Source organism: Alloscardovia theropitheci (assembly GCF_004332295.1).
GTDB lineage: Bacteria > Actinomycetota > Actinomycetes > Actinomycetales > Bifidobacteriaceae > Alloscardovia > Alloscardovia theropitheci.
Genome location: NZ_RXLP01000014.1, coordinates 1 through 57,671, shown reverse-complemented (window position 1 = coordinate 57,671; position 57,671 = coordinate 1). Strand labels below are relative to the sequence as shown.

The window sequence follows — 57,671 nt, the reverse complement described above, 5'->3', positions numbered from 1 at the left end:
TCAATCCGGTAAAAAACGTATATTTTTTGCAGGTTCGGCTCCACGTCAAAGTGGTGAAAATGATGAAGATTATATTTCGCGCATTTTGTCAGCACAGCACGGAGCAGTAAATAGTAGAGCGCGGGGTTATCTTGATGCGCTTAATGATAGTGGTATGAGAATTGACTCACGTTATGTGCGCGATTGCATGTATATTGATCACAAAAATGGGTATGAACTCGCCAATCGGTTGTGTAAGGATATTAAATCAGGAATTGTAGAATGCCCGGATGCAATCATATGTGCCAATGATGCACTTGCATTCGGCATAATACGAGGTTTATCTGATCACGATGTACGGGTTCCAGATGATGTCGAGATAATTGGTTTTGATAACGTCCCAGAATCGCAATACTCAAATCCTGCTCTCACAAGTATTGATCCTCATATCAATGAATTCGCGCGCACAGCTGTAGAACTGTTGATAGAAAGAATTGAAGGTTACGATGGGCCAATCAGACGTAGGAATGTTGAATGCGATGTCCACGTTCGTTCATCTGCTTTAAATCCCGAATTTTTATAATTAACGGATATAAGTCGCCGACTACTGGATACGATTGATGCGTCGAATAATAAGTCGAATATAAAGTGTGGCTGTTGTGTTCGTAAAGACACAGCAGCCACACTTCTTCTTGAATATTGAAAGTTACTCACGCACTAATCGAATTGGGTTCTTTAAATCCTTACGTCGAGTAGGGCGGAAAAGTACAAAACGATGTCCGATAGTTTGTACAACGGCAGCGCCCGTTTCCTCAGCAAGTTCAGCTGCTGCTTCCTTAGTAGAGAGCAAAGCACCTTCTTGGAGCTGCCCCTTGATGAGCTCATGGTCGTTGAGAAGCTGATCCGTTTGCGAGATAACCGTCTCAGTAATATTATTTTTGCTGATAAGCAAGAGCGGACTAATTTTATGTGCAAGACCGCGCAGTTGCTTAATCTGTGGCTTTGTCAAAGTCGTCATGCTTTAATCGTACGGCAACCATAGGGCAATAATCACTGCGCAATGATCACTGTGCAATAATGACTGTGCAATAATGACTGTGCAATAATGATGTGCAACGATGATGTGCAACGATGAACGTGTGATGTGCATTGTGTATCGGTAATTCACACGAGGCGATAATTCAATCCTGTCCACATCGCGATGCGAATATCATGCGTTTTTGTTTCTTCAAGTACACTGTACGTGTGAAGCTTTTTAGAACGAAATCAATTGAATCTGCGGTAGCGCAAACCAAAGCAGAAGGCCATTCTCTTAAACGCGAATTAGGCGTGTGGGATTTAGCGACGATGGCTGTTGCTGTAGCTGTGGGCGCAGGTATTTTCTCTATTGGGGCGCAAACGATTGCTTTCCATGCCGGCCCTTCCGCAATAATTAGCTTCATTATTGCGGGTGCTGTGTGTGCGGGAGTTGCACTGTGCTATGCCGAGTTTGCTTCCATGGTTCCAGCAGCGGGATCTGCCTATACATTTACGTATACAACTCTTGGCGAGTTTATTGCATGGATTATTGGTTGGGATCTCATCCTTGAAATGCTTATGGCAGGATCGGTAGTGTCGAAATACTGGGGAGTGTATCTAAACGACTTCCTCAGGCTTATAGGCATTCATGTGTCGACGACATGGCATGTATCACCACATTTTTCTATCGATTTCGCACCTTTTGTAATCGTTGCCTTCTTTACCATTTTGCTGCTTGCTGGCACGAAACTTTCGAGCAGAGTGGATTCCATTTTGACCGTCATTAAAGTTGGCGTAGTGCTCTTCATTATTATCGTCGGGTTTTTCTATTTCAAAGCGAGTAATCTTATTCCGTTCATTCCGCAAACACAAAGTGCTGCTCAAGTAGCAGGTGCAAGCACTGGAGCTGTGTCCGCAACTTTGGAACAACCTTTATTTCAATGGCTCACCGGTCAGCCAGCAACGATGTATGGCGTAGCGGGAATCTTTTCTGGTGCGGCTCTCGTATTTTTTGCCTTTTTAGGTTTTGATGTCGTAGCCACGGCTTCAGAAGAAGCAAAAGATCCAGAACATACAATTCCTCGCGGAATTACGCTCGGATTGGGACTGGTAATTTTGCTATACATTCTTGTAGCAGTTGTGACTTCTGCAATGGTTCCATATACAGTTCTAGCTCAGCAATCAAGCCCATCTTTGGCAACAGCCTTTGAGCTTGTGGGAGCGAATTGGGCAGCTACAATTATCTCTTTCGGGATTATTATTGGTTTGACAACTGTCGTCATGGTGCTCCTACTGGGGCTGACGCGAGTTATCTTCGCGATGAGTCGTGATGGTCTTTTACCTCAACAATTCTCGCGTACAAATAAAAAGGGCGTACCTGCCGGTCTACAAATAGCAGTCGGCCTTGGTATCGCTCTGATTGCTTCCACTCTTGATGTAGCGATTTTGGCAGATATGGTTAATATTGGCACTTTGTCTGCATTCGTACTGGTATGCGTAGGTATTCCGATTATGCGCAAACGTCGACCGGATATTAATCGTAGTTTCAAAGTTCCAGGAAATCCTTGGCTACCTCTCGTTATCACCGTTGCATGCATTGTAGTTATGGTCAATTTATCTGTGCTTACATGGATACGTTTCCTTGTATGGCTTGCATTAGGAATCGCTATCTATTTTGCATATTCGTATCGGCACTCACTGCTGAATAATAATACCCAAGAAGTTTTATAAGCCGTAAATTGCGAAAACGATAATTCGCACGATAGCAAAGATAATGACTTGGTGGAGTAAATAAATTATGAGGGAGTGACGACCTATCCATTCCAAAAATTGGCTTAAGAAATCGCGTGAATGCACAGTCAGTATTGCCATTGCGCGCGTTCCCTCGACTGAGCGATAGACAAAATATCCTGCAAGCATAACAAAGAAAAACGGGATTATCGGGTAATAATCAGACGAGATAAATCCAGATGGCGGAAAGCCAAGTACCGCAGTAAAACTGTCGTGATAGAGCCATTGTGGAAGTTGAACACCCCATACCACGCCTGTTTGCGCATCATGCATAAAAGTAAAAATCAACAGGCTCAGTACGGCTGCACACATTGATACGATACGAGGTAACATCCTAGACCATGCATGAATAAGTGCGAGCAGTAATGTTCCAAAACCAAGAACTGTGAGTACGCCAAAACGTACTGGATCGTTAGGAAGAACGATAAAAGTTACAATCGAAATGAGCGTTCCCCAGAGCACAAGTTGGGTTCCTCGGATAAGAGGTTTTGAGCCAAAACAAAAACAGAATCCACTCACAAAGAGAAAAGTAAAACCGATACTTTGCTGCCATACGTGGACAGAAGGCTCAAGCATGAATTGTGTATAGTTATATCCCACGGGCGTGGGAAAGAGCTGAGCAATATCCCATAAGGTGTGATATGCGATCATGTTGATAAGGGCTAATCCGCGTATCCAATCGATAACATGATAACGAATTCGTTGCTGCATATGTGTTACCTGTCTATGAAGCAATAAGAGCCTTGAATGCATTATCCCATTCGGGTTCCTTGAAACCAACTGCAATAAAATTTCCCTGATTATCAATAACAAGCGGACGTTTACACATCATGCCGTCCGTTCCCAGAAGCTTACAAGAGCGTTCGAGAAATTCATCATCAGATAGATTCGTAGACCATTCATCCAGCAGAGCTTTCACATTATTGTTGCGATATACCATACCTGAAGTATTGAAGAATCGACGAATAGGAAGCTTGCTTTGCGTTATCCATTTCTGAAGATCTTCCGCGCAGGGATTATCCTCGATGATATTCTTCCATGTGTAAGAAATGTTGTGAGAATCAAGCCATGATAAGGCTTTCGCGCATGTCGAGCAACGTGGATGACACAGAATGGTCAATGGTAAAGAAATATTCATGAGTATCTCCAAGGAAGAATGTGCTTATCGGTACTAAAGGTCGATGCTTTGTGAATTGACGCTTTGTGAATCAACGCTGTGTATCCGATACCGCGTGAATTGATACTGCGCGAATCGAATAGTGTAAAGCGATACCTCTCCAAGCGCCATCAGGCAAAAATTGTTTGAATAAGAACCATATAAAGCACGGTTCCAGTAGCCATACTAACAAGCATATTGCGCCACTTGAGATGCACAAGGACAAGAGATATAAGCGCGATAAGCTCAGGAATACCATGACTTCCAGAGGTCACAGGAGTTGCGCGTAGAGAATACACCACGAGCATTCCCATAACGGCTAGAGGCAGTACTTTGCCTAAATATATGATAAATGGAGGAATTGGCTTACTTTCTGGGAAAGCAAGAAACGGTAGGAAACGCGTAACCATTGTTCCCAAAGCTGCAGCAGCGATAACAATAAGGCTTTGAATGAGAGTCATTGTCATTGTGAATCCTCCTGGGAAGAATGGATATCGGTTGTCTCGCAAGGTACTTCAGTAGTAGGCAAAGAATTATGGCGTTTTTTATGCCAATACATCATGGTGAAGATAACCAGCATTCCCAGCATCGTTGGGATGAGGAATGAATCTTTCCCAAAGATAATAAGGCAAATAAGAGAGACGAGAACACCTACAACGGCTGATGAGTAACGCTTATGCTTGAGCCATTCGTCAAGGAAAATGGTGACAAACATTGCAGTGAGAACAAAATCGATACCACGAGTGCTAAATGGGAGGTGTGGCCCTATGAGCGAACCTAGGACAGAACTGAGAACCCAATAGCAATGACTAAAGAAAGTGACAAAGAAATAAAACCATCCACGGCTCATGCCGTCTGGAATCTGCGCAGAAGAATTGACCGCGAAAGTTTCATCCGTTAAACCAAATACAAGATACCATTTTTTCTTGCCCGTTCCGTTATATTTCGTGAGCATCGCCAATCCATAAAAAAGAAAACGAGCATTGACCATGAGAGCGATTAAAAAAGCAAGAATTGGGTTAAAAACACCAAGAAGTAAATTAACGGTAACGAATTCAAGCGAGCCTGCAAAAATGACAGTAGCCATGAGAGCCGTATACCAGACGGAGAATCCTTTTGTAGACATTAGTAGCCCATAGGATAGTCCTAAGAAAAACCACGCAAACGCTATGGGAATCGTATGCGGGAAAGCTGCGATTGCCGCCTTGGAAATGCCGTTAATTTTCTCTTTCATCACTAGCAAATGTAGACGGACGGCTTGATATTTTTTGTGACGAACGCATTTGTGATTTCTTTTGGGTAGAACGGAACCTTTTTGGTGGTTAAATTGCCGATAATGAGCGTAAAAGTGACCCGTTATGCGCAAAAGATGATGCGGATACGTCGTATGGCTGCACCGCGCATAATCTTTCATAAGAGATATAAGAAAAGCCTCGCATTTTAAGTTTTATGACAATTACATCACAAGACTTAAAGTGTGAGGCTTAGTTTCACAGCGAGTTGATACCTATCGAGTGATACCTACTGGCGATACCTACTCGCTCTTCTTTCGCTGCCATGCTACTCGTGCTATCAAGCCCGCACCTGCAGCTATGAGTAGTGTGGAAGCCCACATAATCGTAGTAATATCGGCACCGGTATGAGCAAGATTCTTAGTTGACTTAGCATTCTTGCTGTCCTGCGAAGGATGTACAGGAACGACAGGAGCTACAGAATTCTTCTCCCATACGGCGTAAAGAGTGACGTCAGAGGTGATATCACTCATATGAGCGCCAAGTGCATAGGAAACTCCTGTGCCATCAGCCCTTGTGTTCCAACCCTTAAGTGTGTATCCGTCACGAGTTAATTCGGAGCCATTCGACAAAGTTACTTCGCCAGCAGCCGATGGAGTATAAGTTACAGACTGAGAAGTAACGGAGCCTTCGCCACCATTAGTGTTGTAGGAAACAGTCGCTGTGAAGTCAGGAGGGCACTGAGTTGCCTGCTGAGCTGTGACATATACCTTAGTATCGAATGTTGCTGAGTAATTCGAACGAGTATTGGTAGCAGTAGGGAACCAATAACGATAGGTTACTGTATATGCTCCTGGCTGAGCTGTATTGATATTAGCAACAGTATTGCCCTGGGCATCAGTGTAACTCACATCGATAAGAGTGCTTTGTACTGGGTCGTCAAGAGGATTCGTGATTTCTGGCCGGTTATATGGACGTACATAGGAGATACCTGACTTTGGATCAAATTGCTGTCCCACAGTCAAGCAAATATTTGATGTACCACCGATGTACTGCCATAATTCAACATTCATATTTACGTATGTACCATCTGGATCGGTCGGTGCACCGTGGATTACTAAGCCACTTCGTGTAGTGGTGTAGGTGTAATAATCAGAATACATGCCATTAGTCGACCATCCGGTACCCGCGTAAGCGCGCTTAATTTTATCAAGCTTCAAACGATAGTAACCGCCGCGAGCGTATGCGATAGTACCGTCACTAATCATCGTATTTACTGGTACATAGTTTGGCGAATCAGAATTCTTGTATTCGTAGTCAGAAGAATCAAGACCGACTTCAGCATTAGTTTTCTGAAGAACATCAATCAATGTGTAATCAAGGCTTGTTCCGGTGGAAATATTGTTATTCTTAGTGAAGAGATAACGAATCCCTGTAGCGTTTGCAACGCCGTTTTGCTGGTCTCTCAAGATATCATATAACGCCCAGCGATTTGATACAGGAGTAGAATCGGTTCGAGCAAAGCGTAGATTAGCTGCTGTAAGATCTCCAGTAAATTGACCCCAAATAGTCCAAGGGTTAATGGATACAGATTCATTGAAAGATACTGATGGAGAGGCCGTAGAAAGATCTAGTGCACTAGCATTCGTTAGAAGGTATGGAATGGTTACTGTCAATTTCTGCCCAGCACTCAAATTGCCGTGAAGGTACATGTAGTACACATTTGGCATATTTTGCCCGTACTGATTCTTGTATGTTGCTTCATTTATGTAAGCGCCTGGGGAACTAATATTACTATACGTTGTTGCTGCTTGAACAGAGGCTGCATCCGTTCCGCTGAAAGTAGGAGCACCATCAAACTGTACGTTTGGATTTCCGGTAATCTGTGAACCAGAAGATGGCATCGTCAAGTCATAGTTAATGTTGGAAACATTATTCGTTGCTGTAATTTCCAAAACAGCATTGAAATGATAATTCCCGTCAGCGTCTGGTGTCATCTTGTCTAAGTTCAATACCGAATCCTCTACAGCTGGATTCGTGGTGGAATAATTTGACGTGTATGTCGTTCCATCGCTGCCTTGTGCGGTATAGTACAAGGCATGTGTGAACGAATTTGACCCATCAGGCATAGTAGTTGTTGTAGCTGAAGTGTTTGGCACAGAGCCGTTATTCATAACTGAATCATATGCCGCAAATGCATGATTCGCCGGGAAAAATGCGAGAACACTGATAGCAACAGTTACAAGGGCTGCAATGAGCATGCTTAAGCGAAAATGCTCTTTTCTCATAATTGTCTTCTTCTCTTTCATATATAAAAGCACAAATGCTTAGAATTTTATCAGGAGTGCCTTATTTCATAGTGGAAAGTTATTGTAAAAAAATTATCGATATTAGATATATGCAAGAATTAGGGTTGAGGTGAAATCTCATCTCAACCCTAACGATATACCATACGAGTCACACAGTTATTGGTATCTTGTGCGCAGTATCTTTCTTAGCGCGAAAGCAAGCGACACAATAAGAATCATCGTGCAACTCATACTTAATAGCCATGTAATGTCTATTCCCGTGCGTGCTAGTTGGGCAGGCTTGTGAGGGGTCTTAGGCGTTGGTGGAGTTGCTACAGGTGGGGTAGCTGGTGGCGTTGGTGGAGTTGGAGGTGTTGCTGGTGGTACTCCCGGTGATGGTGGTATATGCGGGATTATTGGCGTGAGAGAGTTCGTGATCGTCACATGCGTTGAGTCTGTTTTATTAATATGAGCAATATATCCAGATGGGACATTTACTTCGCGAACTGTATATGTGATGAGATTATTATTGGCATCTCGAGCTGGCAAATCTTTAAATGTATATGTCCAATTATCCGCGCTTTGGATCGCAACAGGATTTCCGTGAGGTGAACCGTTTGCTAAGAGCTGCAGCGAGATAGATTGTGGGCGGATGCCTTGTGAATTACTATCATCATCCCAATTTTTGGTAACCTCAAGAGACGTCATCGCTCGGTCAATCACGCGAATTTGTGCTGTATGAGTATTGGCATCAAACTGATTTGCATTAATTCGAATTGGCTGGGCAAGACTATAGCCTGTTGGTGCCTGTATCTCTGAAAGAATATAAGAGTCGCGAATGAGCGCGGGAATACTTGCCTTGCCTTGGGCATCAGTTGTTACGCGGGCTATTTCGTCAGTAGAGTTTTCACGGGTCAGTGAAAAGACAGCACCCTCAAGAGGTGAACCTAATTCATCAGTTTTCTCAATATTTACCGTATATTGATTTCCCGTTGCTTCGCCAGAGGCTCCTTGCCATGTGTACAACGCATTATCAGTGGCATACACGTTGTTATTCCCATAGGTAAGCGAAGCAGAATTATTAAATATGTCATTTGCATGAGGTGTAGAATCGAGCTCAACATCATATTGAACGAGATAACCTGCTGGACCAGTAACGCCAAAATTAATCTCAAAAGAATGATCATCAGCACTAAAAGTTGGTGTGAGCCCTGTCTGATCGTCATAATACGGCATTGACCATTGGCCATTGTCGAAGTACCAGTTACCGCGATGAATGCTGAAACTGTCCTTCTTATAGGACATTCCTTGTGATTGTATGGTGTCATGAACGGTGACATTGTCATAATAAGGTCCGAGTGGATTTACGCGAATTGCGTAATGAATAATGTTTTTACCAGCATCATCATTGGTGCGCCACGCCCACTTCACGAATTGACTTTGACCACTTTCTCCTCGAAAACCAGTGTAATTAAAATTGCCGAGCGAAAAACTATCTTGCCCTACATAAACAACTACGGGGAAAGTTCTCTCTGTGGTTACATTATCCGTGTCGATGCGAGTAGAAAGATTAAGAGTTCCTATCGTATCACTGTGCTGACTTGGATAATCAGTATAAGTCATGGTAGCGCTGTGCGTTTGAGGATTAATGGTGACGTGAGCAACTACTGCTGAACCATCAGGAGTAGTAACGTCAAAACTTGTAGCATCGGCAAACACAAATTCTTGTGGGAGAGTAATAGTTGAAGTGTCGCCCTCTTGAACGGCATAATCAGGAAGCCTAAAATCTATACGAAGATGCTGGATATTTGTATTGTTACCTGAATTGACAACAGCACCGCTACTATCTGTCAAAGAAATCTGAGTAACGATGTCTGAAATCTGTGCAGCCTGTGCATGAATTGGTGTGGTTGTGAAAACTAACGCGATGAGCGAAAGCAAACCGATAAGACTTGCAGCAAGCTTTCGCATATGCGCGTGTACTACGTGCGATGTCATCTTTTGTTTCTCTCTTCTATCTTGCTTAGTATATAGCTTTATATCTCACTGATGGCCTATTTGCTCTTATCTAGTAAATATTTAGATATGTGGTCATATAGTCAGATTTTCCACTAAATACATAGCTTTGGTGTCATCTATGACGTGCTTTTATTTTATCAATGTCTCTAGTCGAATGAGCTACATATAGTGTTGCGGGGGCTTAAGATAAAATCCTAAGTCCCCGCAACACAATCGCCTCAGTCTATAACCTCAATTCATGAACTGTGTCACGAATTTTTGGTCGAATACTTAACCGTTACATGTGCATCTTTCGTTTACGACTAATGACAAATGTAACCACAGAAAGAGCCAGCATCGCGCAAATAGAATACGCTAGTCCTTCAACAGACGCACCAGTTTTAGCTAAGTGCTTTGCTGGTGGCGTCGATGTGGAAGGAGTTGGTGGAACGCTCGGAGTGTGGCTATTAGTAATGATGATGTTGTGGATGTCGTCAGCATTAATATGAGCTACATATCCTTGAGCAGTGTCGATTTCTTGCACGGTGTATGAAATCTTCTGCCCATTCTTATATACAGGAAGCTGCTCAAAAGTATGCTTCCAATTGGTGGATGCATCTAATGTAATAGCATTTCCTTGCGTTGCTCCATCTGCATAGAGTTGGATGCGTACGGATTGTGGTCGCGATCCGTCTTGATTGTCCTTATCATCCCACTGTTTGGAAACAGACAAAGATGTGACTTCTGGCGTATGGGAATTAACAATAATCTGGTTTGCTTCATCACTGGAATCAACTGTAGAAGAATATCCTGAAGGATTTCCCACTTCCTGTACGGTGTACGAAATCTTCTGACCATTGTCATTTACTGGAAGATTCTCGAAAGTGTACGTCCAATTATCAGATTTCTTAACGGTGACTGGAGATCCAACGTTCGAACCATTAGCAAGAAGCTGAACGCTAATGGAATCAGGGCGAGCTCCGTCCTGATCGTCGTTATCATCCCACTGCTTTGTAATAGAAATATTTGTTACGGCTGGAGTATGCGTATTAGTAATGACGATATTACTCATATCTGCATCATTAACCTGAACGGTATATCCAGTAGGAGTATTTACTTCTTGAACGGTATATGAAATCTTCTGACCGTTCGTATAAGCAGGAAGATTTGTAAAGTCATATGACCATCCATGGGCAGCGTCAAGAGTTTGTGACGTACCTTGAGCAACGTTATCCGCGTACAGTTGAACTGTTACAGAATTAGGGCGAGCTCCATCCTGATTATTGTGGTCATCCCAGTTCTTCGTGACCTTGACATGAGTTGTTTCTGACGAATGAGTATTCGTCACTGTAGCATTATTCGAATCAGGATAATCAACTGAAGCTGTATATCCATCTGGAACATTTACTTCCTGAACGGTGTAGGCAATTTTCGCTCCATTCTTATAAACAGGAAGATTGTTAAAGGTGTGCTTCCAGCTATTTGTTCCATTGAGGGTAACTGCTGAACCTTCAGCTGAACCATCAGCATAAAGTTGAATCGAAACGGACTGTGGACGTTTACCATCTTGATTATTATCGTCAACCCAACGCTTAGTAACAGTGAGTGATGTTTCCTCAGGAACGTGCGTATTGGTAATGGTAAAGCCCTGTGTGGCGTTTCCGCTGATTGTAGCAGTGTAATCCGTTACTGCAGTTTCGCGCACAGTATACGTAATCCTAGAGCCATCAGTATTGTAAATTGGCAATTGGGTAAATTCATGTGCCCAATTATTAGCCTGATTTAAGGTGACAGAAGAACCGATAGGATTCCCATCAGCGAGCAACGTTACCTCGACAGATTCTGGACGTTTGCCGTCAACGTTGTTCTGGTCGTCCCATGTTTTGGCAACGTGGACTGATGTGACATTGTATTTATCAGTAATTGTCACAGATGCAGTTTGAGCGGTATTAGCGAAAGATGCGGCTGCGACCTTTTCTTCGGGTGCCAGAGCATAACCTGTAGGTGCGCTTGTTTCTCTAATCGTGTAATCGTCACGCAGTAAACCATCGATACTTGCTTCGCCATTTGAGTCAGTTGTTACAGAACCGACGACAGCGCCTGAGCGATCTCGGATAATGTCAAATTGTGCATTTGCGAGGCTTTCGCCTTGCTCGTTGACCTTCTTAATTTTCAACGTGTAATTGTAGCCATTAGCTTCAGCGTTGATACCTCGCCACGTATGGTAATGATCCGCCTCTTGGATGACAGAGCGATCACTATCGAGAAGCTGAGCGTAGTTGTTAAATACTTCACTATTAACTGGAGTGTAGCTGAGCTTAACATCGTAGCGGATCATATAGCCGTCGCCATTGAGATCGCCGACATTAATGAGGAACGATTTTCCACCCTCGCTGAATGTAACTGTTGGGGGAGTTGCAGCGGCTGGAAGAGGGGTGGACTGCCATCCGCCACCATATGCTGATGAATTGCGCACGTAGGTCCACTTCACGTGTTCAAAAGAGAAAGAAGACTGATCATAGCTCATACCTGCTGAACGTAACTCATCGGGAATAGTTACCCCTGCTAAGGTTTCGCCAACAGCATTAACTCGCAAATTGTAATGAATAACCGCATTTCCTTGACTATCTTCATCGCCCCATTTAGCGAAAATCTCATTTGGATGATCGCCAACGATGCCAGTATATTCAAAATTACCCGCAGGAATATTGGTACCACTTCCTGTCTGACCCACGTGGATTGTCACAGGGAAAGTCTTTGCTTCAGTCACTACATTCGTATTAACCGCAATAGACATCTGAACAGAACCAGAGATATCAGTATGAGTTTCAGGATAATTAGTGTAAGTCAAAGTCATTGTTCGGTCAGTGGCATTGATAACTCCATGAGCAACAATGGCAGAACCGTCAGGAGTTGTGACATCGAATGTGCGGTTCGATGGAATTGTGAACTCTTGAGGAATTGTGATAGTTGATGTATCGCCTTCGTGGACTTGGAGATCAGGCAAACGAAAATCAATCTTCAAGTTACGGATAGTGTTGTTATTTCCAGATGCGGCGACGTTACCCTGCTCATCGACGATGGATACGCCGGTAACCACATTAGGTATTTCAGATGCTATCGCATGTTCTGGTGCGAAGAGCAATCCAGATGCCACTATCGCAAATGTAGAAATAATGGCAATAATAAAGCGCCGTAGGTTGAGACGCTGTTCTCGTGTTTTCATGTGTTCAGTTATCTCTCTTCTTGCTACTATTTGGCATACCAAAATACGTGTATCTGAGTAGCACTAGCACTGCTATTGCGCGTTTTGACGCACAGCACTGGATACTGTCAAATAGTAAGAACGGTTTCCGCGCAAAACCCACCACTGCGCAGAAAGGGAATCAAACAGCAATGACATTATCAGAGGATATATACAATTCTTGTATTATTTCGCCAAAAAAATAATGTAAATTCTTGCAATTTTGATGTAAATTTATACAAACTATGAATTTGATTTTTGTATGTGAATTTGAATCTTGTTTTGTTATCAAATTGCTACCCCCTCTAAGAGTCCTTGTGAACTGTGTTAACTTAAAGAAAATTATGAATATTTGTGACTTCTAGAAAGAAATCAAATTTATCGGGGAACATACATTTTGTGATTATGCATAAGTAAAACGTGGGGAGTATGAAACTGTATCAGGGGGTATGGCGTCTCTGCAGGTCCACGTGGAAACAATTCGAAAAATAAGATGGGGCAGGTATATCGGAGTATCGCGCATGAGGTGGAATGATTTTTTGCAGATTGGTCAAGCCTTATGTAGGCAAAGAGGAAGAACGGGCTGTAATACACGTCCGATGTGCAAAAAATAGTCATGGATTGCAGAATCTGCTAAGAGTCGTCTTTACATGCGTTTGACAAAAAGGCAGATATGAAAAATGTGGATATACTAAATCGCAACCCACATTATCTGTGCCCCCCGTGGGACTCGAACCCACAACCCACGACTTAAAAGGACGCTGCTCTAACCATTGAGCCAGAGGGGCAACATATGGAATGTTAGCACGTACTTGCTAAAACTGCAAAAAATTTCTCATAATTATGTCACGTGTCGTGCGAATCCATAGTATTACGTAGATGATTGATGTGAAGAATACTGAATCGAAATCTTACAATTAGTTAAATATAAACGGGCGGCACACGTTGACGTGAATACCACCCGTTAATTAGGCTCGCGAAAGTTCTTATATATTCTTATATCTAAGGTTTATGGTTTATGCGAAACGTTCGGAAGCGATTTGTGCGCCCTTTGCTAAGGATTCGAGCTTAGCCCACGCGATTTGTGAATGGACTCGTCCACCCAAACCACAATCGGTAGAAGCAACTACTCGCTCTGGGCCTACGATAGAAGCGAAACGCTCAATACGATCAGCAACAAGTTCAGGATGCTCAACAATGTTAGTGACGTGAGAAACAACACCTGGAATGAGATACTTCTGTGCTGGAAGTTCGATATCCTTCCAAATCTTCCACTCGTGCTCATGGCGCGCGTTTGCGGCTTCGAAGGTTAGTCCATTTGCATTAACAGAAAGTGCCAAATCAACGACATTCTTGAACTCAAGGTCAGTAGAGTGAGGGCCATGCCAGGAGCCCCAGCATACGTGGTAACGAACGAGATCTGGGTCAATGCCTTCCAAAGCGTAATTCAAGGCGTCAATACGTACGCGGGAGAATTCACGGTACTTTTCGATTTCTGGTTCAACCTTGAACTGATCCCATGATTCGGTCAGATCTGGAGCATCAATTTGTACTGTTAAGCCAGCGTCTGTAATAGTCTTGTATTCTTCGCGCAACGCTTTAGCCCACGCCCATACAGCTGCTTCGTCATCGTCATAATAGTAATTTCCTACACGCGCTGCTGAAGCTGGAGAAAGGCTTGCGATGAAACCTTCTGAAACAGGCTTTCCAGCTTTTTCGAGAGCCGTCTTCAAAGCGTTGATATCGCGCTTAACGATATCCTGGCCAGTATATTCGATTTCGCCTACGACAGCTGGGAAAATCCAAGGCTTGCGATCAGCTAAATGGATTCCAGAAGTAGGATCTGAATATGCCTCAGCAAACTTCACCCAATCACGGCGATCGGTCATTGCGTCAAGCTCGAGTTTCCCTTCAGGGGTTGGCTTGTGAGGTGGAAGCTCGTCGAGGACTTCAAGACCGCTGAAGCGAGTGAAGGAATAGCTCCACCAAGCGCCATAGTCAACCTTTTCGGTCATCGCATGACCGTATTCACCATCGTTAACGATATCGATGCCAATTTCCTTTTGCTTCTCGACTACTTTATTCGTTTCGTCGGTAACGATAGTGGCAAGTTGGTCATCAGATAATTCGCCTGCTGCGTAATCGGCGTTTGCCTTCAAAAGTGCTTCAGTGCGAGGCAAAGAACCGACGTGGGTAGTGCGGATATTCGTCATAATGTTCTCCTAAGAAATGAAATTCTACAAGTAATGAAATTCATTCTAGGGGAAGAATTTTTATGATGATACTCAATTGCGAAAAATCGATATATGTGTAACTTATAACGTGCATGAACACAGGCGAATTCGTAACGTTCTCACCATATTTAATCGGTGAGAACTATATGCGTTAAGGTAAAGAAAAGCACCAAACCGCGAAAGCGCCTGTCGGCGCGCAGGCCGCTCGCAGCGGCAAAAAATGAAGCCCGGGGCTTAAGCACGGTTTAGTGCGGATTACTATTGTATCGTGCATGTGTGTATAAACACAACTTGATTCTGTAATTATTCTTATCGTGTAATTTCTCGCATTGATATGGAGCTTTGCGAGAATCACGGTTAACTACATGTTCGTAAGAAGACGAATACTCTTAAACGCGATTGAAACTTCTGGAGAAACTAGTGGAGTTCTCCATTTCGCCACAATTGAGCGCCTAACGCAAAATCTTTTGCCGTCGTCACGAGCCGTTGTGCATTTTGGGCTATTGCTTGACGGTGAGCTCCTGCTGGAATCTTTTTTGCGCGTTCTACTAGTGCTCGAGCCACGACATGGCAAAAGCTGGAAGCGCGGTCTAATGCTACAGCAAAATCACCGGTGAATGCACCCGAAAGAATAGAATCAGCAGTTGATGCTATATCCTGAGGCTCAGGTTGGAGATTTATACCGGTTATCGCGCTCGCAGCTGTAGGAGGTAATTCGCCTTCTCGCCATAGCTGAGCCAAGGATTGTTGATTTCGCTGCATCCATGTGCGCATGGTATATAAGCGCCATAGTATCCCGGGCAACGATTGAGCATCTGAACTAGCCCATAATTGGGCAATAGTTTCAATTCCTTCGGTATCGACTACGGCTATTACACGCTGTACAATTTCGGCATCTTGTGTGTGATGTACACGGTCGAGTAATGAAGCTGCTGTAGAGTGTGCTAATTCTCTTAGCTCTTCAGGGTCAGCTCCTCCTGCCATATGGTCAAGCAAAGCCTGGTCTAACTGCATTGGACGTGAAAAACGTGCAGAGCCAGAACGGTGAGCGGCAAATGCTGTGCCTGAATGAGAAATGCCATGTGATTCAGTAGACAATTGGTGTAATCCTTGTAATATCAGTAATAATGCATGGGGTGTGAGCGTTTGATAATTCATCGCTCGTAGGAACTATCGTAATAGCAAAACCATGACTATGTGACAATGATTTCTTCGCGCTTAAAATTTCGGATAAAGCGTGTGCAGTTTTCGTGTCCTGAGCAAGTTCAGGAAGGAATTGTGCTGCAAGAGCAAGCTGTGAGCGTGTGACGGCAATTGCACTGCAGATGCTAGTACCATCAGCAAGATGCTCAAGAATTGTTGCAAGAGCATCGAGAAAGCGTGAATTAGTTGTACTTTTGCTAGAAGAATGACTAGCTTTGTTTGCAGTTGTTGTATTACTCGAAATGTTTAGATGGTCTGTTGAGCGATTCCCGGTAGACCGGTTCGCAGCTGAGCAGTTGCTAGCTGAACGATATTCAGTTGAACGACTTAAAATAGATTCCGCAGTATCATGCACATCGAAGACGCAAGTAGTTTCTCCAGTAGTAGAAGACCAATTCTGGAAAGTTTGTATGCAGCGAGTGAAATCACAGGAAAAAATAGTGTCAGGCAAATAGCAACTTAGTTCCGTAGTTAGCGCATAAGCTTGAGCTGCACCGCGAGGGGTTAAAGGACGCTGATGTTGTGAGCCTTGCCAGTTCTTAGAGGAGATAGATTGTGCATTACGCACCACAATGAGCGTACGCGCTCGCTGGCTACGAGTAGTTTCAAGGTATTTTTGAAAGGTGCGTGCTAAGTTTTTATCATCATTGCGAGTCATCATTGCGATAGCTTTTTCAACAGAAACCCAACGAACCATATCTGTTTCTGCCGGAGTAGAAAGAATTGGCTCTCCAAAACTTAGGCGTCGTACTGATTCTTGCTCCGGTGAAATAAGTTGAGCAACCCAATACGTTACTTCTTTACGAATTCTATTACTAATACGTTTGCTGTCTTTAGCCCAATTATTTTCTGATGAAACTTCCGAAGGAAGTGGGATGACTGCATCAGAGCCATTCGCATCAAGCTCGTAAGAAACCATGCCTAGAGGAGCTTCGAGACGAACATTATAGCCAGTTTCTTCAGCAGTTTCGCGAATAGCGGCATGAGCTAAAGACTCGTGCTTATGTAACTTACCTTTTGGCCAGCTCCAATCATCGTAACGAGGACGATGAATAATGCAAACTTCTATGTTATCGTGTGCATTCACAGTGTTTGTAGAGCTAGTGTTTGTATTGCTAGAGAGGTGTTGAGTATTGTTGCTGCGTCTGTAGATAATTGTGCCAGCAGCTTGAATAACCTTTTTATTCTTGACTTTACTCATAGCATCCTTCTTGACAAAGAGCAGATGAAGAAGCGTATAAAACGAAGGTGAAACTGTTTCTTCTCACCAGTGATGGTTATAGAAGTGCTTTACTATTACATTCTGTAACCATACTTTACTTCGATTCGTAAGAGGAACTTCCGCGTGACCCGAAGTAAAATCCCAACAAAACGATATACAGAACAAGCCATAGTGCGGGCTAATTTAAAGTCATTAAACTGTTCAATTAGCCCGCGGATTACGAGTTTACTTCCTTCTGCTGTGTCTCGCGATAAGGAGTGCTTGACAATCTTGCAATGGTTTTCCATTCTCATCAGTACTGTGGCGCTCGTATGAACCATCTGGAAGCATATGCCATGAGCTTGTTGAATCAGACATTTGCAAATCGATATATTCAAGCAAATCATGAATCTGACTGTTATCAGTGATACGGACTAATGCTTCAACACGGCGATCGAGATTTCGATGCATTAAATCAGCAGAGCCAATCCATACTTCAGGGCCGCTCATTGGTCCTTCGCCAATTTGTGGACCTTGTGAGTTCGCGAAGGCAAAGATACGACTGTGCTCCAAAAAGCGTCCAAGGATAGAACGCACGCGAATATTGTCGCTCAATCCTGGAACGCCTGGCTTGAGCGCACAAATACCACGCTCTACGATGTCAATCTTTACACCTGCCTGGCTTGCGCGGTACAGTGCATCGATACATTTTTCGTCAACTAATGAATTGACCTTAATCTTAATCCAAGCCTCTTTTCCATCTCGAGCAGCTTGCTCTTCGCGACGGATTCTCTCGATAAGACCGGTACGAATCGTGCGAGGAGCAACCAGCAGACGGTGGAAACTTGACTTAGGAGCATAGCCCGAGAGCTGATTAAACAGACGTGTAAGATCTTGACCAACGACTGGATCACATGTAAGAAGACCCATATCGGTATAAATACGAGCGGTCTTTGGATTGTAATTACCCGTGCCGATATGGCAGTAACGGCGAAGCCCATCATTCTCACTTCGGACAACCATAGAAAGCTTCGAATGAGTCTTTAATCCAACGATACCGTAAACGACATGAACGCCTGCACGCTCAAGCTTTCGAGCCCATGCGATGTTTGCTTCCTCATCAAAACGCGCTTTAATCTCGACCAGAGCAAGAACCTGCTTTCCAGCATGCGCGGCATCAATAAGTGCATCAATGATTGGTGAATTTCCAGAGGTGCGGTAAAGGGTTTGCTTAATAGCAAGCACGCGAGGGTCGTTCGCTGCTTGCTCCAAGAATGCTTGAACAGAGGTGGAGAAAGAATCATATGGATGATGCAACAAGATATCATTTTCTCGAATCGCAGCGAAAATATCTTGTGCTCGACTTGACTCAACCTCTGCGATTTGACGATTAGTCGTTGGGATAAACGGCTTATACTTCAAATCAGGACGATCAATGCTGTGTAATTCAAAAAGGCACGTCAAATCCAAAGGAGCTGGAAGACGATACACTTCACTGTCATCCACGCCAAGCTGCGTTGCTAAGAGCTTACTCAGATATGGACTGGTCACATCAGAAAGCTCAAGACGAATAGGAGGTCCAAAGCGACGACGAAGTAGCTCTCTTTCCATAGCGTTAAGAAGATTTTCTGCATCATCTTCCTCAACATCAATGTCTTCATTTCGAGTTAGACGGAATGCTCGAGCCTCTTTAATAGTCATTCCCGGGAATAATGTCTCGATATGGCTAAGCACGAGGTTCTCCATAGTGATAAAACCATGCCTCTGAGGTGAATTCTCCGATGCAGAATTATCGTCACTCGTCACATCAACAGGGTAAAGGCGTGGAAGATTGTCAGGAATCTTCACGCGTGCAAAGTGCGTTTTGCCGCTATCTGCATTTTCTACGAGGACTGCGAGATTCAACGATTTTCCGGAAATATACGGGAATGGATGCGCTGGGTCTACTGCTAATGGCGTTAATACAGGGAAAATATAGCGACGATAAACCTTAGTGAGACGTTCTTGCTCGAGCGGGGTCAGATCGGCCCATTTGAGCAAAACGATATTTTCTTGCGCAAGAGCAGGTAAAAGTGTATTCGTGAAATAATGAGCATGCGCATCTTGCAGACGATGCGCTTCCTCGGAAAGTTCACGCAACTGCTGGCGCGCGCTTAACCCACTTGCACTTGGTACGGCAATACCAGAATTAATTCGGCGCTTTAATCCTGCAACTCGAACCATAAAGAATTCATCAAGATTACTTGCGAAAATTGCCTCAAAGCTCGTGCGTTCCAACAGAGGTTGCGTTGCATCTTGAGCAAGTTCAAAAACTCGTTGATTAAACTTCAACCAGCTTAATTCGCGGTCATAAAATCTATCTGGGGGAAGTGGTTCGTATTGTGCTGTGAGAGCTGAAAACTTGTCGTCCTTTTCAGTCTCTGCGATATGTTCCGCGATCTGATTGCGGAGAATTTCTTTGCTTGGTCCTGTAAATTGTTGCGCCATAACTCTAGTTTATTGCCATGTGTGACTTTTATCCGAGGGTGAAGTCCTAATAAGTGAACTTATATGAACAGGGATAATTACGACTCCAAAAGAATGTGGATAACGTGGAGTACGAAATATTATGTCTTTATCTATTCCGTTGTAGTGGGGGACGCGAAGTGTGAAGAAGCACGAAGCATAAAAAAGCCACCTGCAAGGAGGTGGCTTACCAAGTTCAGTGGAATCTCTGCACAACTTCTTTGTTCTGGCGGTTAAGTCTACTTTATTCCGCCCAACTTATTCAGCTCTATCGTTTGCTGTTACTTTTGTGGGCTCCACTGTTCAGTTTTTCTTGGTACTTTTATTATCGCCGAAATAAGCCTAAATGACAAATATTTTGAAGCATTTTTCTTAAGAAAATAGTGAATCTTCACAATTGATTAATTGCTTTCTAATGTGAGCGTTTTGGTAGCTTTTAGCGTCAGAAAATTGTTCAAAAGAACGGAATTTGTGAGATTTTTGAGTGCTGTGGATAACACGCCGACACAGGAAACTAATACTCGAGATTTATTCAAAAAACTGAGACAAAAAACGATCCGAAATCAATACAAAAACCAATACGCGAAGATGTGTTTGCCATGTAAAGTGAGCGTATCTAATTTATGAGGTCATGTCTCAAGCGTTTTTCCACATTTGATAACAATTGATTCCACTACTAGACAATGATTTTCTCGTGATACACAGTAAATGTATGCCACATACAGATAGGTCGAATACCCCACGAGCATATGACACTCAGGAAAATCGTTACTATATGCCATCGCGTGAATTAGATATCGATACGCATACGGCTGACTACTCAACTGTGCCGTTAAATTCAACTGTGCCGTTAAGTTCAACCATGCCGTTAAATTCTGAAGGTCATTCGCGAATTTCCACAAACGGACAAGAATCATCTTCGCCTGATGATTCAAATAACTCGCGTAGACGCAATCGAGCACGTAATACGCGTGTAATCAATAGCGTAACGTTGGTGTGTGTTCTAGCATGCGATGGTGGCGATGGTGCAAGTACATTTGCACTGCAAATTGCGCGAGCATACAGTGATAACGGATATAGCGTATGCCTAGTAGATCTAGATTTTCGACATGGGGGTTTAGATGTGGTTGCGGGATGTGAAGAGCTTGAAGGACTGCGGTGGCATAATATTCAAGCGCCTCTAGGGCATATCGATGCGCGAGATTTTGATAATGATATGATCCATTGGGACTCTGTAGCAGTGCTGCCCTCACATCCATGGCATGCAGAGGGGAAATCTAAACAGTGGTGGGAAATTAAAGCCGTTTATGAAGCTCTTTGCCACAATTATGATGTTATAGTTTGTGACTGCGCTCAAGGCATTACAGATGAAGTAATAACCGCTTGGAATGCACTGAACACGCCGATTCGTGTAATACCAGTAATTTTAATGCGGCTGGATACTTTAAGCATCTCGAGATGTTCTTCTCTTTTAGACACGATTAAATCGCATTCGGATGAACTTCATTGTGAAGAACCAATAGCTTTAACTGTGCAGAAGTCTAAAAATCGTGTGCATGAAATAAGCGACTACGAGGCAGAAAAATATCTCAATATTTGCATACATGGTGAACTTGAGTACAAGAGGAAAATAGAAGAATATGCCATGCACGGCTGGGGAGTTCCAGCATTATCGAGACGTCAACGGGCACTCTTTAATTCCTTTATCCGCAAAACATTACAGCAAAATCATCTCGAGTAGCTCGATGCATTCGTACGATTAGGGTTATCAGATTTATCGTGCATCTTTATTGTGCATCCAATTTCTGTCACTCGAAATTCGTGAGAAAGGATATACGTGGAAACAATATTTGGACCATTGTCGACCATCGCATCTGAGCCAGGGGTGACAGATATTGCTGTGACAAGCGATGGAAGAATCTGGTGTGACAAAGGTCAAGGCATGGTAGAGCGCTCACTTGTATCAGGACGATTATCCGCTGAGATCTTACGTAATTTTGCTATTCAACTGTGTGCAAGTTTTGGCAAACGCCTAGACGATGCGTGTCCAATTGCCGATGCATCTTCGCCAGATGGCATCAGAATTCATGCGATATTAGAACCAATAGTTTCTCAAGGAGCGTCTCTATCTATTCGATTTCCGCAACAATCTTTAGTAACTCTGGAAAGTCTGGAACGGGCAGGAATGTTTCCTAAACAGTGGAGAGAACTACTAGAACTAATCATCCGTACCCGCCAATCAATTCTCATATGCGGTGGAACAGGCGCTGGTAAGACAACCCTCGTGAAAGCATTATTATCTGCAATGCCCGCTAGCGAAAGAGTTGTTCTTATAGAGGAAACTCGCGAGTTGCATCAAAGTATTCATGACAATGGCGAATCTTTAGTAGTTCGTCAAGCGAATATAGAAGGTGCCGGAGAAGTTACATTAAGCGATTTGGTCAAGGCGACGGTTCGAATGCGTCCAGATCGAATAATTCTTGGAGAGTGCCGTGGGGAGGAAATATCAGACTTGCTTCGTGCATTAAATTCTGGGCATAAAGGAAGCATTGCTACTATTCATGCCGATAGTGTCGAGCGAGTGCCTTCACGCTTGTGCGCATTAGGACTCCTAGCACAAATTGATACTCAAGCAATGTCTCTATTAGCAGCAGGAGCATTCGATGTAGTTATTCATGTGGTTAGAGATACTGCGGGACGACGAATTGCGCATGTGGGAAGATTGAAGGTCGACTCCCACAATTCGTTGTACGGAGAAGTTTTAGCTTCATGGGATGGTATCAACGATGGGCATGATACCCATATGCGAGTCAGCTCAGAATACGAACGTTGGGTAGGGGCGTTGCGTACACAAGATGATGGGGAACTAAGCGATGGAACACTTGAATTTTCTCGTGTTAAGAAGGTTTAGGAGCTTCTAAAAAGAGATTTTTGCAAAAACAGAAGATTAAGCAAAAACGGAAACTTAGAGTGGAACGAGCATATGGAAGAGGTGATGAACAGTGGGTTTTCCTACGTGTAGAGTCAAGCAGCTACATAATTCGCAATCGCGCTCGCGAAATTCAACCATGTCAGTGCCACAACTTTTGACGGGGTTGATAGCGATTCTAAAAACGGGAGCATCTATGATGCAGACTTTCGTGCAATTGGGATATAGGCCACATGCATCTGTCTGTCTAACAATGTATACAATTCAATCATTAATTTCGACATTGATTGATTATAAAGACTTTCATGTCTCATCACAGTTGATTAGTCGAAGTTATCTAGGTGTTAGTTCGAGTGAAATGGAAAAACGTTTCTTCGCGATGAGGCTATATTCGGCATGTAAGCTAAGCGAAATTTCTGGCTGCTCGGCGATTACTTGTCTCGAAATTTTACATGAGGATGTCAAGCGTGTAGCTATGCGAAATCAGCAAAAGGCTGAGGCAACTGCTGTAGCTCGCATGACTATTCGTATACTGCTCGTTTTGCCAGTGTTAACGCTTATAGTCAGTTGGATTAGCGGAGTTCAATCCTTTTCTTTCTTATTTGCAACGCTGCCCGGATGGGTTTGTCTTATATCTACAGCGTTTCTTTATGGTTCTGGGCTGATTTGGTCATACGCCTTGCTTCAAGCGTTTGAGCGCTCTACACAAGTGCAGAGCGACTAATGAGAGTGGCCAATGAAATGTCAGATAAATAAATTGATGAACCGTGAGCAGGAGGGAGCCATGCTTTTTAGAGTTCGCAGATCTTTAGAACTGAATGCGAATGAATCGCGATTGCATATAACACACATAACAGATGAACAATTCCCATCACATGTATATAGCGCGGAACTGGTCTTAGAGATGCTTGAAGCGACTATTTCACAAGGGGCATCACTTCCACGTGCTCTCGAACTCGTGGGTAGTGTCATGTGTACGTGTGAGGGGAAGGCCTTGCAAACTATAGGACAACAGCTTTCTCAAGGACAGAATTGGGATCGTGTCTGGAAGGGATATGTGCAAGAACCATATAGCGTTGTAGGCGTTGTACATAACGTTCTTGAGCCTGTTTATAAACGTGGTACATCTGCAAGTTTACGCATCGAGAATGCTATCGAAGATCTTAAGAATCGAAGCAATCAATCGATAAACAACGCAGCTCATGAGTTAGCAGTGAGAATTCTTATACCGCTGGGATTATGTTTTCTACCTGGATTTATTATTCTTACAGTAGTTCCGCTGATAGCAAGTCTTCTAGGGTTTTCCGGTTAAGGATCTTGTGGATGACGCTATCATTTTATTTACTGAGTTCTCTGGAAAATATTTATGGTGATGACGACAGTTGCAAGGAATGCAATTATCCACATTCGTTCACAATAAAAAAATAATTCATGCTAGTAAGCCTGCTTAGTTGACAATAGTTGTAGGCACATAAATACATGAATGCCTACTTGTTATTTAACAGCAAATACAAATTCATCAAAGATGAGGGGACATCATGAAAGAAATGATTAATCGCATTATCGTCGACTCAAACATCGCACTTCGTGCTAAAGCGTACGATATCTCAGAAAAAATACGCAAAGAGGATAAGGGTATGGCCACTGCTGAGTATGCCATAGTTCTTGTCGCAGCAACGAGCTTCGCAGGATTACTTGTTGCTTTGCTGAAATCTGAGGCAGTACGTTCAATTTTAAGTAAATTGGTGACGGATGCACTGTCTATTATCTAGAGTCAAAGGTGCATGGATTAATCGTGTCCTTGGTGAGACCGACAAGGGCACGATTACAGCTGAATTCGCTGTTATTTTTCCATCAGTAGTGGCAATTACCATACTTATCGTAAGCATGTCACGGGTAATTGTAGTCCAGCTTGATTGTCACAGTGCTGCTCGGCAAGCTGCCTATGCTGTTATTACTGCGGATGAAGTAGGATCTGAGCAATCTTCGATGAATAGGATTGCTCAGCGAGCTGCAATGTCTGTGGCTGGGAAAAATACTCGGACACATATCAACTGGAATGACACAAGTTTTGAAGTTGTAACGACATGTGATGTGGCTCGTATCGGAAAAATCAGTCTACCGCTATCTATGCAAGGCAAAGCGCGAGGTGTACGTCATGGAATTGAGAAAGGGATTAAGGAAGAGATTGAAGAAGAGTGATAGCGGCTCGGGCACGGTTCTAGGAGTTGTGCTCGTATTGGCTATCTCTGTAGTTTGTTATGTCATACTATGCGCGGGAAATTACCTTATCTGCTCATCAAAAGCCCATAGCATGTCTGAACAAATTGCGCTCAGTGTCGCTCAAGAGCTGAGCATGTATGAATTATCTTTGCCAAATGACAACGAGGAGCAAGCTAAAATGGATATGCAGGTCAAAGCATTTGGACGGCATCTGTGTAATCAAGCCGATGAGCAATTAAATGATGCAGATTTTACGCTGAAATCGTGCGAGATTGAAGGGTTCGATGTGCAGGTAAGTATTCAAGGCACACCGAGTATGTCCTTTCTTCCGCGCCCGATAAGGGTTTCGCGAGCTGGGCCTGCCGAATGTGTCCCAAGAAATCGGTAGCCTAGAGCCATGGCATTAGCACTGTATCGACGTTATCGACCAGACACTTTTGAGGGCGTCATTGGGCAAGATCATGTAACAAAGCCGTTATCTAAAGCATTAGATGAAGGCAAATTGACACATGCTTATTTGTTCTCCGGTCCACGTGGATGTGGTAAGACCTCATCTGCTCGTATTCTCGCTCGGTGCATTAATTGCGCGGAAGGTCCGACATCTCACCCATGCGGGAAATGCGATAGCTGTCGTGATCTTAGCACTAATGGTCCTGGCTCTATTGATGTAGTTGAAATAGATGCCGCTAGCCATGGTAGCGTCGATGACGCGCGTGAACTCAGAGAACGTGCCGGATTTGCTCCTGCTCGAGACAGGTACAAGATTTTCATTCTTGACGAAGCCCATATGGTAACAAGCAATGGTTTTAACGCTTTGCTTAAAATCGTTGAAGAACCACCAGAGCATGTCATGTTTATCTTTGCAACGACAGAACCAGATAAGGTTATCGGCACGATTCGTTCGCGTACCCATCATTATCCATTCCGGTTAGTTCCGCCTGAAGTGATGCAACCATATTTGGAAGATATTTGCTCACGCGAAGGTATTAAGCCAGAGCCAGGAGTTCTGCGTCTTGCTATGCGGGCTGGCGGTGGCTCAATGCGTGATACGCTATCAGTACTTGACCAGTTAATGGTCGGTTCAGTTGATGGAGTAATTACTTATCAGGACTCAGTAGCTTTACTCGGCTTTACTCCAGATAGCCTTATCGGCGAAGCTGTCGATGCTGTTATTGAGCAAGATGGACCAAAGCTTTATGGCGTTATCGAGAAGGTTGTTACTGGCGGATTTGATCCGCGGAAATTTGTCGAAGATTTATTAGCTTATGTGCGAGATCTTCTTGTGCTCAGTCTTGCTGGCAGCCGGGCAGAGGCAGTTCTTGATGCTGGGCAGTCAGCTCAAACAACAGAAGATATGAAGCGACAAGTGCAAGATCTTGATCTGCAAACATTGAACGTTATCGCTGAGCGTATTAATACTGCATTGGGATCAATGACTGGGACAATGTCGCCTCGGATGCGTTTGGAATTATTAGCTGCACAACTGCTGATACCAGTATCTACCGCGGATGTTTCAACACAAGCGCATGATAATGAGTCTTCACCTCGTAACGCACGTTCAGCATTTGTGAGTAACGATGTGCCACGTATCTCATTGAGACAAAAAGCCAAGGCTGCAGCACGCGCTAAGAGTCGCTCTAGTAGTAGTGATGATACCGTCATTAGTAGTGTATCCGTACCTGAGATGGATACACACAGACAAAACGCTGATGAAGTCAATATCTCAGATCTCTCAGCTACTGCGAAGAATGATAGTAACAGTGCGGATAATAGTCAGCCACATGAAGCATCTGCACAGTCAGTATTACAAGCAGTGCCTCAAACCACAGATACCCGTGGTGCTCATGATGATTCACGCGATGTTCATAATAGCCAGGAATCGGCAACTGCAGTAGTAGAGCTTAACCCAGCTGAAGCACATGCACAATGGGAAGCAGTTGTACATTCTCTTCCAACTAAAATTCAGTCCGTCGTTAACAGTGAGCACATACCCTATGTTGAATTGCAGGAACGTTCTGGTCGACATCTTATGGTGCTGACTTTCGCGAACCCAATTAGTCAGCATGCATTCGGTTTAGCGGTATCTAGCGAAGCAGTGCAGGGGGAGACGTCGCTTCAAAAAATCCTCAATGCTCAACTTCGCGAACGTTATGGTGTGCCTGTACTGGTTGCGCCAGCTCCACGTACAGCTGATGGTCAAACAGTTACCCCTTTGCGTAACCTTGATCCTGCTCAGCAGGCGAAGATCAAGGCTCAAGTCGCTCAAATGGCAGCCAAGGCAGCAATTGCAAGTATGCAAGCTCTTTCGACACCGACATCTCACGTCGAGGATGGTGAGCATGCTGCTTCGGCTAACTCTGCTATATCAGCTGACGATACGGAGTCAGACCAACGAGCCGGATTTGAAGTTACCCAAAATGTAAACAGTAGCGATATCGCTAAGGATACTGAGCCGGCGCATCAGCAAAAGCAGTATATTGATTCGGACTACGACCCATGGGCTGTTGATTCCTCCGCAAGACAGGACTCTTCTACACAGAACAATCCAGAGCATGATGCTAATACGCACAGCGACCAGTCTGTTTCTGAGATATCTCAGTCGGGGCATGCTCAAGAAGCTAGCAATCAATATGAGGATAATTCTCAAACGGATATCGCATCTGTCGATTCTCAAGCGGCAGATGAAAAAACTGAATCAACGCAAATCGGTGACGACTACGATCCGTGGGCACATAGTGCATCAAATCACGAATACGGTGAGAACTATACCGCTGAAACGCATGGATTTGCTATGTCTTCGATTTCAGACAGTGATACATATGGTGACGATCATGGCGCTGGAATTCATTCTACGGCTCATTCATCTGCACGTGATTCAGCGACTCATGCCCACGCTCAGCATGCCCACGCTAGCGTAGCTACTTCGTCCATGTCCGGAGATTCAGTCGATTCCTCGGTGGAGGCTGGAGCGAATCCTGGGGTGGAGACTGGTATCGCTCATCCTCAAGTTGATGCTGATAAAGATGTGTATTCGATGGATGATGACAGCATTTCATCCCAGACGAACCTAAGCATTGATGATATAAGCCGTATGTTCAATGCTAAAAAAACAGAGAATTACGCTGCGGACGATGAGCGTAATCCGATGAAAAAATAGATTGTACAATTAGCAATTTGTGGCCGTGATGAGCAAGCAAGAGCTATGCGATGAATGAGGAGTAAACATTGCCAACTACTTATGATGGTGCCATCCAAAATCTTATTGACGATTTTGCAAAATTACCAGGAATTGGTCCTAAAGGTGCACAACGTATAGCTTTTCATTTGCTGTCAGTTGACGAATCTGAAGCTCAAGAACTAGCTCAAGCGATTGTCGACATGCGAGATAAGGTACGTTTTTGTGATATTTGTGGCAATGTGTGTGAGAACAGTCCTTGCCCGATTTGTGCTGATCCTCGACGCGATCATACAACTATTTGTGTAGTACAAGAGCCAAAAGATATTATGAGCATCGAGCGAACCCACGAGTATCGAGGTGTTTATCATGTACTGGGCGGCGCTATAAATCCTATGGCGAATATTTCACCCCAAGATCTCAATATCGCAGCATTAGTTAGACGAATGCAAGCTGCTGAAAGCGATGATGCGCAGGACAGTATTACGGAAGTTATCCTTGCTCTCAATCCTGATATCGAGGGAGAAGCGACAACGACTTATCTAAGCCGTTTGCTCGAACCAGTAGGAATTACAATTACACGGCTTGCGAGTGGTTTGCCTGTCGGTGGTGATCTCGAGTATGCGGATGAGGTTACTCTCGGCCGAGCACTAGCTGGCCGTCGATCTGTAACACAATAGGGCAACGCAGAAATTTTTTATAACCAAATTATACTACGGATGTGTATTTTGGATAAGTGCCAACGAATGTGATAACGATGTTAGTGAGATATGGCTGTAAGAATGGCAGTGAACGATGACAGTGGAAATAATGGCGGGGATATAACGACGAGGATATAACGGCGAGGAAGCAGCGACAGGGCAGAGCTTGCGAGGAAGTGATAGCGAAGAGAAGCTCACGAGTAAATCGTCACTCCTTGTGTGCAAGACACGCCGAGCTATTCCCATCGGTCTCATTCCCTGATTAAGAAACAACACAAAATCAGGGAGTTTGCGTAAGATAAAAAGCGCATAACATTTCAAGCAGATTGGATTGATGTGGCTCTCATAGTACAAAAGTATGGTGGTTCTTCAGTTGCAGATACTGAATCCATTAAACGCGTGGCTCGTCGTATTATTGAGACGCGCAAAAAGGGCAATGATGTAGCTGTGGTGGTATCAGCTATGGGAGATACCACTGATGAGCTGATTGACCAAGCTCTGAGTATTGATTCCAATCCTTCAGCTCGTGAGATGGATATGCTCATGACAGCTGGCGAACGTATTTCTATGTCTCTGCTTGCTATGGCGATTCATGCTCAGGGTGAGAAAGCACATTCCTTTACTGGGTCGCAAGCCGGGTTTATGACTGATACACAGTATGGTGCAGCGCATATCCGTTCTGTTAAACCTGAACGAGTACGAGAAGCTATTAGTGACGGGGAAATTGCTATTGTTGCTGGTTTCCAAGGCATTAATTCACTGGGAGACGCGACAACTCTGGGGCGCGGAGGCTCGGATACTTCAGCTGTAGCTCTTGCCGTGGCTCTAGGAGCAGACGTATGCGAAATTTATACCGACGTTGACGGCGTCTTTACTGCAGACCCACGTATCGTCCCAACTGCTCAGCGTATTGATTCCATAACCTATGATGCTATTTTGGAAATGGCTGCAAGCGGTTCAAAAGTCTTGGCATTGCGTTGCGTAGAGTATGCTCGACGTTTTAATATGCCTATTCATGTCCGAAGCTCGTTCTCGAAGCGAAAGGGAACGATAGTCGTCGGCTCAGATATCAATCCTGTACTTATTCCTAATCAAGATTAATTAAGGAGATTTCATGGCAGATACATCGATTGGTGATATTTTCCCAGATATGACTGGACCTGAGGCTCCTATTATTTCAGGAGTTGCTCATGATAGCAGCGAAGCAATGGTTACATTGCGTGGAATTCCTGATATGCCTGGTCGCGTAACCGCGGTATTTACAGGATTTGCAGAAGCTGGAATCAATATCGACATGATTGTTCAAGCTTTGGCAGCTACTGATTCCGAGCATAGGTTTGCAGATATTTCCATTACCTTCCCAGAATCTCAGTTGCGTAAGGTTCAACAGTATATTGAGTCTCATAAAGAGGAGCTGAGCTATAAGACAGCTGACGTGAATACTCAAATTGGTAAGATTTCGCTTGTAGGTGTCGGTATGAAAACTCATTCTGGCATTACTGCACGATTCTTCCAGGCTCTTTCTGATGAATCAATTAATGTATTAATGATTTCTACATCTGAAATTCGTATTTCTGCTGTCGTTCCGTTGGAAAATTTGAATACTGCTGTTCGCAGTGTGCATACGGCATTCGGTTTGGATGCAGATACTATTGAAGCTGTCGTATATGGGGGGACTGGTCGCTAATGACTCGTATCAATGATAAGGGTGTAAATCTCGCTGTTCTCGGTGCTACAGGTCAAGTGGGGATGGTTATGCGCTCTATTTTGGCGGAGCGTAATTTCCCAGTTAAAGACTTGCGCTTTATGGCATCGGCACGTTCTGCTGGCCAGGTAATTAATTACGAAGGTCATGATGTCGTGGTTGAAGATGTTGCGACTGCTGATTTATCCGGAATTGATATTGCTATTTTCTCTGCTGGCGGTGGCACGTCTAAGACGTGGGCTCCGCAGTTTGCAAAGGCAGGTGCTTACGTTATTGATAACTCGTCACAATGGCGTATGCATGATGATGTTCCTCTCGTCGTAGCAGAGGTTAATCCTGAAGATCTTGACGATGTCCCAAGCCACATCATCGCAAATCCTAATTGCACTACTATGGCTGCGATGCCAGCTGTGAAAGCTTTGCATGAGAACTTTGGTTTAACTCGTCTTGTTGCATCATCATATCAAGCCGTTGCTGGAGCCGGGCGAGATGGCGTATTACAGCTTATGAATGAAGCCCAAACTGCTTTAGATCAGGGTGCAGATAAGCTTGTCTTTGATGGAAGCGCAATCGATTTTCCTGCGCCAACTAAGATTGTAAAGACTATTGCTTTCAATGCGGTTCCGTTCATTGGTTCGATTGTTGATGATGGTAGCGAAGAAACGGATGAAGAGCAGAAATGGCGTAATGAAAGTCGTAAGATTTTGCATATCCCAGGACTTCGCGCAGCATGCACCTGTGTACGTGTAGGAGTATTTACATCGCATGGTATGAGCATCCAAGCAGAATTCGAAAAGGATGTTACACCTGACATGGCTCGTGAAGTTCTCAAAGATGCCCCTGGAGTCGAGCTTATGGATGTTCCTACTCCAATGGAAGCTGCTGGCAGAGACCCAAGTTTTGTAGGCCGTATCCGTCAAGATCAGTCTGTAGAAGGCAAGAAGGGGCTGAGCTTCTTTATAGCCAATGACAATCTTCGTAAGGGTGCAGCTTTAAATGCTATTGAGATAGCTGAAGTAATGGTCTCTAAGCATTTCGCTGATCGTCTGTAAAATTTGTACTATGACAGTGAAAATGTTCAATGCTGTAGCTCATGAGGCGATTAAACAACTTAATCGCCTTGTAGCTTTGGGTTATGCCAATGTCGCCGATTTGAGCGATGAGGAATTTCGTGCATTAGCACGTCCGCTGATAAACGAGCTCAATACTGAAGAGTTTGACGATTTAGGTACGAACATTCTTTTAGTTCCTACGCGCGAATTGGTTTCCCCGGAATCCCTTATTGCGCGAACTGCAATAGGTCGTAATGCTGGATTTACTACAATGTCTCCTCGCGACATTGCAAGTTTCATTCCTCAAGATGGTTGTGAGCCTCCTGAGGGGCCATTCTATATAGTTATTGACCCGCATACGGGGACAAAGTACACTAACCGTGAGCCGGATGTGGCGCGTAAGCTTATTGATTCAGACAATAAACTGCCTTTGACCTTAGAAGAAGGAATTTCTATCGCTACCCAGCATCCGCATTGGCTTACCGATAAGAACGGCTTTAATTTACCTGGTTCTCGAAGCACTGACGGAAGAGTACCGAGTGTATGGGTCAGCCAGAATTCTCCTCGTCTGGGGGCTGTGTGGCCAAATTCGCGACATACATGGCTTGGAAATGCATTTTGTGAGAGTCGGTTAGGCAGTCCGCTGTCCTTGTCGGTTCCGGTTTTATAAGTTCATTGTGTAGTATACGTCTTATAAATTTCTATAAGACTGCGCGTATACACGCTACGTATGCACTTTAAGTGTATGGTACATACGCCATATACGTTTATAAGCTGTTCTTGCAGATTTTTGCACTGCGATGATTGCAACACCATATGTCGCAATGCATATAATTTCTCCAAAACTATTTAATTAGTCTAAATAGTCCTTATTTCGGGACGATATGAGCATAAAACGTAAAATTTTCGTAGGATAAGAATATACACATTAATTTCCATCACAACGTAAGGTAAGAGCAATGACTAATTCTGTGTTTGATTTAGCACCACTAGCAGCAGCTTCAAATGGTGGGAATAATGATCCACGATTGCCACGACAGCGATATGTTGGATGCCCACAGGCGCCAAGCAAGATGCCCTATACGAAGTACATTGCTTATGATAAGCAGGTTCCTTTTGAATATCCTGAACGCACGTGGCCAGATAAAAAACTCCAGCGTGCACCTCGCTGGTGTTCAGTCGATTTGCGTGACGGTAACCAGTCCTTAGTTAATCCAATGGACTCCGAGCGAAAATTGCGTTTCTGGAATCTCTTAGTATCCATGGGGTATAAGGAAATCGAAGTTGGTTTTCCTTCAGCATCAGAAACAGATTATGACTTTATTCGTATGCTGATTGAGCGTGAACTTATTCCAGATGATGTCACTATTGCGGTTCTAACTCAAGCGCGCGAGCATTTGATTCATAAAACATATGAAGCTCTTCGTGGTTGCAAGCGAGCGATTGTCCATTTCTATAATTCGACTTCTGTACTTCAGCGTGAAGTAGTTTTCCGTAAAGAAAAAGAAGGAATTAAACAGCTTGCGGTTGATGCTGCAAAACTGTGTAAAGAATTGGAAGAAGATGCTCACGGCATTGATATCTCGTATGAGTATTCTCCTGAATCTTTCACAGGTACCGAGCCTGAATTCGCATTAGAAGTATGCGATGCAGTTGTTGATATTATCAAGCCAACGCCTGAGCATCCTATGATTATCAATATTCCTGCAACGGTGGAAATGACTACACCGAATGTTTTCGCAGATCAGATTGAATTCTTAGATCGCAATCTGAAGAATCGCGATTCAATCGTGCTATCGCTGCATCCTCATAACGATGAGGGTATGGCTATCGCTGCTACCGAGCTTGCGCTTCTTGCAGGAGCAGATCGTGTAGAGGGATGCTTATTTGGAAACGGTGAACGCACAGGAAATGTTGATTTATGCACTGTAGGCCTGAACTTACTTGTTCAAGGAATTGATCCGCAAATTGATTTCTCACGTTTACACGAAGTGCGAAAAGTGGTGGAATACTGCAATCAGGTTCAGCTATCTGAACGACATCCATACATTGGAAACTTTGTTTTTACTGCATTCTCTGGCTCGCATCAAGATGCGATTAAGAAGGGGATTGAGGCGCGTGAGCTCGCAGCAGCTTCACAAAATGCAGATTTGGATTCATTCCTGTGGCAAGTGCCATACTTGCCGATTGATCCTAAAGATGTGGGTGGCACATATGAGGCTGTTATTCGTGTCAATTCCCAATCTGGTAAGGGCGGAATGGCATATCTGCTTAAGGTTAATCATCATCTTGATTTGCCAAAGCGTCTCCAAGTTGAATTTGATAAAGTGGTTCAGCGTTATGCTGATGAAACCAAGCGTGAAGTTAAGGATGAGGATATCTGGCGCTTGTTTAAGGATGAATATCTGCCTGTAGAGGAAAGTGGTAAGCATCCAGCTCTTGCGGATTCTCATGATGCAACACTTGAGAAGTGGGGGCGTTACCGTCTGATGGCTGCGAATATCATGTCTGATGAATCGAGTAATGACACCATTATTAAGGTGAAGATTCAAGATAATGGTATGCCTGATGATAATCAAGAACCACGAGTTCGTGAACTTTCTGGTGTGGGCAACGGTCCAATCGCTGCGTTTGTTAATGCGATTTCGATTCTTGGTCTTAACGTTTCCGTGCTGGATTATGCTGAGCACGCGTTGAGCTCTGGTGGAGATGCAGTTGCTGCATCGTATGTGGAATGCCAGATAGGCGACGAACCAGAAGAACAAATCATCTGGGGTGTCGGTATTGATTCGTCAATTACGACAAGCTCACTGAAAGCAATTCTCTCTGCTGTCAACCGCACACAGCGCTAGGTGTAGCTTAAGCTTCGCTAAAGATTTGCTAACTTCTGTAAATTAGCGGGATTCGCGTAAAAGCCAATGGTTCGGGGCCCTGAGAATAAATCTCAGGGCCCCGAACCATTGTTGTCACATCCTATGAATGGAATAGTACACAACTCTCACACGCTAGTTCCCACCTGTCGTCTGCTCTCCAGATTGCGGTTGAGACGAACTGTTCTCGTTATTCGCCTGTGAATTCTGTCCCGAATTTCCCGATTCAGATGATGATCCTGAAGAGCTTGAGGAATCTGAATTACCTGAGGAATTCGAGTCGGTGGAATTTTGCTGCTGCTGATTTTGCTGCTCCTGATTCTGATTACGACGGTTTGATTCAGAAGCGGAATCATCGTCAGAAGACTCTTCCTCCTCATCATTTTGAGTCTGGGTGCGCTGTCCACCCAAACCCCATGATCCATCAGGTCCACCAACAATACCAGTGCTCTTTGGCGTAGGGAAAGCCTCATCTTGCACTCCGGCAAGTGCCTGCTTCATATACAGCGTGAAGAGATGAGTAGGATAGCCCATTCCATCCGTATATCCACCAAAAGTCGGTACCGGCTCGTTAGTCTTTCCATCATCACTTGGATTCCACGTAGCAAAAGCGGTAACGACGTGTCGGCTGAAGCCCGCGAAACTTACAGCAGAGTTATCATTTGCTGTACCAGATTTTCCAGCCACAGTTTTACCAACAGCAAGAGCTGGTGTACCGTATCCCTCAGTAATTACTGCTCGTAATGCGGTTTGAGCATTAGCTGTGACGTTAGAACTGAATACCTGGGTGCCTTGAGTATTGGCAGTATACACGGTATTAGTTCCCTGATCAGAGCGTACTTCGCGGACAATGTGCAAATCATTTCTTACTCCATCATGCGCGATTGTTTGATATGCTTGGACGATTTCGCTGACATGAATAGCGTCAATTCCCAAGGTATTGTAGAGAGAATCGGTTTGAATCGAAGAAGAAATACCTGCAGATTTTGCAATTTGCGCTGTTTTCTCCGGAGTAACTTTCTGATTCAAATCAACGAAAACTGTGTTCACGGATCGAGCCAGGGCGCGTGTAAGCGTAATATTTCCGTAGCTTATATTGCCATAATTCGATACAGATTTTCCTAAGCCTTGGTATGTGCGAGGAGAATTACCATTAAATAATGTATTCAAACTTACATCTTGCTGGATAGCGCCAATTAAGGTGAAAGTCTTCATTGTAGATCCAGCCTGATAAATCGCTTGGGTCGCATTATTAAGCTGCTTTGTGTTGTAATCCTTACCGCCATAGACCGCAATTATTTCGCCGGTATCAACGTCAGCGCTCATACCACCTGTTTCTACAGTTTCAGGGGTAGATCCATCGCCAGCACCGACCTGCTGCATATAAGCTTGCTTGTCTTTATCAATGGACGTGATAATGGAGTATCCACCGGTCATCAATTGATCTTCAGTAAATTGATCAGTGTTAAGTAACTCGCTCTTAACCATAGACAGGAGATAGCCTTTATCCCCAGCGTATTGGTCAGTGGATGCTTGCTCAATTGTCTGAGGTAATTGAGCGCTTGCGGCTTGCTCGGAAGTGAGATAGCCGTCCTCCTTCATAATCTTGATCACGCGGTTAAATCGTTTCGTTGCGGCAACGTTGTCTACTGCTGGATCCCAAATCGATGGTGCTGGGATAATTCCAGCAATCAAGGCAGCTTCTGATGGTGTCAAATCTTTGGCATCCTTATTAAAATATGCCTTCGCAGCCGCTTGAATTCCGTATGCTCCACGACCAAAATAAATTGTGTTCATATAATTGCAGAGAACTGTTGATTTATCCTGAGTTTGTGCAATTTTGAGTGCGAGTAATGCTTCGCGTAACTTTCCGATATAGCTCTTTGTTTCGCCTAGATAATAGCGTTCTGCATATTGCTGTGTAATAGTTGAACCCCCCTGACGGGTTCCAGTGGTGATATTTGTGAACAGTGCGCGTGCTATTCCGCGTAAATCAATGCCACTATCAGACCAGAATGAGCGATTTTCCGAAGCTACTACTGCATTGCCCACATAATCTGGCAGTGCGCTACATCCGATAATTTCTCGATTTTCTTCTTGGAATGAACCGATAGCAGTGGTTCCATCGTTATAATACACCGTTGTCTTCTGGCTTAGAGCAACGGATTCCGGAGAAGGTATTTCAGTTGTGGCGTATGCGATACCTAAACCAGCCACGCCGATAACGAAAAGACCAAGAATGCTCAAAAGTATGTATTTAATAATTGGGCGTTTTTTCATAGAACTATGTGAACGTCGTGGACCACGAGAGTTGCGAGGACGTCGAGAGCCGCTGGTGCCATGTGTTGAATTTCCTTGCGCGCTCCGTGCATGCGAGGTGCTCGTACGAGAAGAACGAGCACTACGAGCAGATGTCGATCCTGCGTTGTTTTTATGAGTAGCCATATATAAAAGGCTAGTAAGAATTTTCGATACAGTCCATTTTTATACGGCTATTGCGCATTACATTTACGCTAATTTCACACCTGCGGCATGGGGATATATAGTGCGAAACGTTGAAATTAAGCCTTTTGTAGGTTATTTCCTCATTGCAAATGATGACAGAGTAAAAAGTTCACTCTGAGCGTGCATTAACGATGTGATGGAGAGAAAAATTGATTAAAAAGTTGTGCTATATCATGAGTGCAGAGTACGGTTATATGAAAGGTAAGTTTTACTTGCAGTCGACAATTTAAGGATGAATAATGACTATTCGCGTTGCAATTGCAGGTGTTGGTAACTGCGCTTCGTCGCTCGTTCAAGGCGTTCAGTACTATCACGATGCTCATGATGATGATAAAATTCCAGGAATTATGCATGCGAACTTCGGCGGTTATCGAATCCGCGATATCGAATTCGTAGCAGCATTCGATGTTGATGCAGCAAAAGTGGGCACTGATTTAAGCGAGGCGATCTTCGCTTCTCAGAACAACACATATAAGTTTAGCGATGTGCCACATCTTGGAGTGGAAGTCTTGAGGGGTCCTACTCATGATGGATTAGGTACATATTATCGTCAAATGATTGAGGAATCTGACGCTCAGCCAGTAGACGTAGCGCAAGTATTGAAGGATAAGAAAGTTGATGTTCTTGTCTCTTACTTGCCAGTAGGCTCTGAGGAAGCTGATAAATTCTATGCAACTGCCGCTATGGAAGCAGGATGTGGGTTTGTCAATTGCCTGCCAGTATTCATTGCTTCTGATCCTCAATGGGCACAAAAGTTCCGCGATGCAGGTGTACCAATTGTCGGTGATGATATTAAGAGCCAGGTGGGTGCAACCATTACTCACCGCACATTGGCACGTCTTTTCGAAGACCGAGGAGTACGTGTAGAGCGCACGTATCAGCTCAATGTCGGTGGCAATATGGACTTTATGAATATGCTTCAGCGCGATCGTCTTGAGTCTAAGAAGATTTCTAAGACTCGTGCCGTAACATCTATCGTTCCTCACGAGATGGAAGATAGAAACGTGCATATTGGACCATCTGATTACGTGGCATGGCTTGACGATCGTAAATTTGCTTTTGTTCGCCTGGAAGGAACAACTTTCGGTGATGTTCCTCTTAATCTTGAATACAAACTTGAAGTATGGGATTCACCAAACTCAGCAGGCGTAGTTATTGATGCAATTCGAGCTGCAAAGATTGCGCTAGATCGTGGATTGGGCGGACCAATTTTGGCTCCAAGCTCGTATTTTATGAAGTCTCCAGCAGTTCAGCATGAAGATAATGAAGCTCGTCAACTCGTTGAGAAGTTCATCGCGGGCGAGGTAGAAGCAAATGAGGATCAGCTCAATGCGGATGTTGCTTCGGCTCAGGCTCGCGGAAAAGACGTGTGGCACGCTTAAACTATAAACAGCTATAGTGTCGCGACTTTTACAGTTTGCATGTGAACGTGATTGTTTGGTGCAAGGTCATTCAATAGAGTGACCTTGCGCTTTTCTATAGCTGACTGTGAGTGTAGTGTGTAAGTAATGAAGGTAGAAAGAACTCAGATGAGCACTGCTAAAACAGGTACAGAAAAAAAGAATGTAGCCTCATCGTGGTTTAAGACAATGCTAAGTCGCCATGAGTATTCCACATGGTCATATCTCGTGTGGTTTTTCTTCATCAACACTGCTGTAGTTATTATCCTGCAGTGGGGTGTGAATCTTGAAAATGAAGTATGGAATTCATTCGGATTCGTATGGCAAATTGTTACAACAGGCAATAAAGTTCCTATTAATGAATTCTTTATTCTTGCAATCGTATATTTCATATTGATTATGCTTACGAATCGTTTCTGGTTTGCTTCGCAATTATTTATTGATATGAGCATTATCATAACAGTCGCGGAACGATTCAAAATGGTGAGCCGATCCGAGACAATCGTTCCAGCTGATATGAACTTTATATCTGGCGGAAATGCTGGAGATCTGACATCATGGTTACCAGATGATGCAGTGGCAATTATCACTGGTGCGTTGCTTTTGATTATTATTACCACAGCAATTTCAATGATCTTAGGTCATCGTGATACACGCCGAGGGGTTGTATATACGAAAAATGTAGCAATCCGTTGGGTATCACGTCTCATGGCAGCCGTCCTAGCAATGGCATTTCTTGCCGCATTCGTTATGTCTATGGCGTCGATTGGATCGTGGTCAAATACACTTATTACGTATTTTGGTGATTCACCAAAACTATGGGATTCCAAGATTGATGCTCAAAAGAATGGAACGGCTATCGGTTTTGCTCGCTTGGTTAATCCAAAAATTATGGATAGGCCGACAAATTATTCTCAAAAAACGATGGAAGAAGTCGCTACGCGCTACAGCAAGAGTGCGGCAACGCTTAATGCCTCTCGTTCGCGAGAAGTGAATGATTCGACAGTTATCTATGTACTTTCAGAATCCTTCTCCGATCCGGCACGTGTTCCTGGAATTAAGCTCAATAAAGATGTAATGCCAAAGATTCGTGCAATTAAGAATTCAACGACATCGGGATTGATGCTTTCATCCGGTTATGGTGGCGGTACAGCAAATCTCGAATATATGGCATTGTCGGGTATGTCACTTGTGAACTTCGCTCCGTCGTTAAGCTCGCCGTATCAGCAGCTTATTCCGGGGGCTAAGTGGACTCCGACATTTAACCAGTTGTGGAATGATAGTAATGCGTATGCGTTCCATCCATATATGCCAAATATGTATTCGCGAAATGTTAACTATAAGAAGTTTGGATTCTCGCAATTCTGGACTCTTAAGCCACCTGATATTATTTCTCCACAAGATAAATTGGGGACGTCACCATACGTTTCTGACAAATCGACGTATACGGCAGTTTTGAATTCCTTGAAGAAAGACAAGGCTGGGCAAAGTTACTTCTATCAGGTAGCAACTATGCAAAATCATATGCCGTATAACAATTATTACCCGAATAATGAAATAACCGTCGAGAGTACAACGGGTACCCCACTTCCAGCAAAAGAAAAGAGTGCTATTGAGACTTTTGCTAAGGGAGCTGAATATACTGATGATTACACCCAAGAATTCTTGGATGAATTAGATGCATTGGATCGTCCAATTACAGTCGTCTTTTACGGTGATCATTTGCCGGGTGTATATAAGACAGCGGCTAAAGATGAGAACAATTCCTTGGCGTTACATGAGTCGGATTACTTCATCTGGTCAAATAAAGCATCTGGAATTGATAATCGTGCAGCTGGTGAGAGCGCGACGAATAGTGCGTATACATCGCCGAACTTCTTTGCTGCTCAATTATCCGAGCACATGAATGCAAAGGTGAGTCCATTCGTGGCATTCCTTGGGCAGCTGCATGCTAAGGTACCAGCAATGGAACCAGCGGTAGTTAACAAAATTCAAGGATGGACACGTATCCCTGAGGGTCAGGCGCTCTATGTTGATAATCAAGGATTATATATTGATGTATCGCATGCAGATAAGGAGACAAAGCAGCTACTTGAGGACTATAAACTCATCCAGTACGACGTTACCGCTGGAAATCAATATCTCAAGAATCTTGATTTCATGAGTGTCAAGCAGTAGCAAGGCGGATAATGAAGTGTGTAAAACAGACACACGCTGGCACAGTTCGAAAGAGTAGTGTACACTAAAGATTGCTCTCACGTGGCGATATGTCACCCAACTCCCCCAGGGCAGGAATGCAGCAAGGGTAAGTGGCCTCTGTCGGGTACGTGAGAGTTTTCTTTACTTTTCTTAAGATTATGCATCTGAATTTATGGATTTCAGCAAATAACGTAAAACAATTTAAAGAAGCTACGAAATACCTGAGCCTGTCAACACCAAGGTAAGGACTCCTGCGTATCACAGCAGGAGAGTTGTTCATATTACGTGGTGATTGTCCAAAATACTTAAAAGACGTGAGGAAAGGGACTATTGTCTACAAACATGGCAGATGATAAGAATTTTTTACCAGATTACTCGTCACAAGAAAGCTCTATGCAAGACGTATTGTCTGAAAAAGTTGACTCTGGGGAAAAAATGCCTGAAAAGTTATCCTCTGGAAAAATTTCCAAAAAAATATCTGAGAAGGCATCCTCGGAGCGTACGTTCACTGTGCGTATTGACCGCGGATCTGACCAATATTTAGCAACACATCCACGGGTTAGCTCAGTCGTATGGGCTATCATACTGGGAATTATAGGTCTTCTTTCGACCGCAGTTGTGTATTATGTAGGCGTATGGACGCAGTCAGGACAATATTTTGATGACTGGATGTGGTCTCAAATGGGAAGCGTGTACCCGAACGTAGACACATATATGCCAGTTATTTTTACGAACTCTATAGTGATTATCGCTATAAGTATTACGATGATTGCTCTTTCTCTTATCACTGTAATAGCACGAAAGCGTTTTTATACTTTCGGTATAATCATCGTCTTTATCGCCGTAGCTTTCGCGGCTTCGTATAGTTTGAAAAGGCTTCTACCACGTCCAGTATTTGATTCTTTGATGCCAAACCCAGCGAATTCTGCTCCTTCTGGACATACAGCATTGACTATGATTGCGGGCGTTGCATTAGTCATGGGAATGCCACGAGTACTCAGAGCAATAGCGTCCTTATGGTCAATGATTTTTACAACAATGGTGGGAATCATGGTTATCTATGATGGATGGCATCGACCAACGGATCCTTTGACCTCAATAATGTTGGTGGGGTCATTGGGACTTATCGCAATGGCTTTTACACGCGCATCGGGAATGGATGAGCCTGGAACGCGCAAATCGAGTATAAGTGTTCAAATCGTTTCGACTATTCTTATCGTATTTGGCTTGGCTAGCGCTGCTTACGGTACATATATTGTTTCGCAGATCTACCCTGTGGTTCAGTATCAGCCAGAAGATTTAACGGTGAGTGGACTGTATTCCACATTCGCATTAATCGTGGGAATGAGCAGCTTTTTATACGGGTGTGTGCTGGCAATTCGACAGGTTACGGCCGCGCCGTTAAGCCGTCTTGGACTTGTAGGAGCGCCACCAGCTCCTCCAGTTTCTTCACATACGCGAGAATTTTAAATCCGAGTAGTCACTAATTTCTTACTGAGAATGCGTGAATATTCGTAAATTTTCGTCAATTTTCGTAGATACAGTTGTCCACAATGTGTAGAAAATTATGCGCTGGACGGGGGAGTGTGCATAATAATGAACAGAGGTATCTTGTTCTCTGCAAGATACTAGCCGATTAAGATGAGGTGTAATCGTGGCAAAAGGAAGTAAGCTCGTTATCGTTGAGTCTCCTACAAAGGCGAGGAAAATTGGCGGTTATTTGGGCGATGAATACACAGTACTAGCCTCGGTCGGGCATATTCGTGATCTTGCACAACCATCTGAGATTCCGGCTAGCGCTAAGGACAAATTTGGTAAGTTTGGCGTGGATGTCGATGATGGTTTCAAGCCATACTATATCGTTGGTGCCGATAAGAAAAAAACAGTTTCTGAACTTAAGAGTGCATTGAAAAATGCTGATGAAGTTTTTCTCGCAACTGATGAGGACCGCGAAGGTGAAGCTATTGCGTGGCATCTCGTGGAGACACTCAAGCCAAAAGTTCCTGTTAAGCGCATGGTTTTTCATGAGATAACCAAATCAGCAATTACACAATCATTGAGCAATACGCGTGATGTAGATGCTCATATGGTTGACGCGCAGGAAACTCGACGCGTACTTGATCGTTTGTACGGTTACGAATTGTCACCGGTATTGTGGAGAAAAGTACGTACGGGTCTTTCTGCAGGCCGTGTGCAATCTGTGGCTACACGTTTAATCGTTGAACGTGAACGAGAGCGCATGGCTTTCGTAAAATCGTCATACTGGGATATTACTGCTCAATTTAATGGGGAATCCAACGGTGTAAGTAATGGTTTTACTGCGCGATTGATTCAGCTCGGACAATCACGTGTGGCTGGATCAAAAGATTTTGATGATGCTGGACAACTTACACAGTCAGCGCGAAAAGAAAACGTAACTGTTGTCGATGAAGCAGTGGCTCAAGAATTAGCTACCGCCTTAACGAACAGCGATTTCGTCGTCGAATCTGTGGGAACTAAGCCATATACTCGTCGACCATTGCCGCCATTTACTACTTCGACGATGCAGCAAGCTGCAGGTAATGCACTCGGTATGTCATCTCGTTCAACGATGCGTGCTGCTCAGGGTTTGTATGAGAATGGTTATATTACTTACATGCGAACTGATTCGGTGACCCTGTCACAGGAAGCAATTCAAGCAGCTCGTGAAGGTGTTATTCACGAATGGGGAGAGAAATATCTGTCCGAGAAACCAAAGCAGTACGCTACTCGTAGTGCTGGGGCTCAAGAAGCTCACGAGGCAATTCGTCCTGCTGGAGCACACTTTAGAAACCCTGCAGAGCTCAGCACCGTTCTTCCTCCCGACCAGCTGAAATTGTATACGCTTATCTGGCGTCGCACATTAGCATCACAAATGGCTGATGCTACCGGATCTACAGCTACTATCCGATTAAGTGCAGATTCTGGCAAGTATGGTCTTGCTATCGTTCAGGCTAGTGGAACGGTTATTGATTTTCCTGGATTCACTGTAGCTACAGGCGCGTTTGCAGGAACTAGCTCACGTTCTGACACACAAGATGACGATAATAATGCTGTGCTTCCCCCATTGTCACAAGGCGATATGCTCACCGCACAGGAAGTGCAACCACAATCGCATGAGACACATCCGCCAGCGCGTTATACGGAAGCATCCTTAGTAAAAACTTTGGAAGCGAAAGAAATTGGTCGTCCATCGACATACGCTAGCATTATCTCAACAATTATTGATAGAGGCTATGTGTATGAGCGTGGACGTGCTCTCATCCCATCGTGGTTAGCATTCGCTGTCGTTAAACTTCTTGAACAAAATTTCCCACAGTATGTAGATTATGCATTTACTGCACAAATGGAAAACGGCCTTGACAAGATTGCGCAAGGTAATGAAACTGGCCGTGAATGGTTGACGAGTTTCTATTTTGGTGATGGTGAACATTCTGCTGGATCTGCTCAAGAAGCACATCAAGGATTACAAGCTCAAGTTGCACAACTCGGCGATATTGACGCGCGAGAAATTAACACTATTGATATCGGTGATGGTTTAGCAGTACGAGTGGGACGATACGGTCCTTATCTTGAAGATTCACTTCATCTTGATAGGGAAGGAAAACCAAAGCGAGCGAGCCTGCCTGATACTATGGCTCCTGACGAGCTTACTGTCGAAGCTGGTCGCGAATTAATTGATAATAATTCGGGTGGTCCGCGCGTATTAGGCGTGCATCCGCAAACGGGTGGAACTATCGAAGTGCGCAATGGTCGTTTTGGTCCGTACGTGGCGCTCACTGCAATTCCTACTGGTGACGAAAAGATAGATAAGGCAAATAAGCCTAAGATGGCCTCATTGTTCAAGACAATGACCCCAGATGCTCTCACCTTGGAAGATGCTGTTAAACTTCTTGACCTTCCACGTGTAGTAGGAACTATCGAAGAGAAAGATGACAAGACCGGGGAGAGCAAGAATGTAGAAATTCTTGCGAATAACGGTCGTTACGGCCCATACCTTACAAAGACAGGTATAGACGGTAAAGCTGAAACGCGCTCGCTATCGTCTGAAGACGAAATCTTTACTGTTACTGTGGAACAAGCTAAAGAACTTTATGCACAACCAAAATATGGTCGTCGCGCAAGGGGAGCTGCTAAGCCACCTCTTCGTGAATTGGGTGCTGATCCAGATAATGGTAAGAATGTCACTATCAAAGACGGCTTCTATGGAGCTTATATTACGGATGGCGAAACGAATCGCACACTTCCGAAGCAGTACACTCCAGAGTCTATAGAGCCAGCTGAAGCTTTCCGGTTGCTTGCTGAAAAGCGAGCAGCGGGCCCTACTAAGCGTCGTCGCTCGGCTAAAAGCGCGTCTACTCGAGGAACGAAGAAAAGCGCAACTACAGCTAAGTCTGCGACTAAGAAAACCACTACAAGGAAGACAACTACGAAGAAAAGTACGGCAACGAGAAATGCTGCAAAGAAAACTTCTTCGTCTTCTACATCACGAACTACTTCTAAGTAGATACGATAGGGCTGGGATTCAAGTATGGCACAAGGTCTCTTTATCTCTTTTGAAGGAGTAGATGGAGTCGGCAAAAGTACACAAGTCAAGAAGCTCCAAGAGTATTTTCAATCACGCGGTCGGCGGGTAATAACTACACGTGAGCCGGGGGGAACTGAGCTTGGTGTTCAGATTCGTCAGATGCTTTTGCACGGCGGTGATGTGGATGCTCGTGCTGAAGCATTGCTCTATGCTGCTGATAGGGCGCACCATGTAGCGACGGTGATTCAGCCTGCATTAGATGAGGCAAGTGTAGTTATATCCGATCGCTATATCGACTCTTCGATTGCGTATCAAGCTGGTGGACGCGAATTGACGGAAGATCATATTTGTATGCTTTCGCAGTTCGCTACTCGTGATTTATGGCCAAAGCGCACATATATTTTGGATCTGAGTTATGAGCAATCGCGGTTGCGCCTAACTGGTGAACCTGATCGCCTCGAGTCCGCAGGTGAACTATTTTTCGAACGCACCCGGCAAGCTTTCTTAGATATCGCCCAAGCAGATTCAAAGCGTTGCCGTGTCATTGATGCATCTCAAAGCATTGAGGAAGTGTGGATGCAAATTCAGTCTGATATCGAACAGCTTGATTTAGAGGATTTGCAGTAATGGCTCAAACCGTACCTTCTGTGTGGAACTCAATCGTTGGGCAAAAGCCTGTCGTTGAATTACTGTCTCGTGTAGCGCGTTCTCCTCGAGACATCGCACAATCATGGCTTATATGCGGTCCAGCTGGTTCTGGACGGTCGCGGGTGGCTCAAGCATTTGCTATGGCGCTTAATTGTCCTCAGGGCGGTTGTGGAGAATGTGATATATGCAGGATGATTAAAGCTGGCACACATCCTGATGTGACTACTGTTACCACGGATCGTGTCAGTATTACTATCGATCAGGTACGTGAAATTATGACCACGTCTGAGCAAATGCCGGCACTGTCACCATGGCGCATCATCATTATTGAAGATGTTGATCGCATGAGTGAACGTACGACGAATGTCTTGCTTAAGGATATTGAAGAGCCAAGTGAACATACTATTTGGCTTTTGTGTGCTCCATCCGCGCAGGACGTATTGCCTACAATTCGGTCACGTACACGAATTGTTACGCTGGCTGTTCCAGCGTTGAATGATGTCGCGCAATTTTTACAGGAAACAACCGGTGTGGATGAGCATAAAGCAAAACAATATGCTCGTTTAGCGCAAGGTCATATCGGGATAGCGCGATTGTATGCTCGCCAACCCGAGGCAATGCGTATGCGCAACGATATCGTTGATAATCTAGTATCGATGACACGTTCTTCCCAAGCAGTATTGCTTGCTGATAGCATCTTTACTTCTGCTCATGAACAAGCGCAAGCGAGCATCGAATCGCAAGTCGAGAAGGAGCAAGAGGAATTTAGACGTGCGAATGGCTTAGGTCCGAAAGATTCGATTGATTCATCTCTTCGTTCGCAGTATAACGCGTTGAGCAAGAAGGAAGAGGTCAATCGGCGAGTGACTCGTCTGACTCGCGATGTAGTAGATCGCGCGTTAACAACGATAGCTAGCGTATATCGTGATATAGCTGTGATTCATAATGGTGCTGAACTCGTCAGTGGGTTAATCAATCAAGAGTTCTCGCAGGAAATCGCAGAATTATCTGTACGCGTCAATCGACAACAAGCAATTGACGCGGTTGAGTGCATTGATGTTGCTCGTAGGCGAATTGCTGGCAATACTCCAATTTTGTTGGCTTTGGAAGCTCTTTTAACTTCTCTTACGTATGCATAAGATTAAAAAATTTGCTACCTCAAGCTCCGCGCGTTATGACATACTGGATATATGAAAATTTCTGCTGACTTTACTCAAATTCCTGATGAATACGGTAAGTTTGCGCCTGCCGAGCATAAAACCGATGGCTATCCGACGACGTCTTTCCCGTTTTATATCGATCGAATGAATCCTTCTGTACGCTATCTGCATTGGGAATTCGTTGATGATGATGCGATTCCTGTATGTGGTCATCAGTGGATCCATTGGGCGGTTGCAAATGTGCCTGTGGAAGCTTTAATGTTTGATTTTAATGATTCTCACGCACTGCAGATACCAGCAGATTTTTCGAAGAATCTTCCGTCTCTTATTCCTGAAGCTGTTCAGGGAGCAAACTCGTCTCTTGGCAAGATTGCCGGACAAACGAATCCTCTAGTGACGAGACGTTACAATGGTCCACAACCTCCAGATAAGACACACGATTATAAATTATGCGTTTATGGTACAGCTGAGCCTCTTGAGGGTTTTGAAGAGGGATTCTACCTGAATCAGTTGCGCAATGCAGTATTTCGTACAGATGTTGTGATTGATTATGGCGAGATTTATTTAAGCTCACGCGCGTAATGTGCCGCTAACATACTTGAGATAACTAGATAGTAGATACAGTAAACAGAAAATAGCTAACATCGGAGGATTATGCTTAGCACTAATATCGTCGAAACGGCTCAGCAATGGGATGAGATTATGTCCGTCTTGGAAGGCCATCCAATGCAATCGTGGCAATGGGGTGAACTCAAAAGTAAAACAGGACCATGGACTGCTCATCACATCGAAGTGAGAGAAGGCGATAAACTTGTAGGAGCGGCTCAGATCTTAGTGCGTACTTTGCCATTCCCTTTCCGAGAACTGTGCTATGTGCCACGTGGGCCAATTGTCAGTGATAATTCGTATCTGCCAGCAGTTGCTGATGCTGTTGCCGCGTGGTGTGCGCAAAATACAAAAGCAGTAGCGGTAAAAATTGACCCTGCTGTAGAAAGTGCTCATTTGTCCCGTTCATGGAAGCCTTCTCCACACGTGCTTCTTTCTACTACAGGCATTATGAATCTTGATATGTCGGAAGATGAAGTAATGCGTAGTATTCATTCGAAGAAGGCGCGGCAATATATTCGTAAAGCTGGTCGAGATGGAGTTACATGCCGTCCAGCACGTAAAGAAGATTTACCTGAAATCTTGGCTATTTATCATGACACAGCACGTGCCGATGGTTTTGCGATTCACGATGATGAATTTTATAGCGAAGCCTTTGATACCCTCCAAGGCGTAAGTCAGCTGTTTGTAGCCGAAGTTGAAGATCGTATCGTAGCTTTCTTGTGGAATGTGACTACCGTTGATACTGCCTTTGAATTATGGGGAGCGGTTAATGATGAAGGAAAGCGTATGAGAGCGAACTTCCTACTGAAGTGGACAGCGATCAAGGCTGCGATGGACAAGGGAACTCATATCTACGACTTAAATGGTCTGCTTAATGATGGTATTAGTGATTTTAAATTGCTCTTTACTGGCGGGCAGACTCAATGGATCGGATCGTATGATTATGCGCTTAATCCACTTACAGGATTGTGGAATACTGCTATGCGTGTACGTTCTCGATACAATACTCGTAATAATGCGCAAAAACAGATTAACGAATAGACGTTAGAAATAAATCGAAAATTCAATACACCCGTTTTACAAGGAGTATCTATTATGCCATGCACAACTATTTTGGTAGGTAAAGATGCAAGCTACGATGGATCAACTATTATTGCTCGTAATGAGGATTCATCAAATGGCGAATTTACTGAAAAAGAGTTCAAAGTAGTTCATACTCAAGACCAGCCACGTCACTATAAAAGCGTTATTAGCCATGTGGAAATTGAGCTTCCTGATAATCCGATGCGCTATACCAGCGTTCCTGATGCATTGCTCAAGAATGGCTTATGGGCAGAGCACGGGGTCAATGACTTGAATGTAGCTATGAGCGCTACGGAAACTCTTACTTCCAACGAGCGCGTATTGGGCGCTGATCCTTTGGTTGAGCTCATCCCTGCGAAAGATGGCAATTCTGAAATTCCAGGGGGCATAGGCGAAGAAGATATGCTTACGATTGTTTTGCCTTATATTTCTTCGGCACGTGAGGGTGTTGAGCGCTTAGGATCGCTGCTTGAAAAATACGGCACATACGAGATGAACGGTATTGCTTTCAGTGATGAGAATGAAATCTGGTGGTTAGAAACTATTGGTGGGCATCATTGGATCGCCAAGCGGGTACCAGATGATTCATATGTGGTCATGCCAAATCAGCTTGGAATTGATGAATTCGATCTTGAAGATGCGTTTGGTGATCAAGAAGAGCATATGTGCTCTGCTGATCTTCGTGAATTTATCGAGGACAATTATCTCGATCTTGCAGTCGAGCAAGTATCTGCGTTCAACCCTCGTACAGCTTTCGGTTCACACTCCGATGCTGATCATGTGTACAATACACCGCGCGCATGGTGGATTCAGCGTTTCTTTAATCCTTATGATGAAGATTGGGACTCTGCCCAGGCACTACATACCCCAATGAGCGATGACATTCCATGGGCTCGTCAACCAGAGCGCAAGATTACTATCGAGGATGTTAAATATGCGTTGAGCAACCATTACCAAGGAACTGTGTATGATCCATATAGCAAGAATGGAACAGAAGCAACTCGAGGTCAGTTCCGTACTGTGGGAATCAACAGGAACTGCGATTTGTGCGCGATTCAGATTCGACCATATGTTCCTGAAGCTTCTAAGGCGATTCAATGGACAGCCTTCGGATCAAATCCATTTAATACATTTGTTCCTATTTTCACCAATGTTGACACTATTCCTGCATATTTGACCGGAACGACAGAAGTTGTGGATACAGCACATAACTTCTACTGGGCAAATCGGGTTATTGGTGCTCTTGCCGATGCGCGTTTCCATGACAATCAAGCACACATTGAACGTTATGCTCAAAAAACTGGAGCTGCTGGAGTAGCAACAGTTATTGATACTGATAAGAAAATTGCAGCATTTGCGAAGGCTGAAGGCGAGGAATCGGTTAACACAACTGAAGATAAGCGCGTTCGGACGATTTTGGAAACGGCAAATCAAGCAGTGTGCGATATGGTCCAGCGTGAAACTAATGACGTATTGTCAAAAGTGTTGTACACCACAAGCATGAGCATGAAAAATGCCTTCTCAATGTCGGATAATTAAATTAGCAATACTTTAACCAAAGCGCTGCTAGAAGCTGTCGCCCTGTTTAGGATTGGAGAAGAGTAATGATAACTTCAGAACTCAAGGATTTTACCTACACGTTCGGTGAAATCGACAAGATTGATGCCATCGGTTTCCTTAGCAGGGTGAAGCAATCCCCTGAACAATTTAAGCAGGGGAAAGTCGTGCTCGTTACTGCTTCGACACCGCTTAAAGCATCACGCGGTGAGGGTAAAACAACTACAACAATTGCTCTTATTGATGCTCTGAGGCGTCGTGGTGTTGATGCTGCAGCAGTACTTCGTCAGCCAAGTATGGGAATTACGGCTGCTGGTTCGAAAGGTGGCGCTTCAGGCGGTGGAAAGTCGACGCTTTCTCATCCTGAAATTGCTGATTGGGGTCTAACAGGCGAGATGGCTCGTATCGCCGATGCGCAGAATCTTCTCGTAGCTTTCTGCGAGAAGGCTGTCGATGATGGAATCCTTTCAGATATCCTCATACCAAGGGTTTCTGAAACTCCAAGTCGTTCATTGCGCTCAGTGAGAGTTGATGGTGGAAAGCTTGCAGAGCGTTTTGTATTGACTCCAGCAAGCGAAATGATGCAAATCGTTACGCTATCTCGGTCGGTAGAAGAAATTGCTGAACGTGTGGGCAATATGATCGCCGGAACTGCTCCTGAAACAGGGGCTCCCGTTCAAGTAAAAGATTTCGTGGATGTGGAACGCATTATTCGCGTTATCGGAAATGCTGTGCAGCCTGCTTATATGGAGAGCGGTGAAGGCTCTCCTGTATATATTCATTGCGGACCATTTGGCAACGTATCGCTCGGGATTCCTGGTCTTACTGCTGTCGATATGGCATGTGCTCTCCATGATGTCGTCGTAGTGGAAGCAGGATATGGAGCTGATGCAGGTGGACAAAAGTGGCTTGATATAGCTTCACGAGAATTCGGTGCTCAGTGGCCTGCTGCTGCTGTTGTGGTTACGCGTGCAACTACATGGCGAGACGATCCGCAGCTTCAATGGCGTTATCCATTTGCTGTTAATCGTCTTGAAGAGCTAGGTATTGCTTCCTTCCCAATGATTAATTTGTGGGAGGGGGAAGATGGCGAGGTGCCACAGTTGCGTCAAACTGCTGCTGAACTTGGATTTAGGAATCCAATAGCTGGTAATTTATGGCGTGATGGTGGAGAAGGTCTTGTTGCCCAACTTGATGAGTTCATCGATGTAGTAAATAATGCTGATGGTTCGATTCGTCCAGACAGTAATTTATCTCGTGACTTTATGGATACAGTGACATGGATTTGCGAGAAGGCATATGGTGTTCCGTCTGATCGAGTTATTGAGAAAGATGGATTTGCTCAAATTTTGTCTGAAGAAAAGCAACGTGCTGAACAGGTCGGAATCGATTTTGATTCCCTGGCTGTGCTACCAGTGAAATCTCCAGCAACGATGACTGATAATGATGCAGCACCTGAATCTGAGCGTACAGTCACGTTGAAGAAAGTCGAAGTACATGCGGGGGCGGGACTTGTTCATGTTAATGTGACGACGTCTTTGACGACCCCAATGCCAAAGATCGTGTAGGCAATTACTGTCCAATAATTACAGAATAAGCCATAATTGTGCTGAGTAGTTACTGAGCGTAGATTCAATCCTCTGATTGATTTTTATAGAAATCGGCGTGTCGAATTTGCGCTCATGAAATTGTTGAGTATAGTTATAACACGTTGCGGTTACGCAATGCCCCTTTAGCTCAGTTGGTTAGAGCAGCGGACTCTTAATCCGCGTGTCCAGGGTTCGAGTCCCTGAGGGGGCACAGCTAAGGTCTTCCACTTCTGTGGAAGACCTTTTTGCATTAGCGATATGAATTTGCACAGGCGCGGTTCTCATAATATCTAATGTGATAAAGATAAGCGGGAGGCGTAAGAATTACAGTAACTGCATTTTTCATGGTATTTGCGTCATAAAGCTGGGTCTTCACATTTATTGTGATTTGTATAACATTATCAAAAAACATGGCATAAAATTGAAGTTTAAAACAAGTAGTTGTGTAAAATACATAAAGTAATACTTATTTTTTCTAATTTTCTGTAGATATTAAAAAATCATAGAAGTACAAACACATACGAACTAATACGAATTACACAAGAATTACTAAGTAACAAGAAGAAGAATGGGGAGGTTTTGTCATGCAGACAAAGACCTTAAAGTTTACTGCAGGAATTGCGGCTATCGTGATTGCTACTGTGTCGTTATGCTTTACGTCTAAGAATGCTGTTGCAGCTGAGGTCGCAGGACCGGCACGTTGCTGGATTGCTGACGAGAATGATCAAATCATTGAGCCTCGTCAAGAGTATGTAAATCCTACTACTGGAAGCACATTACCAGTAGCGCCTTCACCTGTATTAAATGGAAATTACACTCTCGATGTTTCAGCGCCTGCAGTAAATATTGATCCAGACAATCCATATCATCATATTGTTTGTGATGTAGTATATTCGTCACTGGGTCGTATTCGCTTTGTGGATACAGACGGTAATGTAGTTGCACAAAAGAAATATGAGAATGATAGTTCGGATCCTTCGCGTGCTGCTACAACTGCGCTACCATCATTGCCACAAGGGTATGAAATAGTTCCTAACCAGGTTGTTTACGGCTATGATACTTCAGCGGGAACCGTTGATCCTAATAACCCTTCGAATGCACGCGCGGTAGGACAGAACACAGATATTGCTGTTCGTAGAATTTCTACAGATCCGCAGCCTGAGCCACAACCACAGCCGCAACCTCAGCCAACGCCGACTCCTACTCCAACTCCGCAGCCCCAGCCAGAGCCTCAGCCTGAGCCTCAATCTGACCCTGAGCCAGTGAAGCCAGAAGATCCTAAAAAACCTGAACTTGCAAAGACAGGGTCTTCTGTAGTTGAGATCATGGGGATCTCGGTGATTGCTGTCTTAGCGGGTGTTGTCATGATTGCTCGAAAGAAAATGGCATAGCAACTGTTTGTTGAATGATTATTAAAAGCATGTGTGTCTCTTCAAAGGGATCGCATGCTTTTATGTATTTTTATGTATGCTGTTGTGAAATATATGAAATCCTACAGATAGTTTTTTGTAGGGTTGTATAGATATGCGCCTATACTTAGGAACAAACAGGGAAAGCTTGCTTATTCCTGTTCATTGATAGAGAGAGGATAAAATGATGAAGAGAAACTCTTTGAGGGTTGTGCTTGCAGCTCTTGCAGCGTTGTTTATTTCAGGTGCAGTGTTCGTAGCTATGCCACAGCATGCAATGGCGGATGAAACTTTACATGTGTTCGTCAGGATAATAATCAGCCATACACAGGTCCTATAACTGGGTCTGGAATCGCGGAAGCTCCTATAACTTTCCGTCCACAATTTGTAGGATATTATTCGCACTTTACGCAGCTTCCTGCATTCTATGTAGATCCAACTGACGGACCTGTTGATTTGGTCTGCGAAGTTCCATTGCTCAACTTGGGCTCTATCCAGCTTGTAGATCAAGATGGCAATGTCGTTGCGACAAAGCGTTATGACAATGACACTACGAATATTTCTCGTGTAATTGCAACTTCTTTGCCTGCAGTTCCTACAGGATACGAAATTGTTCCTGGACAGACAGTGTATGGATACAATGAAGCAACAGGTATGGTTGATGCTAATAATCCAGCAAATCGCGATGCAATCGGAGCAAATACAGTAATTCGCGTTCAGCGAGTCGCTGCTCCAACGCCAACACCTACTCCAACTCCTCAGCCACAGCCAGTAGTTCCTGCAACTCCAAAGCCTGAAGAGCCTAAGGCGCTTGCAAAGACAGGTACTTCTGTAGCAGGTATTGCTATTGCTACTGCACTTGTAACAATTGCTGGTGCTGCTTTGGTAGTTCGTAAGAAGATTGCGTAACATGTGTTACTTGCTAAACGAGTAACTATCGTTATATTGAGTGCTGGATACCTAATAAGTATCTGGCACTTTTTATGAGGAACTAGTAACCGAGAATATAATAGGTTACAAAGAATAGATAAAGATGTACCAAGAGGTATAGCGAAGGAAGAAGAGGAATAATGAGGATTCGCAAACTAATAATCTCCCTCATTTCGGGTATAGCGATTATTACGTCATGTGCGATGCTAGTTGCAACGCCTACTGCTCGAGCTGAGGAGCAAACTGGTGTTATTAAAAGTGTTTTTCCAAGCAATCAGACACTTGATTTAACCACTGGAAGCCAGCATCAGCCGAACGGGCAAGAAACTAATTTGGGCGAAATAGTACTCAAAGTAGGGCAAACCGTAACTGATGAAGGAGTTTTTAATAAGTTTAGAGCTGATGAAATCATTAATGGCCAAAATGTCGAATATGGTATTCATCGTTTTTCATCAAGCTTTGAGTCATGGTATGACACTTCAATGCATCCAAGTACTGATATCGATTATCGTCAGAACTTCCGTGTCAATCAGTATGGAGATTCGCAAGTAATTGATTATAACCTAGCAACTGGCACTAATAATGGTACGACGATTAACTACTCATTCACAGGTGTCGCACCTACTCAAGGTTATATCAATGTCTATTATCATTTTGAGACGCTTGGAACTGAAGCACATGGTAATGAACTGGAACGTTTAGGATGGATAGGCTATCGAATTAAAGTTATTCCGGCGGATTCGACGCCAACTCCTACACCAACTCCTGCAGGTCAGTATGGTGCTTATCTTAAGTACAATACCAATTCAGGAACGTTAAATGGACATGAATATACTCGTAGTAACCCATTTGAGGACATGGCACGTCGCCAATCCGCTTCGACAAACTACGCTTCTGTAACAGTTCCACTTTATCCAACCGCTCCAACGCGCGATGGGTACAGTTTTGCATTTTGGTACGAGCCGGGAAGCTATCAATTCAACAAGCGTATCTTTGAATCTCCTTCATCGCCAATAAATTCACAAAAATATCCTGGGCATCCTACGATTTTGTCATCATTTGCATTTGCTGCGAGCAATCCAGATCGTACATATACCCTAGATGCCGTTTGGGATAAGGATCACTCAGTCACATATGATCCGAACGGGGGTAATTTCACTCCTGCACCGCAGTTAGGTACTTTCGGTTTAAAGTTTGAAAATGACCGTATCGTACCGAACGAAGATAACGCATACGAGACAGCTAGACCAGCTATTTCTCGTGAGGGATATACATTCCTTGGGTGGAAAGACCGTAGCTCGGGTACGTTATATGCAGCTGGAAGTCCGAATGTGCTAGTTCCATTTGATGAGCCACATCGAGTGCTAGTTGCGCAGTGGGAACCTCAATCGACAACGCCGGTTACACCACCACAGCCAGTCGTGCCAACACCTAATCCAAACCCTTCAACACCTGTGGTTCCAAAGAACCCAACGCCTGTACAGGGGTCTCAGACAAAGACAGAGTCCTACAAAAAGAAGGTCGAACTTGCACACACAGGTGTTGCGATAGAAATGTTAGCTATTATAGCGGTAGCTATCGCTGCAGCTGGAATAGTTTTCCTGCGTAGACAGCGCAAATAGGTTACGCATTTCTTTTCATATAATGGTTCTCTTGTATATGCAAGAGAACCATTTTTATACGTAAAATTTTACTAATTAATGAGTTAATTTACTCGTGATGTTTTTAGAATTTGCTTGTGCAAAAGCTAGCAATATTATTTATGAGGGAAGCGTTTGTTAAGGTGAGAAAGAAACGCAAAAGCGTTATCTGCTTGTCACAGATAACGCTTTATTTGTGAGATTTCGTAACTCAAAACTGTCTACAGTAAGACGGAACTGTATTAGAGCATTGACTATGCTGCTAGAATCATCCCAAATGTATAGACAATGCTGAGTCTATAAACTCAGTGGAACTGCATGCCACCATCGACTTCAAGGGTGTGGCCTGTGATGTAGTCAGAATCAGGGCCAGCCAAGAAGGAAATACCAGCTGCGACATCTTCTGGCTCACTCAAACGACCAAGGGCAATATCCTTAGAGAAGGTGCTCATACCCCATTCATCATCCTTACCAGCATTAACAGCTACCTGGTGAGCAATATCCATCATCATTGGAGTCTTAACGATGCCAGGAGCATATGCGTTAACGGTGATGCCTTCTGGAGCAAGCTCGCGAGCTGCAACCTGAGTGATACCACGGATAGCGAACTTAGTGGAGCAGTAAAGCATGAGATTAGGGTTACCTACAACACCAGCCTGTGATGTAGCATTGATAATCTTTCCACCGTGACCGAGCTCGCGGAACTTACGAGTAGCAGCCTGAACGCCCCACATAGTACCTGCGGTGTTTACGCGAGTAACGAGATCGAACTGCTCAGGGGTTACTGTACCTACTGGGGTAGTAGGAGCCAAACCTGCATTATTAACGATGACGTTAAAGTCGCCAAGCTTTTCAGCTGCTTCATCTACAGCAGCATCTACAGCAGCCTGATCTGAAACATCAAGCTTAATTGCAATAGCAGTACCGCCGTTTGCATTCAAATCATCAGCAAGAGCCTGAGCGCCCTCAAGATTCAAATCAGCGATAGCAACTGCAAATCCATCAGCACTCAAACGACGTACTGTGGCTTCACCGATACCCTGTGCGCCACCAGTGACGAGGGCAACTTTCTTATCTGCCATGTTTACTCCTTCATTACATGAGCGGTTATTCCGCTATAACGAATTGTACCGAGATAAAGAGATAAATAAGAGCTGAATTACAGTCTTGGCTACTGATGTACGTGTCTATAAAACTAAATACAACAGCAGTGTGTGATTTGAATATAGTCACTGTGGACTATCTGTCTGTGAGAAGTCAACAAGTACGCGAACTACGGAAGTAATAGATTATGAAAAGTAGATTCTGACATATTTTGAATGAGCAACGAAAGAATAGAAGTAGTGGAAGTTGGAGATGAATAAGTAGGAAAATGCATAGAGGGAAAACTGATTGATGCTTTGAGAGTAGGAATTGGAAATCAGCGCAGGTATAAGACACGCCGATAAGGCTAATTATTGCAGTGTCTAAGACGATGCAGGTTGTGGTGGTGGGTGTTTTGGTGTATTGTTTTTATTCGCTGCCTGATACGGCATGGCTTCCTGGTTGGGGGTTTGTGTTGGTTTGTGTTGTGGTGGTTTGAGAACTCAAGAGCGTGTTTTGTACTACTTTTTTATGTTTTGATAATGCCAGTGGATACTCGCTAGGATACTGTTGTGTGTTTTAGTACTGTGATGGTTTGATGAGTGTCCGTTTTTTTTGTGCGTTTTTTAACGTTGATTTTATTTTTTTGATGAGTCTGTTTATCGACTTTTTCATGAAGTTTTTTGTGGAGGGTTTGATTCTGGCTCAGGACGAACGCTGGCGGCGTGCTTAACACATGCAAGTCGAACGGGATCCAATGAAGCTTGCTTTGTTGGTGAGAGTGGCGAACGGGTGAGTAACGCGTGATTA

44 protein-coding genes, 2 tRNA genes, 1 rRNA gene and 1 other RNA gene (1 of these 48 running past the window's edge) are annotated in these 57,671 nt (G+C 44.0%); 33 read left to right on the top strand and 15 right to left on the bottom strand.

Features of this window, described 5'->3' with window-relative positions; translation table 11 throughout:
- Positions 1 to 562, top strand: partial view of a LacI family DNA-binding transcriptional regulator gene (locus tag EJ419_RS02870; RefSeq protein WP_131283418.1) — the 3' portion only. Its footprint begins 521 nt before the window's first position; only the last 562 of its 1,083 coding nucleotides appear in the window; the start codon falls outside the window, past its left edge; it ends in the stop codon at positions 560 to 562.
- A gap of 123 nt (positions 563 to 685) precedes the next feature.
- Here the strand turns inward: EJ419_RS02870 and EJ419_RS02865 are convergent, their stop codons facing one another.
- Positions 686 to 997 (bottom strand): YhbY family RNA-binding protein, encoded by a 312-nt coding sequence (locus EJ419_RS02865; RefSeq protein WP_131283417.1) that lies wholly within the window; start codon positions 995 to 997, stop codon positions 686 to 688.
- A 227-nt stretch (positions 998 to 1,224) separates the two neighbouring features.
- Here EJ419_RS02865 and EJ419_RS02860 point away from each other — a divergent pair, with 227 nt between their 5' ends.
- Positions 1,225 to 2,727: an amino acid permease gene (locus tag EJ419_RS02860; RefSeq protein WP_131283416.1), complete on the top strand. Its 1,503-nt coding sequence runs from the start codon at positions 1,225 to 1,227 to the stop codon at positions 2,725 to 2,727.
- Here EJ419_RS02860 and EJ419_RS02855 read toward each other — a convergent pair.
- From EJ419_RS02855 to EJ419_RS02800, 12 genes are all read right to left on the bottom strand, one after another.
- On the bottom strand, positions 2,722 to 3,498 hold the full coding sequence (locus EJ419_RS02855; RefSeq protein WP_165496210.1) for a heparan-alpha-glucosaminide N-acetyltransferase domain-containing protein: 777 nt from the start codon (positions 3,496 to 3,498) through the stop codon (positions 2,722 to 2,724). The two genes, EJ419_RS02860 and EJ419_RS02855, sit on opposite strands and share 6 nt — an antisense overlap.
- A gap of 13 nt (positions 3,499 to 3,511) precedes the next feature.
- The gene (locus tag EJ419_RS02850; protein ID WP_131283414.1) at positions 3,512 to 3,925 is read right to left on the bottom strand and encodes an ArsC/Spx/MgsR family protein; all 414 of its coding nucleotides are present in this window, start codon (positions 3,923 to 3,925) and stop codon (positions 3,512 to 3,514) included.
- 149 nt (positions 3,926 to 4,074) lie between these two features.
- A complete protein-coding gene (locus EJ419_RS02845) occupies positions 4,075 to 4,410 on the bottom strand; it encodes a branched-chain amino acid transporter permease (protein ID WP_131283413.1) in 336 nt (111 codons plus the stop codon).
- Entirely contained in the window at positions 4,407 to 5,177 is a 771-nt protein-coding gene (locus tag EJ419_RS02840) for an AzlC family ABC transporter permease (RefSeq protein ID WP_131283469.1), read from the bottom strand. The genes EJ419_RS02845 and EJ419_RS02840 overlap by 4 nt, the downstream gene beginning before the upstream one ends.
- A 300-nt stretch (positions 5,178 to 5,477) precedes the next feature.
- Positions 5,478 to 7,463: an InlB B-repeat-containing protein gene (locus EJ419_RS02835; protein ID WP_165496209.1), complete on the bottom strand. Its 1,986-nt coding sequence runs from the start codon at positions 7,461 to 7,463 to the stop codon at positions 5,478 to 5,480.
- 177 nt (positions 7,464 to 7,640) lie between these two features.
- Positions 7,641 to 9,461 carry a Cna B-type domain-containing protein gene (locus EJ419_RS02830; protein ID WP_131283411.1) on the bottom strand — a complete coding sequence of 607 codons (1,821 nt, stop codon included), beginning with the start codon at positions 9,459 to 9,461 and terminating at the stop codon, positions 7,641 to 7,643.
- 298 nt (positions 9,462 to 9,759) lie between these two features.
- On the bottom strand, positions 9,760 to 12,687 hold the full coding sequence (locus EJ419_RS02825; RefSeq protein WP_131283410.1) for a Cna B-type domain-containing protein: 2,928 nt from the start codon (positions 12,685 to 12,687) through the stop codon (positions 9,760 to 9,762).
- A 733-nt stretch (positions 12,688 to 13,420) separates the two neighbouring features.
- Positions 13,421 to 13,493: transfer RNA gene (locus tag EJ419_RS02820), tRNA-Lys, on the bottom strand.
- Positions 13,494 to 13,721: 228 nt separating this feature from the next.
- On the bottom strand, positions 13,722 to 14,918 hold the full coding sequence (locus EJ419_RS02815; protein ID WP_131283409.1) for a cobalamin-independent methionine synthase II family protein: 1,197 nt from the start codon (positions 14,916 to 14,918) through the stop codon (positions 13,722 to 13,724).
- Between the two features lie 438 nt (positions 14,919 to 15,356).
- Positions 15,357 to 16,037: a thymidine phosphorylase gene (locus EJ419_RS02810; protein WP_131283408.1), complete on the bottom strand. Its 681-nt coding sequence runs from the start codon at positions 16,035 to 16,037 to the stop codon at positions 15,357 to 15,359.
- Entirely contained in the window at positions 16,027 to 17,343 is a 1,317-nt protein-coding gene (locus EJ419_RS08495; protein ID WP_131283407.1) for an NUDIX hydrolase, read from the bottom strand. The genes EJ419_RS02810 and EJ419_RS08495 overlap by 11 nt, the downstream gene beginning before the upstream one ends.
- 246 nt (positions 17,344 to 17,589) lie before the next feature.
- Positions 17,590 to 19,830, bottom strand: coding sequence for an RNA degradosome polyphosphate kinase (locus EJ419_RS02800; RefSeq protein WP_131283406.1), 2,241 nt, complete (start codon positions 19,828 to 19,830; stop codon positions 17,590 to 17,592).
- Between the two features lie 730 nt (positions 19,831 to 20,560).
- On the opposite strand from EJ419_RS02800, the gene EJ419_RS02795 reads away from it, so the two are divergent.
- The 14 genes from EJ419_RS02795 to leuA all read left to right on the top strand — a co-directional run bounded on the left by EJ419_RS02795 (position 20,561) and on the right by leuA (position 34,485).
- Positions 20,561 to 21,589 carry a CpaE/TadZ family protein gene (locus tag EJ419_RS02795; RefSeq protein WP_131283405.1) on the top strand — a complete coding sequence of 343 codons (1,029 nt, stop codon included), beginning with the start codon at positions 20,561 to 20,563 and terminating at the stop codon, positions 21,587 to 21,589.
- Between the two features lie 96 nt (positions 21,590 to 21,685).
- Positions 21,686 to 22,759, top strand: coding sequence for a TadA family conjugal transfer-associated ATPase (locus tag EJ419_RS02790; protein WP_131283404.1), 1,074 nt, complete (start codon positions 21,686 to 21,688; stop codon positions 22,757 to 22,759).
- Positions 22,760 to 22,973: 214 nt separating this feature from the next.
- Complete coding sequence (locus EJ419_RS02785) at positions 22,974 to 23,501, top strand: type II secretion system F family protein (protein ID WP_131283403.1); 528 nt, start codon at positions 22,974 to 22,976, stop codon at positions 23,499 to 23,501.
- Positions 23,502 to 23,561: 60 nt separating this feature from the next.
- A complete protein-coding gene (locus EJ419_RS02780) occupies positions 23,562 to 24,089 on the top strand; it encodes a type II secretion system F family protein (RefSeq protein ID WP_165496208.1) in 528 nt (175 codons plus the stop codon).
- Positions 24,090 to 24,315: 226 nt separating this feature from the next.
- Positions 24,316 to 24,549 carry a DUF4244 domain-containing protein gene (locus EJ419_RS02775; RefSeq protein WP_131283401.1) on the top strand — a complete coding sequence of 78 codons (234 nt, stop codon included), beginning with the start codon at positions 24,316 to 24,318 and terminating at the stop codon, positions 24,547 to 24,549.
- Positions 24,530 to 24,979: a TadE/TadG family type IV pilus assembly protein gene (locus tag EJ419_RS02770; RefSeq protein WP_131283400.1), complete on the top strand. Its 450-nt coding sequence runs from the start codon at positions 24,530 to 24,532 to the stop codon at positions 24,977 to 24,979. The genes EJ419_RS02775 and EJ419_RS02770 overlap by 20 nt, the downstream gene beginning before the upstream one ends.
- Entirely contained in the window at positions 24,936 to 25,388 is a 453-nt protein-coding gene (locus EJ419_RS02765; protein ID WP_165496207.1) for an Rv3654c family TadE-like protein, read from the top strand. Before EJ419_RS02770 ends, EJ419_RS02765 begins: the two co-directional genes overlap by 44 nt.
- 9 nt (positions 25,389 to 25,397) lie before the next feature.
- Entirely contained in the window at positions 25,398 to 28,157 is a 2,760-nt protein-coding gene (gene dnaX / locus EJ419_RS02760) for a DNA polymerase III subunit gamma/tau (protein WP_131283398.1), read from the top strand.
- A gap of 68 nt (positions 28,158 to 28,225) precedes the next feature.
- A complete protein-coding gene (recR, locus tag EJ419_RS02755) occupies positions 28,226 to 28,855 on the top strand; it encodes a recombination mediator RecR (protein ID WP_131283397.1) in 630 nt (209 codons plus the stop codon).
- Positions 28,856 to 29,212: 357 nt separating this feature from the next.
- Positions 29,213 to 29,977, top strand: a complete 765-nt coding sequence (locus EJ419_RS02750) for an aspartate kinase (RefSeq protein WP_131283396.1) — start codon at positions 29,213 to 29,215, stop codon at positions 29,975 to 29,977.
- Positions 29,978 to 29,990: 13 nt separating this feature from the next.
- The gene (locus tag EJ419_RS02745; protein ID WP_131283395.1) at positions 29,991 to 30,563 is read left to right on the top strand and encodes an ACT domain-containing protein; all 573 of its coding nucleotides are present in this window, start codon (positions 29,991 to 29,993) and stop codon (positions 30,561 to 30,563) included.
- Complete coding sequence (locus EJ419_RS02740) at positions 30,563 to 31,633, top strand: aspartate-semialdehyde dehydrogenase (RefSeq protein ID WP_131283394.1); 1,071 nt, start codon at positions 30,563 to 30,565, stop codon at positions 31,631 to 31,633. Before EJ419_RS02745 ends, EJ419_RS02740 begins: the two co-directional genes overlap by 1 nt.
- A 10-nt stretch (positions 31,634 to 31,643) precedes the next feature.
- On the top strand, positions 31,644 to 32,303 hold the full coding sequence (locus tag EJ419_RS02735; RefSeq protein ID WP_240680312.1) for a DUF5701 family protein: 660 nt from the start codon (positions 31,644 to 31,646) through the stop codon (positions 32,301 to 32,303).
- A gap of 289 nt (positions 32,304 to 32,592) precedes the next feature.
- The gene (gene leuA, locus EJ419_RS02730) at positions 32,593 to 34,485 is read left to right on the top strand and encodes a 2-isopropylmalate synthase (RefSeq protein WP_131283393.1); all 1,893 of its coding nucleotides are present in this window, start codon (positions 32,593 to 32,595) and stop codon (positions 34,483 to 34,485) included.
- Positions 34,486 to 34,638: 153 nt separating this feature from the next.
- On the opposite strand, the gene EJ419_RS02725 is transcribed toward leuA, so the two are convergent.
- The gene (locus tag EJ419_RS02725; RefSeq protein ID WP_131283392.1) at positions 34,639 to 36,948 is read right to left on the bottom strand and encodes a transglycosylase domain-containing protein; all 2,310 of its coding nucleotides are present in this window, start codon (positions 36,946 to 36,948) and stop codon (positions 34,639 to 34,641) included.
- Positions 36,949 to 37,247: 299 nt separating this feature from the next.
- Between EJ419_RS02725 and EJ419_RS02720 the strand changes: the two genes are divergently transcribed.
- The 16 genes from EJ419_RS02720 to EJ419_RS02650 all read left to right on the top strand — a co-directional run bounded on the left by EJ419_RS02720 (position 37,248) and on the right by EJ419_RS02650 (position 55,760).
- Entirely contained in the window at positions 37,248 to 38,390 is a 1,143-nt protein-coding gene (locus EJ419_RS02720; protein ID WP_131283391.1) for an inositol-3-phosphate synthase, read from the top strand.
- A gap of 126 nt (positions 38,391 to 38,516) precedes the next feature.
- Complete coding sequence (locus EJ419_RS02715) at positions 38,517 to 40,586, top strand: LTA synthase family protein (RefSeq protein WP_240680311.1); 2,070 nt, start codon at positions 38,517 to 38,519, stop codon at positions 40,584 to 40,586.
- 69 nt (positions 40,587 to 40,655) lie between these two features.
- Positions 40,656 to 40,750: signal recognition particle sRNA small type (gene ffs, locus EJ419_RS02710), an RNA gene on the top strand.
- A gap of 199 nt (positions 40,751 to 40,949) precedes the next feature.
- Positions 40,950 to 42,077 (top strand): phosphatase PAP2 family protein, encoded by a 1,128-nt coding sequence (locus EJ419_RS02705; RefSeq protein WP_131283390.1) that lies wholly within the window; start codon positions 40,950 to 40,952, stop codon positions 42,075 to 42,077.
- 184 nt (positions 42,078 to 42,261) lie between these two features.
- The gene (gene topA / locus EJ419_RS02700) at positions 42,262 to 45,132 is read left to right on the top strand and encodes a type I DNA topoisomerase (protein ID WP_131283389.1); all 2,871 of its coding nucleotides are present in this window, start codon (positions 42,262 to 42,264) and stop codon (positions 45,130 to 45,132) included.
- Between the two features lie 24 nt (positions 45,133 to 45,156).
- A complete protein-coding gene (gene tmk / locus EJ419_RS02695; RefSeq protein ID WP_131283388.1) occupies positions 45,157 to 45,780 on the top strand; it encodes a dTMP kinase in 624 nt (207 codons plus the stop codon).
- Positions 45,780 to 46,940 (top strand): DNA polymerase III subunit delta', encoded by a 1,161-nt coding sequence (locus EJ419_RS02690; protein ID WP_131283387.1) that lies wholly within the window; start codon positions 45,780 to 45,782, stop codon positions 46,938 to 46,940. The genes tmk and EJ419_RS02690 overlap by 1 nt, the downstream gene beginning before the upstream one ends.
- A gap of 51 nt (positions 46,941 to 46,991) precedes the next feature.
- The gene (locus EJ419_RS02685; RefSeq protein ID WP_131283386.1) at positions 46,992 to 47,543 is read left to right on the top strand and encodes a YbhB/YbcL family Raf kinase inhibitor-like protein; all 552 of its coding nucleotides are present in this window, start codon (positions 46,992 to 46,994) and stop codon (positions 47,541 to 47,543) included.
- A 72-nt stretch (positions 47,544 to 47,615) separates the two neighbouring features.
- Positions 47,616 to 48,611, top strand: coding sequence for a lipid II:glycine glycyltransferase FemX (locus tag EJ419_RS02680; protein ID WP_131283385.1), 996 nt, complete (start codon positions 47,616 to 47,618; stop codon positions 48,609 to 48,611).
- 54 nt (positions 48,612 to 48,665) lie between these two features.
- Entirely contained in the window at positions 48,666 to 50,192 is a 1,527-nt protein-coding gene (locus EJ419_RS02675; RefSeq protein ID WP_131283384.1) for a C69 family dipeptidase, read from the top strand.
- Positions 50,193 to 50,257: 65 nt separating this feature from the next.
- Positions 50,258 to 51,778 (top strand): formate--tetrahydrofolate ligase, encoded by a 1,521-nt coding sequence (locus tag EJ419_RS02670; protein WP_131283383.1) that lies wholly within the window; start codon positions 50,258 to 50,260, stop codon positions 51,776 to 51,778.
- A gap of 158 nt (positions 51,779 to 51,936) precedes the next feature.
- Positions 51,937 to 52,010 (top strand) — tRNA-Lys (locus EJ419_RS02665).
- A gap of 373 nt (positions 52,011 to 52,383) precedes the next feature.
- Positions 52,384 to 53,190: a hypothetical protein gene (locus tag EJ419_RS02660; RefSeq protein WP_131283382.1), complete on the top strand. Its 807-nt coding sequence runs from the start codon at positions 52,384 to 52,386 to the stop codon at positions 53,188 to 53,190.
- A 202-nt stretch (positions 53,191 to 53,392) separates the two neighbouring features.
- Positions 53,393 to 53,548, top strand: coding sequence for a hypothetical protein (locus EJ419_RS08315; protein ID WP_165496206.1), 156 nt, complete (start codon positions 53,393 to 53,395; stop codon positions 53,546 to 53,548).
- 116 nt (positions 53,549 to 53,664) lie between these two features.
- On the top strand, positions 53,665 to 54,117 hold the full coding sequence (locus tag EJ419_RS02655; protein ID WP_131283381.1) for a hypothetical protein: 453 nt from the start codon (positions 53,665 to 53,667) through the stop codon (positions 54,115 to 54,117).
- Between the two features lie 161 nt (positions 54,118 to 54,278).
- Positions 54,279 to 55,760: an InlB B-repeat-containing protein gene (locus tag EJ419_RS02650; protein WP_131283380.1), complete on the top strand. Its 1,482-nt coding sequence runs from the start codon at positions 54,279 to 54,281 to the stop codon at positions 55,758 to 55,760.
- Between the two features lie 323 nt (positions 55,761 to 56,083).
- On the opposite strand, the gene EJ419_RS02645 is transcribed toward EJ419_RS02650, so the two are convergent.
- A complete protein-coding gene (locus EJ419_RS02645; protein ID WP_131283379.1) occupies positions 56,084 to 56,860 on the bottom strand; it encodes a (S)-acetoin forming diacetyl reductase in 777 nt (258 codons plus the stop codon).
- A 683-nt stretch (positions 56,861 to 57,543) separates the two neighbouring features.
- On the opposite strand from EJ419_RS02645, the gene EJ419_RS02640 reads away from it, so the two are divergent.
- Positions 57,544 to 57,671: ribosomal RNA gene (locus tag EJ419_RS02640) — 16S ribosomal RNA — on the top strand; the annotation flags it as partial.

Coding starts and splice junctions, on each gene's coding strand:
- tmk (WP_131283388.1), top strand. CDS start 45,157: ATGGCACAAGGTCTCTTTATCTCTTTTGAAGGAGTAGATGGAGTCGGC.
- EJ419_RS02770 (WP_131283400.1), top strand. CDS start 24,530: ATGCACTGTCTATTATCTAGAGTCAAAGGTGCATGGATTAATCGTGTC.
- EJ419_RS02650 (WP_131283380.1), top strand. CDS start 54,279: ATGAGGATTCGCAAACTAATAATCTCCCTCATTTCGGGTATAGCGATT.
- EJ419_RS02685 (WP_131283386.1), top strand. CDS start 46,992: ATGAAAATTTCTGCTGACTTTACTCAAATTCCTGATGAATACGGTAAG.
- EJ419_RS02725 (WP_131283392.1), bottom strand. CDS start 36,948: ATGGCTACTCATAAAAACAACGCAGGATCGACATCTGCTCGTAGTGCT.
- EJ419_RS02745 (WP_131283395.1), top strand. CDS start 29,991: ATGGCAGATACATCGATTGGTGATATTTTCCCAGATATGACTGGACCT.
- EJ419_RS02670 (WP_131283383.1), top strand. CDS start 50,258: ATGATAACTTCAGAACTCAAGGATTTTACCTACACGTTCGGTGAAATC.
- EJ419_RS02865 (WP_131283417.1), bottom strand. CDS start 997: ATGACGACTTTGACAAAGCCACAGATTAAGCAACTGCGCGGTCTTGCA.
- EJ419_RS02720 (WP_131283391.1), top strand. CDS start 37,248: ATGACTATTCGCGTTGCAATTGCAGGTGTTGGTAACTGCGCTTCGTCG.
- EJ419_RS02715 (WP_240680311.1), top strand. CDS start 38,517: ATGAAGGTAGAAAGAACTCAGATGAGCACTGCTAAAACAGGTACAGAA.
- EJ419_RS02705 (WP_131283390.1), top strand. CDS start 40,950: ATGGCAGATGATAAGAATTTTTTACCAGATTACTCGTCACAAGAAAGC.
- EJ419_RS02780 (WP_165496208.1), top strand. CDS start 23,562: ATGCTTTTTAGAGTTCGCAGATCTTTAGAACTGAATGCGAATGAATCG.
- EJ419_RS02690 (WP_131283387.1), top strand. CDS start 45,780: ATGGCTCAAACCGTACCTTCTGTGTGGAACTCAATCGTTGGGCAAAAG.
- EJ419_RS02825 (WP_131283410.1), bottom strand. CDS start 12,687: ATGAAAACACGAGAACAGCGTCTCAACCTACGGCGCTTTATTATTGCC.
- EJ419_RS02645 (WP_131283379.1), bottom strand. CDS start 56,860: ATGGCAGATAAGAAAGTTGCCCTCGTCACTGGTGGCGCACAGGGTATC.
- EJ419_RS02835 (WP_165496209.1), bottom strand. CDS start 7,463: ATGAGAAAAGAGCATTTTCGCTTAAGCATGCTCATTGCAGCCCTTGTA.
- leuA (WP_131283393.1), top strand. CDS start 32,593: ATGACTAATTCTGTGTTTGATTTAGCACCACTAGCAGCAGCTTCAAAT.
- EJ419_RS02675 (WP_131283384.1), top strand. CDS start 48,666: ATGCCATGCACAACTATTTTGGTAGGTAAAGATGCAAGCTACGATGGA.
- EJ419_RS02680 (WP_131283385.1), top strand. CDS start 47,616: ATGCTTAGCACTAATATCGTCGAAACGGCTCAGCAATGGGATGAGATT.
- EJ419_RS02830 (WP_131283411.1), bottom strand. CDS start 9,461: ATGACATCGCACGTAGTACACGCGCATATGCGAAAGCTTGCTGCAAGT.
- EJ419_RS02765 (WP_165496207.1), top strand. CDS start 24,936: ATGGAATTGAGAAAGGGATTAAGGAAGAGATTGAAGAAGAGTGATAGC.
- EJ419_RS08315 (WP_165496206.1), top strand. CDS start 53,393: ATGATGAAGAGAAACTCTTTGAGGGTTGTGCTTGCAGCTCTTGCAGCG.
- EJ419_RS02840 (WP_131283469.1), bottom strand. CDS start 5,177: ATGAAAGAGAAAATTAACGGCATTTCCAAGGCGGCAATCGCAGCTTTC.
- EJ419_RS02845 (WP_131283413.1), bottom strand. CDS start 4,410: ATGACAATGACTCTCATTCAAAGCCTTATTGTTATCGCTGCTGCAGCT.
- EJ419_RS02850 (WP_131283414.1), bottom strand. CDS start 3,925: ATGAATATTTCTTTACCATTGACCATTCTGTGTCATCCACGTTGCTCG.
- EJ419_RS02660 (WP_131283382.1), top strand. CDS start 52,384: ATGCAGACAAAGACCTTAAAGTTTACTGCAGGAATTGCGGCTATCGTG.
- EJ419_RS02800 (WP_131283406.1), bottom strand. CDS start 19,830: ATGGCGCAACAATTTACAGGACCAAGCAAAGAAATTCTCCGCAATCAG.
- EJ419_RS02815 (WP_131283409.1), bottom strand. CDS start 14,918: ATGACGAATATCCGCACTACCCACGTCGGTTCTTTGCCTCGCACTGAA.
- EJ419_RS08495 (WP_131283407.1), bottom strand. CDS start 17,343: ATGAGTAAAGTCAAGAATAAAAAGGTTATTCAAGCTGCTGGCACAATT.
- EJ419_RS02855 (WP_165496210.1), bottom strand. CDS start 3,498: ATGCAGCAACGAATTCGTTATCATGTTATCGATTGGATACGCGGATTA.
- dnaX (WP_131283398.1), top strand. CDS start 25,398: ATGGCATTAGCACTGTATCGACGTTATCGACCAGACACTTTTGAGGGC.
- EJ419_RS02795 (WP_131283405.1), top strand. CDS start 20,561: ATGCCACATACAGATAGGTCGAATACCCCACGAGCATATGACACTCAG.
- EJ419_RS02785 (WP_131283403.1), top strand. CDS start 22,974: ATGATGCAGACTTTCGTGCAATTGGGATATAGGCCACATGCATCTGTC.
- EJ419_RS02775 (WP_131283401.1), top strand. CDS start 24,316: ATGAAAGAAATGATTAATCGCATTATCGTCGACTCAAACATCGCACTT.
- EJ419_RS02735 (WP_240680312.1), top strand. CDS start 31,644: ATGACAGTGAAAATGTTCAATGCTGTAGCTCATGAGGCGATTAAACAA.
- EJ419_RS02740 (WP_131283394.1), top strand. CDS start 30,563: ATGACTCGTATCAATGATAAGGGTGTAAATCTCGCTGTTCTCGGTGCT.